This is a genomic window from Lentzea sp. NPDC058450 (genome assembly GCF_042721395.1).
In the GTDB taxonomy this organism is placed as follows: domain Bacteria; phylum Actinomycetota; class Actinomycetes; order Mycobacteriales; family Pseudonocardiaceae; genus Lentzea.
The window spans coordinates 1-48,562 of record NZ_JBHXLO010000051.1 but is presented as its reverse complement, the minus strand read 5'-3'; the positions used below and the strand labels follow the sequence as shown (position 1 = coordinate 48,562).

The window sequence follows — 48,562 nt, the reverse complement described above, 5'->3', positions numbered from 1 at the left end:
GAAAAGGCCGGGCTGAAAAGCGCCCGGCCGAGCTCGAGAAGCTAGCACCTCGCACCCAAAGTCAAGCCCCAATCGCCATGCGCGGGCGGAACCGGCTCTCGGGGTGGCATCAGCCCGTTCGGGCTCGCCTTCGGCTTCGCGTGCCGGGCCTCGTAGGTGGTTGGCCTGCGTTGACGGCTATCCGGTTGGGAGCGCGCGCCTGGCCTACGTTGTGGTCGGCCTGCGTTGACGACTGCGGTTGCGTGCGCGCGCCTGGCTTGCGAGCGGGGTCGCCTTGCGTTGACGATTGCGGTTGCGTGCGTGGCGTGGTCAGACCGGCACGTCGAAGAACGACTGCACTCGGGCGCCCGGTGCCAGCCAGGGCTTCAGGAGAGCGTGGGCTCGGTTCGGGTCGCGGTGGAAGAGGCCCACTCGGACCGCGAAGACGACGTCGAAGCGGCGGTCGCCCAGGTTGGCGTCCTCCAGCGAGGCGATCAGGAATTCTGCCTTGCCCGAGGCCACGTAGACGGCGTTGCGGCGGGTGGCCGCCTCGATCATCTTGGTGGAGCGGTCGATGGCCGTGAGCGTGCCCGTGGAGAGGAGTTGGCAGACCATGGTGGCCGCCACTCCCTGGCCGCAGCCGATCTCCAGCACTCGGTCGGCCGGCTGGATCGCTAGTTGGCCGACCACATCCCGCAGACGCTCGCTCATGGTCCACATCATGCGTCAGCCTGGCGGGCGGGGCTACTCCCGCAGCCCCGCCGGGGGTGTCAGCCCAGGCCGCCCAGGTTGACCATCCAGTTGACGCCGTACTGGTCCACCAGGTCGCCGTACTCGTCGCCCCACATCTGCTTCTCCAGCGGGGTGCCCACCTTGCCGCCGACGGCGAGCTTCGAGAAGTACTCGCGGAGCACTTCCTCGTCGCCGGAGAGGGAGACGGTGATGCGCGAGCCGGACTGGAAGTCCATGCCGGGTGGCGTGTCGGAGGCCATGATCGTGTAGCCGAGCTCGGTTTCGAGCTGGGCGTGCATGATCTGGTCGGCCTGCGGCGTGTCCTGCATGCCGAACTCGCCGAACGTGTTCATCTTCAGCTCGCCGCCGAAGACCGAGTGGTAGAACTCCATCGCCTGGCGGGCCTGGCCGTCGAAGCTGATGTACGGGTTGAGGCGAGTGGCCACCGGAATCGCTCCTTCAGAAGAGACGGGCCCGAATCCTCGCAAACCCTTGGCGTGTCTACAACTTGAACTTATTCCGTGATTCCCGGGTCACCCTGCGCGACCTTGCCTGCGTACATGAGTGTGGCTTCGGGCGTTAGTGGGTGGAATGTCCCTGCTCGGACGTCGCGATAGGCGCGTTCGAGAGGGGAACGCTTGAAGAACGACCGTCCACCCAGGACCTCCATCGCCAGGTCGACGACCTCGATGGCTTCCACGACGGCCTGGCGCTTGGCCAGCATCACGGTGACGGTCGAGGTGGCGTTGGCGGTGTAGTCGGTGCCGAGCTCCTCGATCGAGCCCATCAGCGACCACCACGCGGTGCGCAGCTTGTAGTCCATGAGGCCGATCTGGCGCACGGCGTTCTTCGACGTCGACTTCACGGCCACGTCGCGCGCGCCCGAGGCGATGCCGAAGTACGTGGCGCCGCAGATCGGGGCGAAGTGGACGATCGCCGCGAACAGGGGCACGCCGAACTCGCCGTACGGACGGCGCGCGGCGATCTTGTCGGCGGGGATGAACACGTCTTCGAGCACCACGTCGTGGCTGGCCGTGCCGCGCATGCCGAGGGTGTCCCAGGTTTCCTCGATGCGCACGCCGTCGGCGTTCAAAGGCGCGCTGAAGTGCAGCACCTCCTCGCCGAGCACGGCGGAGGTGGCCACGACGTTCGCGCGCGGCGACTGGCTGCAGAACGCCTTGCGGCCGTTGATCAGGAAACCGCCGTCCACGGCCGTCGCGGTGGTGGTCGGCCACAGCCAGTCCGAGCCGCCGCTGGTGGCGATGACCAGGCCTTCCGCAGCCACGCGGCGCAGCACGCCCTCCGCGTCCGGCGCGCCCTTGCGTCTGCGGTAGACCTGCATCAGCGTCAGGTACAGGTGCATCGTGACGGCGAGGGCGGTGGCTCCGTCGTGCCGGGCCAGTTCGGCCTGCGCGTAGCAGACCTGGCGGGTGGTGGCGCCGAGCCCGCCCAGTTCCTCGGGTACGGCCAACGCCAGGTAGCCCTCCTCGCGCATGGCCTCGTACGCCTCGCCCACGAACGTGGCGTCGCGGTCGTGCTCGGAGGCGTGCCGGGCGGCGATGGCGCCGATGCGGGCCGCCATGTCCACGAACTTGGCGTCGTCGTCTCTGGTGACGGTCGGGAACGTGCCGGTCACCCTTGGTGTCTCAAGTGTTGTCATAGGACGAAGGTAGGAACGCGCAAGCCCTGCAGGTAGTTCTGAAAGTGAACCGGACGGCGGTAACGAAACGCTCGGCCGGGCGGAGACTTCCCCTGTGAGGACCTATGCGCAGTACTGCCCGATCGTCCGCGCCGTCGAGGTGCTGGGCGACCGGTGGACGTTGCTGATCGTGCGGGACATGCTGATCGGTGCCTCGCGCTTCAACGAGATCTCCCGCGGCCTGCCGGGGCTCTCGCGCGCGTTGCTGTCGCGGCGGTTGCGGCAGCTCGCGAACGCCGGGCTCGTGCAGCGCACCGGCGACGGCTACGAGCTGACGCCGGCCGGGCACGCGTTGCGGCCGCTGGTGTTCGGGCTCGCCGACTGGGGCGCCCGGTACGCGTTCGGCGACCCGCGCGCCGACGAGCTCGACCCCGAGGTGCTGATGTGGTGGATGCACGGCCGCGTCGACACCGGGTCGTTGGACAAGCGCGCGAACATCGAGGTGCGCATCAACGACCGGCGCCGCACGTTCTGGCTCGTCGTCGAACCCGGTGACGCCTCCATCTGCTACACCGACCCCGGGCTGGAGGTCGACGCCGTGCTGGCGTCCGACATCGCGACCCTCTTCCGGATGTGGGAGGGCGAGGTCGACCTGCTCGACGCGGTGCGGGCGGGCACGATCGAGCTGACCGGGTCGCGGTGGGTGGTGCGCGGGCTGCCGGCGTGGCTGAAGCTCAGCCCCGTCGCCGAGATCGTGCGCGGCGCTCGCGTCTGACCAGCGAAAACGAAATAGTCGAAGATTTTCTGGGCTGTCGTGTCGATCCGGGGTGGTGCCCGTTCGACGCATCAGTGAAGGCACACGACAGCCCAGGAGGAACTCGACATGACCGCCACGCTCACCACCCCCGCCGCCGCTGAGACCCGCGTCGTCCGCAAGTCCGCGTTCGCCCGGCACCTCACGATCGTGACCCGCGTGCTGACCGGCCTGCTGTTCACCACGACCGGCTTGAACGGGTGGTTGAACTTCATGCCCGCCCCGGATCCGAGCACGATGGCGCCCGCCGGGGTGGCGTTCACGCTGGCACTGGCCGCGACCGGGTACATGCTGCACCTCGCGTCCGCCGTCCAGGTCGTCGCCGGGCTGCTCCTGCTGACCGGCCGGTTCGTGCCGCTGGCGCTCGCCCTGCTGGCCCCGATGATCGTGAACATCGTGCTGTACCACGTGTTCCTGGAGACCGAGGGCCTCGCGGTCGGGTTGTTCGTGACCGTCGCCGAGATCGGTCTCGCGTGGGCCTACCGCGACAAGTTCCGCCCCATGCTGCAGGCTCGCTAGACCGCACAAGGCAAATCCCCCGCAGGCAACCGGCCTGCGGGGGATTTTTCGTTGCGGGACAAGGTTTCCAGTCGCGCGTGTCGATTTCGGACGGTCTGGTTCGACGTATCTGTGAGAGCCGGAAACGCCTGAGAGGAAACGGAAATGTCCACCACCCGCTGCGCCACCGTCATAATGCGAGTGCTGGTCCGCAGCCGGGTCGCGCCCGTGGTCCTGACGGCGCTGAACCTCCTGCTCGACACGAGCCACCTGCTCACCGCGGTGCTGATCGCGCTGGCCGAGCTCGTGGTGGCGCTGCTACCGGACGAAAGCGGCCAGCACCGCCTGCACCTCGTAGACGTCGACGCCCTTGCCGAACTGCTTGGAGATCGGCGTGTCGTGGCTGGAGACCCAGATCTTGAGCTCGGCGTCCATGTCGAAGTGGCCGGCCGTCTCCACTGAGAACTGCGTGATCGCCTTGTAGGGCACCGAGTGGTACTCGACCTTCTTGCCCGTCATGCCCTGCTTGTCGACCAGGATCAGCCGCCGGTCGGTGAACAGGAACGAGTCGCGCACCAGCTGGTACGCCGCGTGGATCTGCTCGCCGTGCGAGAGCAGCCGCCCGAACTCCTTGGCGGCGTCCCGCGGGTCGAGCTTCGAAGCGTTCCCCATCATCCCGCTGAGAAGTCCCATACGTCCACGTTTACCAGGCTTTCCGAAAGATTGTCCCGGTACTGGGCTGCTCCTGTCCGAGCGCTTCCCCGGCTAGCCCGAAAGTGGATCTCAACAACCACTCGATCGGGGAGAACGAAACGATGCGCAACCACCTCGTCGGAGCCGCCGCACTCGCCGGAGCCACCGCTCTGCTCGTCGGATGTTCCAGCGCTCCAGCGCAAACCACCACCGGTGCGGAGGTGGCGCCGACCACCGACCAGGTCAAGGCGTTGTTCGCCGACTGGAACGCGTCCCTCGCGACGGGCGACCCCCAGAAGGTGGCCGATCGCTACGCTCCGAACGCGGTCCTGCTGCCGACGGTGTCGAACCAGGTGCGGTCCACGCGCGCCGAGATCGTCGACTACTTCGAGCACTTCCTGCTGAACAAGCCGAGCGGCACCATCCTCGACTCGCACGTCGCCGTCCTCGACGCCGACGACGCGATCGACGCCGGCACCTACCGGTTCGCGCTCACCAAGGACGGCAAGGCGAGCACGGTCGACGCCCGCTACACGTTCGTCTACGAGAAGATCGACGGGAAGTGGCTCATCGTGAACCACCACTCGTCGGCGATGCCGGAGCAAGCCTGATCCGCACGCACAGGCCGCCGCTGCCCGCAGCCTCCAGCGACACGGTCCCGCCGTCGTCGGTGACGAGCTGCTTCACGATCGCGAGGCCGAGCCCGGACCCGCCCCTGCCGGTGAGGCCCTGACCGCGCCAGAACCTGTCGAACGCCCGCGCCCGATCCGCCTCGGGCAGGCCGGGACCTGAGTCGATGACCTCGACCAGGCCGGGCCGGGTGGTGCGGACCAGGATCGTGGCGCCGTCGGGGGAGACCTCCAGGGCGTTGGACAGCACGTTGTCCAGCACCTGTTCCAGGTGGCCGGGGGTGGCCAGCACGCGGATGTCGAAGCCCTCGCTGACCAGCGAGATGGCACGTTCGTCGGCGGCCGCGCGCCACGCGGTGAACCGCTCGGCGACGACGTCGAGCACCTGCACCGGTTCGGGGTGGGCGACGTCGGCCTCGGCGCGGGCCAGCGCGAGCAACCCGTTGACCAGCCTGGACATCCGCACGACCTCGGCCGTGGCCATCTCGACGTCCTCGCGCACCAGCGGGTCGTCCACGCCGTCCGCCACGTTGTCGAGCGACAGCCGCAACGCGGTGAGCGGGGTGCGGAGCTGGTGCGAGGCGTCGCCGATGAACGCCCGTTGCGAGCCGACCAGCGTGCCGATCGTCTCGGTGGCGGTGTTCAGCGTCCTGGCGAGCGTGCGGGTCTCCGGCGGCCCGGTCTCCTCCGCCCGCGCGGTCAGGTCGCCGTCGCGCAGCCTGCCCGCCATCGCGTTGAGCTCCCGCAACGGCCGGGTGACCCGTTTCGCGAGCCACAGCCCCAGGAAGGCCGCCAGGATCAGCACACCGACAGCGAGCGCGGCCCGGAAACCCCAGATCTGCCAGAGCCGCTGGGTGATGGGACCGTCCGGATAGGACAGCCGGATCGCGCCGACCACCGTGCCGTCCGGGGCCTTCGCCGGCACGGTGAGCTTGAGGCCCTCGTCGTCCCAGACCGTCGACTCCGGCTGCGGCTCCAGCACGTCGATCTGGCCGGGCGTCTGGCGTTCGTAGGCGTCCACCAGCGCGTTCAACGACCTGGTGTCGCCGGACGCGAGCAGCAGCGCGGCGGTGTCAGCCTCGCGGCGCGCGGTGTTCACGGCGTCGTCGTAGAGCTGCTGGTTGAGCGTGAACGCCACCGGCACCGTGAACGCCGCGATCGCCACCGCGACCAGCAGCAGGTAGCTCCAGGCGAGCTGCCGGATCACGGGAGCACCAGCCGGAATCCCACTCCCCGCACGGTCTCCAGCGACGCGGCGTCACCGAGCTTGCGGCGCAGCACCCCGACGTGCACGTCCAGCGTTTTGGTAGGGCCGAACCAGTTCTCGTCCCACACCGCCTCCATGATCTGCTCGCGGGTGAACACCGCGCCGGGGTCCTCGGCGAGGAACGCGAGCAGGTCGAACTCCTTCGGCGTCAGCTCGACCTCGCCGCCGTCGAGGTGCACCCTGCGGCCGCGCCGGTCGATGCGCACCCGCCCGTGCCGTTCGGGTTCCTTCGAGACGGGCTGCGCGCGCCGCAGCACCGCGCGCATGCGGGCGACGACCTCCCGCACCCCGAACGGTTTCGTGACGTAGTCGTCCGCGCCGATCTCCAGCCCGACGACCCGGTCGACCTCGTCGGACCGCGCGCTGATGACGATGATCGGCACGTCGCCGCGCGCCCGCAGCTCACGGCAGACGTCGAGCCCGTCCACGTCCGGCAGCCCGAGGTCCACCAGGACGATCGCGAAGTCCTCGCCGGCCGCCAGCGCCTCCGCGCCCGTGCGCACCCACCGGACCTCGAACCCGTAGCGGGACAGCCCTCGCGTGAGCGATTCCGCGATCGGCTCGTCGTCCTCCACCAGCAGCACCCGCATGGCCGGAGATCATTCCACTGATCGAGGTAGGGCGTTCCTCATGCGGATGCAGCTGAACTCGTGGCCGCTCGCCGTGACCTCGTCGCAGTACGGCCAGAGGTTCGCGAGCACGCGCAGTTCGATGCCCGCCTCCTCGTGCAACGCGAACAGGTCGCCGACCCGTTCGGCAGGCCCCAGTGGCACCACGGTCTCCGTCGCGACGTGCGCGTGCCCGCCTCCTTCGCCCTCCTCGCCGAACGGCCGGAACGCCCCGGCGTCGAACCGGTAGGCGAACAGCTCGACGGTCCGCATCCGTTCCAGCCACCCGTACTCGACCGCGTGCACCCGGCTCTCGGGGGTCCACGTCATGACCCGCGGGCACTGCCGGGGAAACCAGTAGTCGGGCGCCCGGTCGGCGTTCACCGCCCACACGTACTCACCGGCCTGCCGCGCCGTCGCCGCCAGGTGCGGCACGAACCGCGTGATCCCCGGATCCTCGGAGAAGTGCATTACCTGATCGTGTGCGGGCCGCATGTGGTCATACTGGCCCGCATGCGGAGGCTGACGCTCGCGGTTCTGCTGGTCCTCACCGGCTGCTCATCAGGCGGCGCGGACAACACCGTCGGCTTCACCGCCGTCGACCTCACCGCCACGCCCGAGGCGCTGGCCACCCACAACGACCTGCTGGTCATCGGCACCCGCCCGGTCGACCACCCGGAGCTCGTCACCCGCGCCGCCGACGGCAAGATCAGCAACTCCCGGCTGACGCCCACCACGCCGTACGGCAAGGAAGCGCACTGGTACGGCCTCACCTCCGACGGCACCACCATCACGGGTGTGGGCGGCGAACGCGGCGGTGCGCACGGCAACGTCCGCTGGAGCGCCTGGACCGGTGACACGCGGGCCATCACCGAGAAACCGCAGGCCTTCAGCACGTTCGGCGGGTACGGCGCCGGCGAGCTCATCGGCCCGGTCCGCACCGCCGCCGGTCCGCTGATCATCGGCACCTGGCAGAGCGCCAAGGCGGGCCTCGACATCGCCGCCTGGACCTACGCCGCCGACACCTGGACCCGGCAGCCCTCGGAAGGCACGGTCCTAGAAAGCTCGCAGGAGCTCCTCCGCTTCCCACTGGCCGTCACGCAGAACGGCGACGGCGCGCTCGTCGTCGGCTGGCAGATCGCGAAGGGCGTGGTCAGCGCCGCCGTCTGGCAGTACGACGGCACCGCCTGGACCACCGCCATCCTCCCGGACGGCGACGCCGCGCTGGCCGCCCGCTGCTGGAACGGCACCTGCCAGGTCGTGGGCCGCGCGAAGGGCAAGCTCGCCTGGTGGTCCGGCACCGGCGCGGAGTGGAAGAAGCTCACCACCCCGGACATCCCGGTGGACGACGACATGACGCTCGCCGCCCCCGTCGACGTCAACGGCACGCCGACGCTCTTCGTGGACCACGGCGGCGTCAAATCGGTGTCCGAAAAGGACGAACGTGCCGCGGAAGGTCCGTCGGGCGCCGTGGTGGCCGTGGAGAAAGCGGGCGGACAGGTGTTCGTGATCGCGGGCGGAAGGCTCTGGCGTCTTTCTTAGGCTTGCCTAAGCCATCTGGTCGTGCGATTTGTGACGCGGTTCACCCCGTTCGGTCTAGCCCGTCCTGAGCTGCACGGACGTCCGCGCTGCTCCGCGTCGATGCAGTTACGCTGGACACCTGAAGCACTCCGCAGCGTGATGTCGCTTTCTGATCACATTGCGCTGCTTGTCCCACGTCTTCTGGTCAATGCATTCACCCAGATGCGTCACATCCATCGTGGCGAACCGGAACTTCACGCTGAATACAGCGATACGGCCGCACAATGGTCACGCTTGGACACACAATTCACGAGAGTCAACTGTGGATGTGGCTGTTCCGCCCACCTTTCCTCCACGCATGGGTGACTATGGCCCGGTCAGTGGGCCTCCACGCATTGGTGGGGGTGGGCAGCGGTCCGCCTGAACGGCGGTTAATCTCTTGCAACTCGTCCACTGCAATCCAGTGAGCCGAAGTCGCAACCACCGGGGAGAGGACTGAACACGGGTGGCCGGATTTCTGTTGCGGCGGTTGGTCAACTACGTGGTGCTCGCCCTGGTGGCGACGTTCCTCGCGTTCACGTTGGCCTCCGCCACCTTTGACCCGATCGGGGTGTTGCAACAACGCAACCCACCGCCGCCGGCGGCATCGATCGAGGCGAAGAAACGAGACCTGCACCTCGACCAGCCGATCCCGCAGAGGTTCGTGACCTGGATGAGCGGCGTGGTCCAGGGCGACTTCGGTCGTACCGTCGCGGATCGCCCGATCACCGACGAACTCGGCCGGCGCATCGGTGTGAGCTTGAGGTTGTTCCTGCTCGGCATCACGTTCGGCATCGCGTTCGGCGTGCTGCTCGGCGTGGTCAGCGCGATCAGGCAGTACAAGTTCAGCGACTACTTCGCGACCTTGTTCAGCTTCATATTGCTGTCCATGCCCGTTCTGGTGCTCGGACCACTGCTCAAGCTGGGCGCGCAGGGCCTCAACGACGCGATCGGCAGCAACGTGCTGATCTTCGTCGGCGAGACCACCCCCGGCTTTCAGGGGAACTGGTTCGAGCAACTGGGGGACCGGTTGCAGCACCTGATCCTGCCGACGCTCGCGATCGCGCTCGGCCAGATCGCCTTCTACAGCCGCTACCAGCGCTCGTCGATGCTCGACGTGCTCGGCAGCGACTTCCTGCGCACCGCCCAGGCCAAGGGGCTCACCCGCCGCAAGGCGCTGTTCAAGCACGGCCTGCGCACCGCGCTGATCCCGATGGCGACGCTGTTCGCGTTCGGGTTCGGCCTGCTCGTCGTCGGTGGCACGTTCACGGAGAAGATCTTCACCTGGTACGGCATGGGTGACTGGCTGGTCGTCGGCATCGGCTCGCAGGACGCGAACATCACGGCCACGGTGACGCTGTTCGTCGCCGTCTGCGTGCTGTTCTCCGGCTGGCTGGCCGACGTGCTGTACGCCGCGCTCGACCCCCGAATCCGCGTGAACTAGGCAAGGTGACGACGACGTGACCGTGATCCTCAACGAGGGCGACGCCGCCGGAACCACCGGTGCCGCCTCGGGCAGCCCAGTCGACGCTGCTCCCGAACCCGAAAAGGCGATGACGCGCGGCAGGCTCGTGCTCATCCGCTTCCTGCGCAACAAGCTGGCGCTCGTAGGCCTGGTCGTCATCATCGGCATGTACCTGATGGCGTTCGTGGGTCCGCTGCTGTCGAAGTGGACCTACGACCAGCAGGACTACGCGGCGTTCCTCGAGCCGCCCTACGCCGACCACATCTTCGGCACCGACAAGATCGGTACCGACATGTTCGCGCTCACCATGCGCGGACTGCAGAAGTCGCTGATCATCGGCCTGCTGGTGGCGCTGATCTCGACGACCATCGCCGCGATCGTCGGCGCGGCCGCCGGGTACTTCCTCGGCGTCGCCGACAAGACGCTCATGTGGGTCGTCGACCTGCTGCTGGTGCTGCCGTCGTTCCTGATCATCGCGATCCTGAGCCCGTGGTTCAGGGGCAAGTCGTGGTGGCTGCTGGTGATCATGCTGGCGGCGTTCCAGTGGATGATCACCGCGCGCATCGTCCGGGGCATGACGCTGACCTTGAAGGAACGCGAGTTCGTCAAGGCGGCCAAGTTCATGGGCCAACCGGCGCGCAAGATCATCGCCAAGCACATCGTGCCGAACATGGCGTCGCTGCTCATCATCGACGCGACGATCAACGTCGGCTCGGCGGTGCTCGCCGAGACAGGACTGAGCTTCTTCGGGTTCGGCGTGCAGTCGCCCGACGTCTCGCTCGGCACCATGATCGGCCTGTACGCGGAGTCCGCGACGACCTTCCCCTGGCTCTTCCTGTTCCCGGCGGGCTTCCTCGTCGTGTTCGTGCTGGCGGTGAACTGGGTCGGTGACGGACTGCGGGACGCGCTCGACCCCACGTCCACGCGCGTGCGCCGCAAGGAGAAGAAGGAAACCAAGGAGAAGGCCGCCTGATGACCACCTCGGAGATCCAGTTCGACACGCCGGGCACCCCGGCCACCGAGGGCCCGGTCCTGCAGGTCGAGGACCTTCACGTGTCCTTCCCCAGCGAGGCGGGCCGGGTGCGGGCCGTGCGCGGCCTGAGCTACCAGGTCTCGCCCGGCGAGGTCCTCGGCATCGTCGGCGAGTCCGGTTCCGGCAAGTCCGTGTCGTCGCTCGCCGTCATGGGGCTGCTGCCGTCCTCGGCGCGCATCAGCGGGTCCATCAAGTTCCAGGGCCGTGAGCTGATCGGCCAGAGCGACACCGAGCTGTCGAAGATCCGCGGCCGCCGCATCTCGATGGTGTTCCAGGACCCGCTGTCCGCGCTGACGCCGGTCTACACCGTCGGCGACCAGATCGCCGAGGCGATCCTGGTGCACAAGAAGGGCGCGGTCTCGAAGGCGGCCGCGAACAAGCGCGCGGTCGAGCTGCTCGACCTCGTCGGCATCCCGAACGCCGTCGAGCGCGCCAAGGCGTTCCCGCACGAGTTCTCGGGCGGCATGCGGCAGCGCGCGGTGATCGCGATGGCGATCGCCAACGACCCCGACCTGATCATCGCCGACGAGCCGACCACCGCGCTCGACGTGACGGTGCAGGCGCAGGTGCTCCAGCTGCTGGAGACCGCGCAGGAGGTCACCGGCGCCGGCATCGTGATCATCACCCACGACCTCGGCGTCGTCGCCGGGTTCGCGGACCGGCTGATGGTCATGTACGCGGGCCGTGCCGTCGAGACCGGCCTGGTGGACGACATCTACCAGCAGCCGCGCATGCCGTACACGCTCGGCCTGCTCGGCTCGATCCCGCGTCTCGACGTCAGCGAGAAGCAGGCGCTCGTGCCGATCAAGGGCCAGCCGCCGTCGCTCACGGACCTGCCGGACGGCTGCCCGTTCGCGCCGCGCTGCCCGATGGTCGTCGACGCCTGCCACACCGCCGAACCGCCGCTCGTGGACGTGGACGGCTCGACCGAGCACCACGCCGCGTGCATCCGCACCAACGAGATCGCCGCGACCGACGCCGAGGGCGCCGAGGCCGCGGTCGAGATCTTCGGTGCCGAGGTGGCGGACGACCCCGAGGTCGCGAAGATCCCCCGCGACCAGCGCGACATCGTGCTGGAGCTCGACAAGCTCGTCAAGGAGTACCCGGTCAACAAGGGCGTGGTGTTCAAGCGCCGCGTCGGCACCGTGCACGCGGTCGACGGCATCTCGTTCGACATCCGCGAGGGCGAGACCCTGGGCCTCGTCGGCGAGTCGGGCTGCGGCAAGACCACGACGCTGATGGAGATCCTCAACCTCCAGAAGCCCATGGGCGGCGAGATCTCCGTGCTCGGCACGAAGTCGTCCTCTGTGGACAGCAAGCGCCGCTTCGCGATCCGCCGCGACATGTCCGTGGTGTTCCAGGACCCGATGGCGTCGCTCGACCCGCGCCTGACGATCCACGACTGCATCGCCGAGCCGATGCAGGTCCACGGCTACGCCAAGGACGACATCAACCGGCGCGTGCCGGAGCTCATGCGGCTCGTCGGCCTGCGTCCCGACCAGCTGTCGCGCTACCCCGGTGAGTTCTCCGGCGGTCAGCGGCAGCGCATCGGCATCGCGCGGGCGCTCGCGCTCGAACCCAAGCTCGTCGTGCTCGACGAGCCGGTGTCGGCGCTGGACGTGTCCATCCAGGCGGGTGTGATCAACCTGCTGGAGGAGCTCAAGTCCAAGTTGGGCCTGGCCTACCTGTTCGTGGCGCACGACCTGTCGGTGGTGCGGCACATCGCGGACCGGGTGGCCGTCATGTACCTCGGGAAGATCATCGAGATCGGCGAGGTGGACTCGGTGTTCGACGCGCCGCGCCACCCGTACACGCAGGCACTGCTGTCGGCGATCCCGATCCCCGACCCCGTGAAGGAGCGGCAGCGGGAGAGGATCATCCTCACCGGCGACCTGCCGAGCCCGGCGAACCCGCCGTCCGGCTGCCGCTTCCGCACGCGCTGCTTCCTGCACGCGTCGCTGCCGCCCGAGAAGCAGCGCCAGTGCATCGAGGTGGAACCACTCCGCGAGACGCAGGCCGACGACCACGAGGCGGCCTGCCACTTCGCCCAGATCCGTCAGGTCCTCTGATGCATCCGTCGCCTCAGAAGAAGACCTGCGAGCACGAAGGAACAGTGTCCCCGGCAACTGGTGTCCGGGCACGAGGGAGGTTCACGACAGTGAGTCGACGTACCAAGGTGGGTGTGATCGCTCTTTCGGCGGTCGCCCTCACGCTTACCGCGTGTGGTGGGCCCAGCAACAACACTGGGGACTCCGGGCTCAAGGGCGCGGACAACACGATCGGCCAGGCGGACATCAACCCGCAGGACGCGTCCAAGGTCAAGGACGGTGGCGAGTTCCGCTGGCCGGTCGACCAGCTGCCCGACAACTGGAACTACAACCAGCTCGACGGCACCAACGCGGACGGCCGTCGCATGATCGACACGATGATGCCGAACCTGTTCAAGCAGAAGGCCGACTCGACGATCGAGGTCAACAAGGACGTCCTCGACGACGCCAAGCTCACCTCGTCGGACCCGCAGGTCGTCGAGTTCAAGATCAACTCGAAGGCCAAGTGGTCGGACGGCAACGCGCTGTCCTGGCAGGACTTCGAGGCGATGTGGAAGTCCCTCAACGGCACGGACAAGGCCTTCGAGGTCGCCGGCACCACCGGCTACGAGGACATCGAGAAGGTCGAGAAGGGCGCGTCCGACCAGGACGTCAAGGTGACCTTCAAGAAGAAGTTCGCCGAGTGGAAGGGCGGCCTGTTCTCCCCGCTCTACCCGAAGTCCATGTCCTCCTCGGCTGAGGAGTTCAACAAGGGCTGGGCCGACGCCCCGAAGATCACCGCCGGTCCGTTCAAGATCGGCACGATCGACCGCACCGCGAAGCTCGTGACCGTGGTCCAGGACCCGGCGTGGTGGGGCCCGAAGCCCAAGCTCGAGAAGATCACGTTCCGCCAGGTCGACCGTCCCGCGCTCGCGGACGCGCTCGCCAACGGCCAGATCGACTTCTTCGACATCGGCTCCAGCATCGACAACTTCACGCGTGCGAAGTCGATGCAGGGTGTGACGATCCGCCAGGCGATCACGCCGGACTACTCGCACATCACGTTCAACGGTGCCGACACGTCGATCCTCAAGGACGCCAAGCTCCGCGTCGCGCTGCAGCGCGGCATCGACACCAAGACCATCACCAAGGCCCTCCTCGGCCAGATGATCAAGGGCGACGCGCAGGTCACCGGTAACCACTTCTTCCTGCTGGGTTCCGCGGGCTACAAGGACAACTCGTCCGTCGCCTCGTTCGACAAGGAAGCCGCGAAGAAGGAGCTCGACGGCCTCGGCTGGAAGCTCGAGGGCGAGACCCGCAAGAAGGACGGCAAGGAGCTCGTCGTCCGCTACGTCATCCCGACGCCGAACCCCACCTCCGACCAGATCGCGAAGCTCGTGCAGTCGCAGCTGAAGGAGATCGGCGCCAAGGTCGACATCCAGGCCGTCCCGTCGACGGACTTCTTCAAGCAGTTCGTGAACGTCGGCAACTTCGACATGACCGGCTTCCGCTGGCTGGCCTCGGCCACGCCGATCTCGGACAGCAAGGGCATCTACACGCTCGACCCGGCCAGCACCAACCAGAACTACGGCCGGATCGGCTCCGAAGAGGTCAACAAGCTGCTGGAGCAGGCCAACGGTGAGCTCGACGACACCAAGCGCCTGGAGTTGGCCAACGAGGCCGACAAGAAGATCTGGGAGCTGGGCGCCCAGCTGCCGCTGTACCAGCTGCCCGGCGCGGTCGCGGTGAAGAGCAACGTCGCCAACTTCGGCGCCGTCGCGTACGCGAACCGTCCGTACGACTACATCACCATGGGCTTCACCGGCTGATGCAGCAGGTAGCGTGCCGTTAGGCTCGTGAACGGCCCGGCGGGGGTCCTCTCCGCCGGGCCGTTTCTTTCTGTTTGGAGCTTGTCTTGCTGCGTTCCCGGGTTCCCGCGCTGCGGTACGGCCTCACGACCACCGCTGTCGTGCTGGCGGTCTGCTTCGTGGTCGCGCTGTTGTCCTGGCTGTCCTATTCGGACGGACGGGCGACGCTGTCGTCGCTGACCGCGCGCGGCCTGGGTGACGTCGTGTCCTATTCGGACGGTGCGGTCGAGGTGAAGTGGCCTGCCGGGACCGCGCGGGTCGCGTACGAGAACGGCGACCGGGTCGTCGGCAAGCAGACGCAGATCGCGTTCGACCCGGCCGACCCGTCGCGCGCGGTGATCCCGGGCTCGGACCTGTTCGTGTCGACCGACCGCGCGCTGGGCGGCGTGACGTTCGCGATCGCGGTGGCGTTGCTGGTGCTGTCCGTCGGCGGTGTCCGCCTGCTGCTGGCCGTGCGTGCTGTGCGTTCTTCTGCCGAGACGGTGTCCGTGCGGCGCATCCGGCTCCAGTCGGGCCTGATGGTGCGGTCGTGGCTGGAGATCGACGGCCCGGTGGAACGCTGGCTTCCCGTCTACTACGACCCGGTGCTGGTGACGCTCCCGTCGCCCGCCGACGTCGAACTGCGCGGCGGCCGCGTCGCCGTGATCGACGGCGTGACCGTCTACCCGTCCGGGCGCCCGGTGACGAAGCACCCGCGCGGCCGTCGCCTGGACAACCCGGTGCGCCCCGACCCGGAGACGCGCGCGCCCACGGGCCTCGCCGCCCAGATCCGCGTCGACGCCGTGTTCCTCGTGCCGGCGCCGTTCGTCGGCCTCTTCTGGGCCTACCTCGACGGCACCGGTTTCACCGGCTGGATCACCACGACCCTGATCGCGGCCGTCCTGGGCTTCTGGTGGGGCGCGTTCCGGGGTTCCGACCCGTCGTAATGCTTTGCCGCCGGTGAGCGACCTCCCAGCAGGAGGCCGCTATGACCGAGGTCACACTGCGCGTGCACGAGGACGGCGCCGACGACGAGCGCGTCGAGCAGCTCACCGCGTTCCTGCGCACCGAACTGTCCGAACTGCTCCCCGTCTCCTCCGCTCCCGGTGAGGCTCCTGCCGGCGCCAAAGCCCTGGACGTGGCCGAGCTCGGCACCATCCTGACCACGGTCTCCCAGTCCACCGTCCTGGCCGCCCTGATCAACGCCGTGTCGTCGTGGCTGGGCCAGCGCCGCGACCGTGCGGTGACGGTGGAGGCCGACGGCGAGTCCCTCGAACTGACCGGCGCCCCCACCGAGGCCGAACTCGCAGCCCGCTCCGAGTGGCTGGGCCGCCACCTGCACCGCCACGCCCTGATCATCGCGAGCCACGTCTTCGCCGACCCCGGCCTGTCGTCGTTGCGCGCGCCGGCCCACGACGCGGCCCGCCTGAGCGAGGTGCTGGCCGACCCGCGCATCGGCGGGTTCCACGTCCGCACTCTCATCAACTCGTCGGCAGCCGAGATCAACGAGGCCGTGGAGGACTTCTTCGCCGACCGGGCCCCGGACGACCTCCTGGTCCTGCACTTCTCGGGCCACGGCGTCAAGGACGAGGCAGGCGAACTCCACTTCGCCACCTCCAGCACCAAACTCTCCCGCCTCGCGGGCACCGCGGTCTCCGCGGACTTCGTGGCCCGCCGCATGAACCGCTCCCGCTCCCGCCGCATCGTCCTGCTCCTCGACTGCTGCTACTCCGGCGCGTTCGGCCGGGGCATGGTCGCCCGGGCAGGCGGCTCCGTGGGCCTCGAAGAACAGTTCGGGGGCAGCGGCCGAGCCGTCATCACCGCGTCCTCTGCGATGGAGTACGCCTTCGAGGGGGCCTCGGTAGCCGACGCCTCGGAAGGCGAACCCTCGGTCTTCACCTCGGCCCTGGTCGAGGGCCTGGAGTCCGGCGACGCCGACCGCGACCAGGACGGCCACGTGGGCCTCGACGAGCTCTACGAGTACGTCTACGACCGGGTCCGCCGCGTGACGCCGCACCAGACCCCGGGCAAGTGGATGCTGGACGTGCGGGGCGACCTCCGCATCGCCCGCCGGGCCCGCCCGGTCTCCGTGCCGTCCGCTCTGCCCGCGGAGTTGCAGGAGGCCATCGACCACTCGCTGCCGGGGGTGCGGGCGGGGGCGATTCCCGAACTGCGCCGGATGCTGACCGTCGCGCACGAGGGGCGTGCGCTGGCGGCTCGGCTGGCTTTGCGGCGGCTGGGGGAGGACGACAGCCGGATGGTGGCGTCGGCGGCGCGGGAGGCGCTGGGGGAGAAGCCGCTGCCGTCGCCGACCTCGAAGATCGAACCCAAGCCCGCACCTCCGAAGGCGAAACCGAAACCGCTGGTGGCGAAGCCCGTAGAGCCGGAGGAATCGCCTGCACGGTCGCCGCTGCCGATCCTCGCCGCCCTGCCGCGCCTGGCGGCCGGCGCGGCCCTCACCCTGTTCCTCATCGGCATGATGGCGATCTCCGGCGGCATCGCGAGCCACCTCGGCGAGACCAGCCCGAACACCTTCGCGTTCGCCGTCGTCTGGCCCTGGGCCCTGACCGCCGCGCTCTTCGCCCTGACCGTCCGCGACCACCCGTGGCTCGCCGGCGCCGCACTCGGCCTCCTGGCCGGCACGGCCGGCCTGCTCAGCGGCGGCGAGACCTTCGCCTGGATGCCCTACGCCCTCGCTGCCACCGCCCTGGCCGTGACCGCCGCGACGAGCGGGACCTGGCTGCCCGCAGCCGCCGGAGTCGTCGGCGCCGCAGGCGTCTTCGTGGTCGCGCACTCCGCCCACGACCTCATGAGCATCAACGGCGACGGCGAGGACATCGCGCTCCTCATCACAGCGGCCGCCCTGACCGCCACCGCCGCCTACACCACGTGGCGCTCCCAGCAGTGGCCACAGGCGATCGCACCGGCCCTGCTGCTGGCAGACGCGGTGCTCATGCTCACCGCCGAGGTCCCGCTGTACGTCACCCACGCCGCCCTGGCAGCCCTGATCGTCGTCCCGTTGGCGGCGACCCTCACCACGGGCAACGCCAGAAGAGCCGCCTACCTCGTCATCGCGGCCGGAATCCTCGTCAGAGCCAACGACTACGTCTCCGCCAACGAACCGACGTTCACCAGCGTCGCCCACGTGACCCTGCCACTGGCCGCGGCGATCGCCGCCTACTTCTCGGCCTCCCGCTGAGCGGCCTTGCGCCGCTTCCCCTCGTGCATCGCCACGACCCGGGCGACCGGGATGGTGTGCCCCTCCGCGATCAGGTCGTCGGGCAGGGTCTGCGGAGCGGGCATCAACGAGGCCCACGGGTCGCCGTCGAACCGCGTGCGCACGGTGAAGTCGGCGGGAACCACGTCCGGCAGCGACTCCCACGGCACCGGGAACGAGATCGGCAGGCCCTCCCGCAACCGGGGCGAGTAGGCGGCCACCACCGTGGCGCCCCAGGCGCGGGTGGAGTCCAGGAAGACCTTCCCGCCCCGCTCGGCCCGGATGTAGGCGGTCGTCGCCAGGGAGGGATCGAGCTTCTCCGCGCGCACCGCCACCGCACGGGTGGCGGCGGCGACGTCGTCAGGCGAGTGCGCGACCAGCGGCACGAAGATGTGCACTCCCTTGGCCCCGCTGGTCTTCACCACGCCGGACAACCCACCATCGGCCAGTGCGGCTCGGACCAAAAGAGCCGTCTCCACGACCACGTCAAAACCGGAACCCTCCGGCGGATCGATGTCCATGACGAGGTGCGTCTGCACGTGGTCCTCGCCGAAGTGATCCCCGAGGTACAACGGCACGTGGTACTCGACCGCGCGCTGGTTCGCGAACCACATCAACGTCTGCTCGTCGTCGCAGATCGCGTACTTGATGGTCCGGTGCGAGGCCTCGGCCCACACGTCGACCGTCCGCACGTAGGACGGCGTGTACTTGGGGACGTTCTTCTGCATGAACGGGTCCTGCCCGCGCAGGATCCGCCACACCGACAGCTGCCGCCCGGCCAGCACCGGCACGAACCGCGAGGAGACGAACTCCAGGTACGAGACCAGGTCGCCCTTCAGCAACCCGCCGAACAACGGCTGGTCCAAAGAGGAGAACTTGAACGAACTACTCATCGGGGACCTCCAGGGAGTCGCGCGCGGCCCACTCCAGCAACGGCTCGATCGACCACACCGCGTCGTCGATCCCGGCGTGCAGGTCGCCCAGCGCGGCGAAGCGGGCGGGCACGGTGGCGATGGTGAAGTCGTGCGGGTCGACGTCCGGGATCTCGGACCACGAGATCGGCGTCGACACCGTCGCCTCGGGGTAGCCGCGCACCGAGTACGCGCTGGCGATCGTCCGGTCGCGCGTGTTCTGGTTGTAGTCGACGAAGACGAGCGACGGGTCGCGGTCCTTGCGCCACCACGTGGTCTCCACGTCGTCGGGCGCCCGCCGCTCCACCTCGTGCGCGAACGCCAGCGCCGCCTTGCGCACGTCCTGGAACCCGTACGAGGGCTTGATCCGCACGTAGACGTGCAGCCCCTTGGAGCCGGACGTCTTGGGGAACCCGGTGGCGCCGAGTTCGGCCAGCACCTCCTGCACGACCAGCGCCACCCGCCGCACCCTGTCGAACGAGCAGGTCGGTCCCGGGTCGAGGTCGATGCGCCACTCGTCGGGCTTCTCGGTGTCCGCGGCGCGCGAGTTCCACGGGTGGAACTCCACAGTGGACATCTGCACCGCCCAGATCACGTCGGCGAGGTGCGTGACGCGCAGCTCGTCCGCGTGGCGGTTGTAGCGCGGGAAGTGCACCCGCACGGTCCGCACCCACGGTGGCGCGCCGCCGGGAAGCCGTTTCTGGTGCACCTTCTCGCCGGTCACGCCGGACGGGAAGCGGTGCAGCATGCACGGCCGGTCCCGCAACGCGCGGACGATCCCGTCGCCGACGGACAGGTAGTACTGCGCGAGATCCAGCTTCGTCTCGCCGCGCGCCGGGAAGTAGACGCGGTCCGGGTTGGAGATCCGCACGACGCGGTCCTCCACCTCTAGCTCCACAGCCGGGGACTGGCCCATGGCCGCCACGCTAGCCGTTTCCAGTCGTTTCCTCAGCCCGAACGGTGGTTGCATCGACGCGTGGCGTCCACACTCGATTCCGGCCTCTGGTTCCGCAGGCTCACCGAGGCACCGGCGGGAGCACCCCGCCTCGTCTGCTTCCCGCACGCGGGCGGCGCGGCGAGCTGGTACCAGCCGTTCGCGCAGCACCTCCAGGGCCGGGCGGAACTCGTGGCCGTCCAGTACCCGGGACGGCAGGACCGCAGGTCGGAGCCGTTGATCGACGACGTCAGAGCGCTCGCCGACGAGATCGCGCCGAGGCTGCCGGACGACCGCCCGCTGCGCCTGTTCGGGCACAGCATGGGCGCGATGATCGCGTTCGAGGTGGCGCTCCGGCGCGAACCGGACCACCTGTTCGTCTCCGGCCGCCGCGCCCCGCAGATCGTCCGCGACGACCGGGTGCACGAGCGCGACGACGCCGGGCTGATCGCCGAGGTGCGCAGGCTCGCGGGCACGAACGCGAGCGTGTTCGACGACGAGGACGTCGTCCGGATGGTCCTCCCGGCGATCCGCTCCGACTACCGCGCCGCCGAGACCTACCGCTACCGGCCGGGACCCGCCCTGACGTGCCCGGTGACCGCGCTGACCGGTGACGCCGACCCCAAGGCGTCGGTCGACGAGGTCGTGCAGTGGTGCGACCGCACGACCGGGCCGTTCCGGATGAAGGTCCTGCCCGGCGGCCACTTCTTCCTGTCCGACAACAGAAGCGCGGTCGCGAGCGTCATCACCGGCGAATCCCCGGTGCCTGAACTGTAGGTTGCGGTCGTGGATCTCTTCTCGCGCTCCTTGGGGGAGTTGCTCGACACGGTCGAACGGCTCACCGACGACGATTTCGGTCAGCCGTCGGGATGTGCGGGCTGGCTCGTGCGGGACCTGGTGTGCCACTTCGTGATCGACGCGCAGGACGTGCTGATCACGCTCGTGACGCCGTCGCCGGACGAGCCGACGCACGACGCCGTGACGTACTGGCGGGTGGCGCACGAGCCCGCCGACGACCCGTTGTCGGCGTTGGTCGTCCGGCTCGCGCAGGCGTACGGAGAGCCGTGGATGCTGAAGTTCCACGTCGACGACGTGGGTCAGGCGGCACTGCGCGCGGCAGGGCTGGCCGCGCCCGGCGCCCGCGTCGCCACGCAGGACATGGTGCTCACCGCGGCCGATTACCTGGGCGCCTACGTCTGGGAGTGGACGCTGCACCACCTCGACCTGGTCGCGCACCTGCCGCACCACGCGGGCCCGTCGGCCGAGGCACTGGCCCGCTGCCGGGAGATGCTCGAACAGATCGCCGGGACCGCGTTCCCCGCCGGGTTCTCCGACACCGACGTGCTGCTGGTGGCAACGGGCAGGCGCGCCCCGACCGAAGCCGAGCGCGCCGCGCTGGGGGAGCCGGCGATCCCGTTCGTCCTGGGGTGAGCACGGCCGTTCTCGCGGGCATTCCCTAGGCCCTGACCTCCTACCTTGGGGTTCATGAGCGAGATCCTGAGCGCCGTCGAATCCGGCGACGCGGTGGCGCGGGACTTCGAGGCGCTGCCCGTGCCCGCGAGCTACCGCGCCGTGGTGGTCGAGGAGAGCGACGCCGAGATGTTCTCGGGGCTGCCGAGTCGGGAGAAGGACCCGCGGCGGTCGTTGAAGATCCGCGAAGTCGCGACACCGGAGCTCGCGCCCGGCGAGGCGCTCGTCGCCGTGATGGCGTCCGCGATCAACTACAACACGGTCTGGACGTCGATCTTCGAGCCGGTGTCGACGTTCGGGTTCCTGCGCAGGCTGGGCGGCCGGCACGACCTGCCGTACCACGTCGTGGGCTCGGACCTGGCCGGTGTGGTGCTGCGCGTCGGCCCCGGCGTGTCGGTGTGGAAGCCGGGGGACCGGGTGGTCGCCCACTGCCTGGACGTGCCGCTGGAACGCCCGGATGGCCACAACGACACGATGCTCGACCCGCAGCAGCGGATCTGGGGCTTCGAGACGAACTTCGGCGGCCTGGCCGACCTCGCCCTGGTCAAGGCGAACCAGCTGATGCCGAAGCCCGAGCACCTCACGTGGGAGGAGGCCGCCTCACCCGGCCTGGTCAACTCCACCGCGTACCGGCAGCTCGTGTCCGTCAACGGCGGCAACATGAAGCAGGGCGACACGGTCCTGATCTGGGGCGCTTCCGGCGGACTCGGTTCGTACGCCACGCAGTTCGCGCTGAACGGCGGCGCGACCCCGGTGTGCGTCGTGTCGTCGCCGGAGAAGGCGGCGCTGTGCCGGGCGATGGGGGCGGAGCTGATCATCGACCGGTCCGCCGAGGACTACCGCTTCTGGAAGAACGAGCACGAGCAGGACCCGCGCGAGTGGAAGCGGTTCGGCGCGAAGATCCGCGAGCTGACCGGCGGCGACGACCCGGACATCGTGTTCGAGCACCCCGGCCGGGAGACGTTCGGCGCGTCGGTGTTCGTGGCGCGCAAGGGCGGCAAGATCGTGACGTGCGCGTCGACCTCGGGGTTCGTGCACCAGTACGACAACCGCTACCTGTGGATGAACCTCAAGCACATCGTGTCGTCGCACTTCGCGAACTACCGCGAGGCGTGGGAGGCGAACCGGTTGGTGGCCAAGGGGAAGATCCACCCGACACTGTCCGAGGTGTACTCGCTGGACGAGACCGGGCAGGCGGCCTTCGACGTCCACCGCAACGCCCACCAGGGCAAGGTCGGCGTGCTGTGCCTCGCTCCGTCAGAGGGTCTCGGCGTGCGCGACCACGAGCTGCGCGGCCGGCACGCCGACGCGATCAACCGGTTCCGCACCGGCTGACAGGGCTCACTCCGACTCGGCTTCGAGGCGCGCCTTCTCCGCCAGGCGTGCCTCTTCCGCCTTGAACTCCTGGTACGTGTTGCGCTCGCGGACCAGCCAGTCCGGGTTCTCGTCCTTCAGGGCGTTGATCTGCTCGGTGGTCAGCGCCTCGGTGATGCCGGCGCGCACCAGGCCGCTCGTGGAGATGCCGAGCTTCTGCGCGATCAGCTGCTTGGGGTGCGGGCCGTTGCGGCGCAGGTCCGCGAGCCACTGCGGCGGGTCGGCCTGCAGCGCGTTGAGCTCGTCGCGCGACACGACACCCGCCTGGAACTCCTCGGGAGTGGCTTCCAGGTACACGCCGAGCTTCTTCGCGGCGGTGGCGGGCTTCATGGTCTGCTCGGCCTTCATGAGGCCCAAGGGTAATGCCACGGGGAGTAACCGCTGCGTCCGGTAGCCTCAGCGCGTGACCGGATCGTTCACGCTCGCGTACGTCCCAGGCGTGACGCCGGGCAAGTGGGCGGGAGTCTGGCAGGAACGCCTGCCGGAGACCCCGCTGACCCTCCTGCAGGTGACCATCGCCGAAGCCGCGGGCAAGGTGCGCTCGGGAGAGGCCGACGCCGCGCTGCTCAGGCTGCCCGGCGACCGCGAGGACCTGCACGCGATCCCGCTCTACACCGAGACCACGGTCGTCGTGTTCCCGAAGGACCACGAGTTCGCCGCGGCCGACGAACTGTCCCTTGAGGACCTCGCAGGCCAGGTCCTGTGGCAGCCGCTCGACGACCCGCTCGGCTGGGACGAGATCCCGGGCCAGGCGCCGGTCGAACGGCCGGAGACCACCGCGGACGCGATCCAGATCGTGGCGGCGGGCGTCGGGGTGCTGGTCGTGCCGCAGTCGCTCGCGCGGCTGCACCACCGCAAGGACCTGAAGCACGTGCCGCTCACCGACGCGCCGCAGTCCCGCGTCGCGCTGTCGTTCCCGATCCGCGACGAGAACCCCGAGCTCGTCGAGCACATGATCGGCATCGTCCGCGGCCGCTCGGTCAACAGCACCCGCGGTCCCGCGCCCGAGCAGACCAAGCAGAAGCAGGCCCCCAGGCAACAGCAGCGGAGGGGTCCCGCGCCCGCGCAGAAGAAGCAGCCCGCCAAGCGCGCGAAACCCCGCCGGGGCCGTTGATCGCGGTGTGGCGGCCGGGATTCCAGGAGAACTCCTAGACCCTGCGCGCACCGAATTGTGACGGCTGTACTCGCCTGCGACGCTCGGTGCCGATCCGTCATGCCTGCGCTTCTGGGGAACGCGGTGGTGCCTCGACCGCACCCGCCGCGCCGCGGCACGGCGGCTTCTCGGCGAGAGGTAGTTCACCATGACCGGGACGTCTGACGGCGGCACGACCAAGGCGAGGCTCGCGGGCCTGCTCGAGCGGGACGACCAGTGGGCCGCCTTGGAGACGTTGCTGGCGGACTCCCTGTCAGGATCCGGAAGGGTCGCCCTGCTCACCGGCCCGGTGGCCTCCGGCAAGACCGAGCTGCTGCACGCGTTCGGCGAGTCCTGCGGCGTGCTGTTCGTGAAGGCGACCTGCTCGGAGTTCGAACGCGACCTGCCGCTGGGCGTGGTGGGTCAGCTCTTCCACCCGCTGGACGTGCCCGAGTCGGTGGGGTCCCTGCTGGACGTCGCCGCGCGGTCCGCGGAAGGCCCCACCGCGCACCAGCTGCACGCGCTGTGCCTGGCGTTGCTGGACCTGGTGGCGGACACGCCGCTGGTGATCGGCATCGACGACGTGCAGCACGCCGACCCCTCGTCGTCGCACTGGCTGCTCTACCTGATCCGCCGGCTGGGACAGGCGAAGGTGTTGCTGGTGCTGAGCGAGACCGCGTCGCCGCGGGCCGCGCACACCGATCTGCACACGGAGTTGTTGCGGCATCCGCACTGCCGGGACGTCCCGCTGGCGCCGTTGGCGGCCGTGGACGCCCTGTTCGAGTCCGGTGCCGCCGAGGCGATGGCCCTGTCCGGCGGCAATCCGTTGCTGGTGAGGTCCTTGCTGGAGGACCAACGGCTCTGCAAGCCGCGCGACGACGGCGGCCTGGTGATCGGACCCGGCTACCGGCGTGCCCTGGTCAGCTGTCTGCACCGCTGCGACCACCACGTGCTGCCGGTGGCGCGCGCCCTGGCCGTGACCGGGGAACAGGCCACAGTGGACTCCCTGGGGCGGCTGGCTCGTGCCGACGCGGAGACCGTGGCGTCCGCCCTGGACGTGATGAACCAGGCAGGGCTGCTGGCGGACGGCTGGTTCCGCCATCCCGCCGCCAGGGACGCGGTGCTGGACGATCTGTCCACTCAGGACCGCAAGGAGATGTACCTCGGGGCGGCGCTCCTCCTGCACGACGAGGGCGCGCCCGCGATCGAGATCGCTCCCCACCTGGCGATGGCCGACCACTCCGAGAACCCCTGGACGGTGCCGGTCTTCGAGGAGGCCGCCGAGCACGCGCTGCGCGACGAGCAGATCGACACCGCCCTGCGCTACCTGGAGCTGGCGCATCGGGCCTGCGCGGACGCCGGCGGGCGGGCGGCGATCGCGGCGAAGCTGGTGCGCGTCGAGTGGCGGGTCACCCCATCTGCGGCGGGACGCAGACTGGGTGCGGTGGTGCCGGCGCTGCGGTCCGGGCTGCTCTCCGACGACGACGTGATGTCGCTGGTGCAGCCGATGCTGTGGAACGGCCAGGTCGACGAAGCGGCCGAGGCGGTGGACCGGGCGCGCCAGGCGTCGCCCGCCGGCATCGGCCTGCGGGCGATGGAGCTGTGGCTGGCGTGCTCGCATCCCGGGCTGGCCCGCCGCGGCTCCGTTCCCGAGCGGGTGAAGACCCGGACCGTGAGTCTGACCTCCGGGCCGATGCTGAAGGCCGTCACGGCCCTGGCGAGCGTGCTGACCGGCGGCAACAACGACGTGGCGGCCACCGACGCCGAGCACGTGCTGCAGGCGGCGCGGCCGTCGGACTCCGGGTGGTGGGGGCCGGAGTCGGCGATGCTCGCGTTGCAGGCGCTGGTGTACGCGGACCGGCTGGACGTCGCCGCGCAGTGGTGCGACGAGCTGCTGGACGAGGCCCAGGGCAGGAACCTCGCGGTGGCCAGGGCGTTCTTCTCCTGCGTGCGGGGCGAGGTGTCGCTGCGCCGCGGCGATCTGACCTCGGCCTCCGAGCACGCGCAGAACGCGCTGGACCTCATGCCCGCCGGTGGCTGGGGCGTCGCGGCGGGGATGCCGCTGGGCATCCTGATCAACGCCGCCACCAGGACGGGACGGCACGAGGAGGCGGCCGCGCTGCTGGAGCAGCCGGTGCCCGAGGCGATGTTCCAGTCGCGGTACGGGCTGCACTACCTGCACGCGCGCGGCCACCACTACCTGGCCACCTCGCGGCACTACGCGGCCGTGGCCGACTTCCTGTCCTGCGGCGAGCTGATGACCTCGTGGGGTGTGGACCGGCCGGGGGTCGTGCCGTGGCGCACGTCGGCCGCCGAGGCCTGGCTGTCGCACGGCGCCAACGGGCACGAGGCGAAGCGGCTGATCACCGAGCAGCTGGAACGGCTCGGACCGGACGCGTCGCGCACCCGCGGGGTGGCGGTGCGGTTGCTGGCGGCGACGCGCCGGCCCGAAGACCGGCCGCAGCTGCTGCAGGACGCGGTGATGACCCTGGAGGCACACGGCGACCAGTACGAGCTGGCGCGCGCCCTGGCCGACCTGTCCAGGGCGCACCAGGCCCTGCGGGAGCACCGGCGGGCCTGGACGGTGGCGCGGCGGGCCTGGCACGTGGCGAACGTGTGCGGCGCGGCCGAGCTGTGCGAGGAGGTGCTGCCGTCGCGGGCGAGGGCCGACGAGGACGCGGTGGCGGACGAGAGACCGGTGGACCCGATCGCGACGCTGACCGACGCGGAACGGCGGGTGGCCGCGCTGGCCGCCGTCGGGTACACGAACCGGGAGATCGCGTCGAAGCTGTACATCACGTCGTCGACGATCGAGCAGCACCTGACCCGGGTCTACCGGAAGCTGAACGTGAAGTACCGCAAGGACCTGCCGGCGGACCTGCACTCGTACCTGCCGAGCACCGCCTGAATCCATTCGGAGCGGACGCCTGGCCCGAACGGGCGGATGCCGGCCCCGCGTCGCCCATCCGGGCACCCTTCGGGCGGAATTCCCCGCCGGTGCGGGGATCTCGGCAGCGCCGAGATCGTCGTCATCACGGGCATTCCGGCGACGCTCCTCGCCCGCACCCCGGGAAAGGGACGACGCCGCGAGACGCCGAATCTGGCCGTCTGCTACCAGGTTCGCGCGGAAAGGCAGGACGTCCGAGCACGACCTTCAGAGGGTGCGGCCGGGAAAAGCGCTGCGCGGCAAGGCATCGACGCCGTCCGCAAACTCGGCGTGATCATTTCTTCGTCCCACCCTGGGTGATGATGCCCGTCCGGATCGGCCGCGCCGAGCACACCGCCACCGGCGTGCGCGCCACGGCTCACGCGCTGGTGAGGTGCCGGTGTTCCGCCACCCGCGGTGGACCGTTCACCGTTCTCGGCGCGATTGATCCCGACGTCCCGCTCGCCATTCGGGAGACGTTCGCCGCCGCTTCGCAGACCTGTCAGCCAACGTCCGCGGAGGAACTGCGCGGGCCGTCCACACCCGGGCGCAAGACGGGCAGCGCGTTCCGGCCCGCGAACAATGGAAAGTGAGGGATTCCCCGAGCCCGAAATGCCGTACAACGGCATCAGGCACCACGTCGTTCGCAGAAGGAGGCCATTGCCGATGACCGAGGAGATCGGCACGGGGCGTCATGTGGCGATCTTCGCCAATCCCGAGCACGGGCAGGCGCTGCCCGCGCTCGCGGTGATCGAGGAACTCGTGCGGCGCGGCTACCGCGTCACCTACGCCACCTCGTCCGAGGTCGCCGCCCGCCTCTCGCTGAGCGAGGCGACCGAGGGCAGGTGGGACGTGGTGGGGTTCCTCGACGACAGCTCGTCGCCGATCTCGCTGGCACGCGGGTACTTCGCGGGCGACCTGCCGGACCTCGTCGTCTACGAGAGCACCGCCGTCGACGTCGCGCGCGGCGCCGCCGGGACGGGGGACGGCAGGCCCGACGACGACTTCGTCGACGCGGCCTTCGGGGAGTTCCTCACCCGGTTCGGGCTCGCGTTTCACGCTGAGAAACCGGGCTTCTACCGGGTTGTGCCCGGCCGCGCGGTGGCGTATTAGTTCACTGACTGGAACCTGCGGTGGATTCGCCACCCGCGGAACGCGAAACACCGCACTGACTTTGCCACTCGCCACGCGGAGTTTGCGGTCCTGTCACATGAGGCATTTATCCTGAGGACCTGGGTCATTCTTCGAGTCTGAGGCGGTAGGCGGTGGAGGAGCAGCCGGAGCTCATCGGGCGTGAGAGCGTGCTCACCGCTGTGGCTCACCAGACGACCGCCGCCCGCCGGGGCCGGGGTGCCCGCGCCGTGCTCGTGCGCGGTGGCCGCGGGTGCGGCAAGTCCGCCGTCCTGCGCCGGATCGCCGCCACCGAGACGAAGGCCGGGACGACCGTGCTGAGCGAGGGCGGGCGAGGCGACCGCCGGCCGCTCGCCGTCGCGCGGAGACTGCTCGCCCAGGCGGGGCTGCGGGTCCCGGAGCTCGCCGATCCGTCCGCCGCCACCTTCCACCGCGTGTACCGGGCCATGTGGCGCGACGTGGTGGCGCTGGCGCAGCGCTCGCCCGTCTGCCTCGTGCTGGACGACCTCGACGCGTGCGACGACGCGACGGTGCACTGGGCCGACTTCGTGGTGCGCAGGCTCGGCGACGAACCGGTCAGCCTGGTGCTGTCCCACAACCGCGCGGTGCAGGCCGATCTCGCCAGCGCGCACGTGGTGGACCTCCCGCCGCTCACCGCGCCGCAGGTCGTCGACATGATCTCCACGACCCTGAACTTCCCGCCGGACGCCGTGCTCACGAGCCTGTGCCTCACCCTCTCCGGCGGGGTCCCGAGCCACCTCACGACCGTGCTCGCCGACATCCGGGCCGCGCGGGCGTTGCGCCAGGAGTCCGTCGAGCTCGTCGCCGCCCGGCGGTTGCGCGACCAGCCGGACCACCTGCGCGCCATCGCCACCGCGCTAGTCGTCGTGGACCGCGAGGAGCTCGTCGGCCCGCTCGCCGGGGTGTCCGAGCGCGTCGCCGAGAACGGCATCTCCGCGCTGCGCCGCCAGCACCTGCTGGGCGACGGCCTGCCCGAGCACGTCCGCGCCTGGTACCGGGCGGGCGTGCTCGACGTGCTCGACCCGGCCGAGGTCGCCGACCTGCGGCACCGCGCGGCCGTCGTGCTCGACGAGTCCGGGCACGACGTGCGGGCGGTCGCGGACCAGCTCGTGCACCTGCCCGCCGTCGACGCGCCGTGGATGTCGCAGGTCCTGCACGAGGCCGCGGCGGGCGGGCAGCCGCAGGACGCGTCGCGGTACCTGCGGCGGCTGGTGGAGCTCCACCCGGACGACATCGAACTGAGGGTCAACCTCGCGACCGAGCTGTCCCGCCACGACCCCGCCCAGGCCTGCGAGCACCTCGCCGCCGCGTTCCACCGCACCACCGACCCGGACCTGAGGGCCGCCGTCGCCGTCAAGCACGCGCTGACCGGCCGGACCCGCACGTTCCTGCGCCTGGCCCGCGATCCCGCGCTGCCCCAGGACCTCACCACGCTGCTCGACGCCGTGCAGCTGTCGATCGACCTCGAGGACGCGCACACCGCCGCGGCCGCCGCGGAGAAGGCCGTGCCGCCGTCCGCAAGCGACACGACCGCCCAGCGCTGCCTGCTCGGTGTCGTCGCCGAAGCCACCATGCGCGGCGGCGGCGCGGTGCACGAGGCCGTGGGGTACGCACGGGCCGCGCTCGCCGACGCCGAGGCGCTGACCGACTGGTCGATGCTGTCCGCCGCCGCCGTCCTGCGCGTGGCCGGGCACTCCGCGGACGCGCTCGCCGTCCTCGACCGGGCCGTGGACGCCTTCTCCTGCAACGGCGACTCGCTCGCGCTGTGCCGCTCGCTCTTCCAGCGGGCGCTCGCCCACATGTCGCTGGGCGATCTCCCGCGGGCCACCTCGGACGCGGCGGCGGCGGTCCAGGCCGTGCGCGACGGCGCCTGGCACATGCCCCGCGCGACGATCCTGCTGGCGTGGCTGTCGGTGCAGACCGGCGACACCCTGCTCGCGGAACGGCTGCTCGGCGAGGTCGACGAGGACGAGATCCGGCACCTGACGCCGGCCCACCGCGAGTACCTGCGCACGTCCGCGTGGCTCGCGTACACGCAGGGCGACCTCGCGGTGGCGGCGGAACGGATGGCGGCCTGCCAGACGGCGCTGACGGCCGTCGGCCTGAGCGACCCCAGCGCGTTGCCGACGTGGATCGACATCGTCCAGGTCCTCACGGAGGCGGGTCACGACGCGTCGGCCGCCGTGCGCGAGGTGGACCGGCTCGCTCGCGCGTGGCCGTCCCGCGAGGCGGCCGCGTTCTCGTTGCTGGCCAGGGCCTACACGACGACGGGGCACGGCGCGCTGGACATGGCGAAGGCCGCCTCGGACGGGTTCGCCGCCGTGCCGTCGCTGCTTCAACAGGCCCGCACCGAACTGCTGCTCGGCACCCGGCACACCGAGTTCGAGCAGCCCAGGGAGGCGCGCACGCACCTGCGCGCGGCCGTCGGGCTCGCGTTGCGGGCGGGCAGCCGTCCCCTCGCGGACTCCGCCAGGTCGTTGCTGCTGGGCGCCGGCGGTCGGATGCGCGTGCCGTCCACCGCGGACGGCATGGCGGTGCTGACCGCGAGCGAGCGCAAGGTCGTGGAGCTGGCCGCGGCCGGCGCGACGAACCGGGCCATCGCCGAGCGCCTGTCCGTGACGCTGCGGACGGTCGAGGTGCACCTGACCCGGGCGTACCGCAAACTCGGGATCTCCAGCCGTGCGGAGCTGGCGGACCACCTGGCCTCGTGATGACGCTGCTCGAACGCGCCGACGACCTGCGCCTGCTCACCGGCGCTCTGGAGCGCGTTCGCGCGGGTTCCGGCGACCGGCTCGTCATCGCCGGGCCGCTCGGGTCCGGCAAGTCCGCGTTGCTCGCCGCGCTGGCGGACCGGGCGGAGGGCTGCCGCGTCCTCACCGCCACGTGTTCGTTGCTGGAGCGGGACTTCGCGTTCGGCGTCGCCCGGCAGCTGTTCGACCCGGTGCTGGCGGGCGACGGCGCGGACCTGCTCACCGGTCCCGCCGGGCTCGCGCGGCCGGTGTTCGAGGAGGACACGGCGGCCGACTCGGCGTTCGCGGTCCAGGACGCGGCGAACAGCGGTCTCATCGCGCTGACCCACGCGTTGAGCGCGCGCCGGCCGGTCGTGCTGCTCGTCGACGACCTCCAGTGGGCCGACGAACCGTCCCGGCGGTGGCTCACCGCCCTGGCCCCGACCCTGCGCGACCACCCGATCCTGCTCGTCGCCGCCACCCGCGACGTCGAGAGCGGCCTCTGCGAGTGCACGGCGATCCGGCCGGAACCGTTGTCGCTGAACGCCATCGCGACACTGGTCGAGCAGCGGACCGGCCGGCGTCCCGACGACGAGTTCGTGGCCGCCTGCCACGCCGTCACCGACGGCAACCCGATGTTCCTGCGCGCGGTGCTTCAGCACATCACCAGCCCGGCCGCCGACCAGGTGCCGCACGTCCTCGAACTGCGGCCCGCCCGGCTGCGCGAACGGCTGGTGCGCGACCTCGCCGCGCAGCCGAAGCACGCGCAGGACTTCGCGCGGGCGGTGGCCGTGCTCGGCGAGGACGACCTGGCCGGACGGCTCGCCGGGCTCACCGAGGAGCAGGCGGCGCACGCTCAGCGGGTGCTCGACCAGGCCGGGCTCGTGCTGCGCAGGCCGGTGATCAGGGACGCCATCGAGGAGTCGATGCCCGTCGCCGAACGCGAGGACTGGCAGCGCCGGGCCGTGCGGGTGCTGCACGACGCCGGAAGGCCCGCCGAACAGGTCGCCGGGCGGCTGCTCGCGGCCAGTTCCGTGCACGGGCAGTGGGCTGTGGAGACGCTCGGCGAGGCCGCCGCGATCGCGCTGCGCCGGGGGGCTCCCGAGGTGGCCGCGCGGTACCTGCGGCGCGCGCTGCGGGACGTTCCCGCGGAGTCCGAGCAACGCGCCCGGCTGCTCGTCGACCTCGCGACCGCGGAGCGGTTCTTCGACCCGGCGGCGTCCGTCCGGCACATCACGGCCGCCGTGCCGCTGTTCCGGACGGTCGAGGAACGGGCCGCGGCGCTCGTGCGGATCGCGCCGACCGCGCTCGGGTCCGCGCCCCGGCCCGTGCGCGACCTGATCGACGCCGTCGCCGCGAGCCTCGGCCACGACCAGGAGCTCGCGCACCGGCTGGAGGCCCGGCAACGGTACGTGTGGCACGCCGACCCCGCGCTGCTCGCCGACTCCGCCGAACGCCTCCTGCAGATCGGCGGCACGACCCCCGGCGAACGCGAGCTCCAGATCGTGCTGCTCGAAGCCGCGATGCTCACCGCGCGGCTGCCCGCGCACCAGGTCGCGGACATCGGGCTGGCCGTGCTGAAGCAGGAACCACCGCACCCGCGGCAGGTGCACACCGCGCTGCCGCTGCTCATCAAGGTGCTCGCCACCGCGGACGCCGCCGCCGAGACCGTGCCGTGGCTCGACCAGGCGTTCGCGCAGGCGGGCGGCACCGTCGAACAGGCGTTGATCCTCGCGCAGCAGTCGTTCGTGCTCATGCACCTCGGCCGGCCGGGGGAGGCGCACGCGGCGGCAGGACGCGCGGTCGACCTCGCCGTGCTCGACTGGCGCGGCGACACCACGACCGCCGCGGTCGGGCTCATGGCCGTCGCGATCGACCTGCGCGAGCCCGAGCTGATCGCGAGGCTCGTCGAGTCCCGGCCCGACCGCGACGAACCGCCGGGCGTCGAGGCCGTGTACCGGATGCTGCACGGGGCGGGCCTGGCCGTGGCGGGCGACTACCGGCAGGCCCTCGACCACCTGCTCGACTGCGGGCACGTGTTCGACGCCATCGGCTGGCGCAATCCCGTGCTGTTGCCGTGGTGCGTGCTGACCGCACGGCTGCACGCGCAGCTCGGTGATCTGGCGGCCGCACAGGACTACGCCGCGCAGGCTTGGGATCGTGCCGTGGAGTGGGGTGCTCCGATCGGCATCGGACGTGCGCTGTGCATGCTCGGCCGCTACACGCCTGGTGCCGAAGGGCTCGGCATGGTGCGTGAGGCCGTGGAGGTCCTGCACGCGAACCCGTTCGAACGGGCCAAGGCGTTGCTTCAGCTCGGTGCGCGCGAACGGGCCGATGGCTCGGGGTCGGGGCAGCAGCACCTCGAGCTGGCGTATCAGCTCGCGGTGGAGAGCGGCGGGGAAAGGCTCGCGTCCCGAATCGCGAGGGAACTCGACGGTAATTCGCCGGGAGTGGTCGTGGTGCTGACCCGCGCCGAGTTCACCGTGGCGCGTCTGGTCGTGCGCGGGCTCACCAACGCCGAAATCGCGGAAGAACTCGACGTCACCTCCCGTGCGATCGAGAAGCACCTCACCAACTCGTTCCGCAAGCTCGGCATTCGCCGCCGCACGGAACTGCCGGGCGCACTCGCGCGGGCCTGTCCTCCCTCCGCGTAACCCGAGCGAAACATCTACGAATTTCCTGTGCGCTCATGCCGCACAGTTGAGTCGCACCTCAGTTACCGCGCGGTGGCGTCTCGATCGGCCGTCTGGCCGTCGTCGCAGCTCAGGGTGGCTTTCGGGGGATCAGGTGAGACGCACCCGAAACGCCCTACCGAAAGACGCGGGCGCCTACCCGAACCCCCGGCCCGCGCTCACCACAACATCAGGGCACACCCCTCACACCTCGGTGACCGGGTTCGCGGAATCTTCCTACGATTCACTCGATCGGGTTTGAAAACGAGAAATAAACCTAGATCACCTCGCGCCACCTCAAGTTTCTCTTCTGCCCGTCTGGATGAACCGCGGACAGAGAAACGCCGAGTCCGACGAGATCGAGAGGGAATCTGTCCGATGTACACCGCTGCCGCAGGCACGTTCGTCAACGACCACACCGCCGGCGTTCCGGACGCCGACGTGTACCGCTCTCTGCTCGAACGCTCCGGGCTCTGCCTCGCCCGCCTCGACCTCCAGCTCCGCGTGGTCGAGGCGAACGACGACTTCGTGAAGCAGTTCGGCCACTCCCGCGAGTCGCTGCTCGGCACCAGCTTCTACGAGCTGCTGCACCCCGGCGTGCACGGCCCGATGCGCAAGCAGTTCGAGCGCCTCGTCGACGGCCACCGCCAGCGCTTCGTCGAGCACCTCGCCGCCATCGGCCCGCACCACGCCGTCTTCACCGGCGACATCACCGGCATCGCCGTCCACGACGTGCACGGCGACCTGGTGCAGTTCGTCGTCGTCGTGAACCCGGAGAAGGCCGAGCAGCCCAACGCCGTCGTGGTCGACCGCAACCGCATCCTCACCGAGCTCGACGCCCGCATCCTCGAGGGCATCGCCACCGGCGTCTCGACCGTGCGGCTCGCGTCGCGCCTCTTCCTGTCACGGCAGGGCGTCGAGTACCACGTCGGCACCATGCTGAAGAAGCTCAAGGCCCCCAACCGCGCCGCGCTCGTCTCGCGCGCCTACAGCCTCGGCGTGCTGAGCGTCGCCAGCTGGCCGCCCGTGGTCTCCGCCGACTACATCAAGTAGGCCCGGTTTCGTGCTCGACCGCGCGGACCCGTCCCGGCCCGCCGGACCGACGGTGAGGAAGGCCGGAGAATGCGCGCAGCGGTGGTCTCGGGACTCGGGTCGTGGCTGCCGCCGCGGGTGGTCACCAACGACGAGCTGACCGCCAGGCTCGACACGACCGACGAGTGGATCCGGTCCCGGATCGGGGTCGTCACCCGGCACGTCGTCGAGCCGGGGACGGCCACCTCGGACCTGTCGGTCGAGGCGGCGCGGCGGGCGTTGCGGTCGGCGGGTGTGCCCGGCGCGGGAGGCGTGATCCTCGCGACCACGACGCCGGACCGGCCGTGTCCCGCGACGGCACCGGAGATCGCGTCACGGCTCGGGCTGATCGACGTGCCCGCGTTCGACATCGCCGCCGTGTGCACGGGCTTCGTGTACGGGCTGGGCGTCGGCGCGGGGCTGATCACGGCCGGCATCGTGGACAGCCTGCTGGTCGTCGGCGGCGACGCCTACTCGACGATCCTCGACCCACAGGACCGCACGACGTCCGTCATCTTCGGCGACGGCGCGGGCGCCGTGGTGCTGCGGGCCGGGTCCCCGGACGAACCGGGCGCGCTCGGGCCGTTCGACCTCGGTTCGGACGGCGCGCGGTCCGACCTCATCACGGTGCGGGCGGGCGGGTCGCGGCAACGGTCGTCGCCCGGCGCCGTGCCGCCCGGCGACGAGTTCTTCCGGATGGAGGGCCGCGAGGTCTTCGCGAACGCCGTCGCGCGCATGGCGGCGGCCGCGCGCACCGCCCTCAAGCGACAGGGCTGGGCCGAGTCCGATGTGGACGGTGTGATCGCGCACCAGGCCAACGTCCGCATCCTCGACGCCGTGTCGGCGGAGCTCGGTGTGCCGCGCGACAAGTTCGTCTCGAACATCTCCGACGTCGGCAACACCTCCGCCGCGTCGATCCCGCTGGCCCTCGCACACGGGGTGCGGACGGGCGAGCTGCGAGCCGGGCAGAAGGTGCTGCTGACGGCGTTCGGCGGCGGCCTCACCTGGGGCGCCACGACGCTGGTGTGGCCGGAGCTGAGCCTCGCGGACTGAGCGCAGAACAACGGCCGGGAGGGCAGTCCTCCCGGCCGTTGTTCCTGTGTGCTTTTCGTTGCCGTCTAAGGGCTTCCGCGCGTGGATCAGCGCTGTGCGGGGACGGCGGGCATGCCCACGCGGACCCGGCGGGCGAGCTGGGCCGGGGCGGTGAGGAAGATGCTCTTGCGCTCGATCGAGATCCACCCGCGCTGGGCGAAGTCCGCGAGCGTCTTGTTGACGGTGTCGCGGCGCGCCCCGATGTACTGGCCGAGCTCCTCCTGGGTGAGGTCCTCGATCATCAACGGCGCGGCGCGGCGGTCCGCGGAGAACCGCCCTGCCAGGCGCAGCAACGCCTTCGCGATGCGCGCGGGGGCGTCCATCTGCACCACGTCCATGCGCATCTGGTGCGACTCGCGGTGGCGGCGGGCGATGCAGCCCAGCAGCCGTTCGGTGATCTCCGGGCAGAGCGCGAGCCACTTCGTGAGGTCGGCGCGGGAGATCCGCCCGGCCCGCACGTCGGTGATCGCGATCGTCGTCGACACCGACGGTGCCGCGTCGAACAGCGTCGGCTCGACCAGCAGGTCGCCCGCGCAGTGGAAGTCCAGCACGAGCTCGCGGCCGTCGGCGGAGGTGCAGCACGTCTTGGCCTTGCCCGACCGCAGCACGAGCAGGTCCTGGGTGGGCGCGCCGAGCCGCAGCAGCGTGTCGCCGCGACCGAACGCGACGGGCTCCAGCGCCTGCGCGAACTGGCGCCACGCCTCGTTCGAGGGCGTGAGGATCGGCGGCCGCGCCGGTGCGAGCAGCTGAGGTGCCATGCATCCGAAGCTAGGGCGGGCGGAACTGGCGTACCGCTGGACAACGCTGGGCGTTTCCCCAGGTCTCCCGCTGAAATCCTGCAACGGCGAGAAAGAGAGGAGCGCCTGTGCTGTTCGACGTCGGTCGCCTGCTGCACGAGGAGTTCCTCGGCGTCTACCGCTCCGCCGCCACGCACGCCGACGGCTGGGAGGACGCCGCCGTAACGGCCGCGCACCGCGTCGGCGAGCGGCTGCGGTCTGCGAAAGTCCCTGTCCCACAGGTGGTCGTGGCCTTGCGGTCCACCGACAGGAAGCTCACCGAGGCGATGCTGGCCGCCGGTGGGGACGCGCGTGCGGTCGCCGCCGCCGGGACCACGGTGTCCGCCGAACTGATGGCGTCGTTCTGCGCCGTTGACGACGGGCTCGCGGACGCGATCCTCGCCGGCGACGCGCCGGACTCGGCAGCTGCGTCCTACACGGTCGTGGCGGTGCGCGGAGCGTTGGCGGAGAAGGTGGTAAGCGCTTTCCGGCAACGCGGCACAGTGCTGCTCACGTCGTCCGGGCACCTGCTGCTCCCGGTCGCCGAACCGGCCTCGCTCGCCGCGTGCCGGGACGTGTGCCAGGAGCTCGGGGGCGAGGTGTGGCTGTGCGTCGCGGAACGGCCGGCGGCCCGCGTTCCCCTGGCGCGCAGGGAGGTCGACGAGATCGACGCGCTGGTGGCGTCCCTGGGACGGCCGCCCGGCGTGTACCGCATCGACGACGTGCTGTTCGAGAGCGCGATGATGGACACGCCGGAGGTGCGGGACGAACTGGACACGCTCGTCGCGCCGCTGCTGGCGAATCCCGTTCTGGTGGACACGGTCCTGGCCCTGCTGGAGGCCGACGGCAACCGGGCGGTAGCTGTCAAGAAGCTGTTCATCCACCGCAGCACCATCGACTACCGGCTCTGGCAGGTCGAACAGCTCACCGGACTCAGCCCGGTCAACCCGCGTGACCTCGCCGTTCTCGGCATGGCGATCAGCACGGGCCGCGCGAACGCCTGGGGCTGAACGACTTCAGTCGATCTTGGCCAACGTCAAGTCTCCCTCAAGCCCACTGTGCCGACTGTCGACAGTTCCCTAGCGTTCTCGCTGACACCAGGGAGGCGAAGCGTGACCACTGTGCTGGACAGCTGGCTGCTCGGAGACGCGCTGCGGGACATCTTCCGTCCGTTCGACCTCCCTCCGGTCGAGGACGTGGAGACTCGCCGGCAGCTCGCCAGGACCCTGCTCTCGGGGCGTGCCGACGACTGCCCGGGCGGGCTGGCGCTCGCGTACGCGGTGATCGCGTTCTGCGCGTCCACAGAGGATTCCGCGGACCTCGTGGTGAAAGCGTTGCGCGACAACCCCGACGCGCTCGTGCTCGACGGCGGTCGCGGCGGGTACGCGCTGCTGCCGTGTGCACAGGACGACCAGGCCGCGCTGGCCCGCTCGCTGCACGACCGGGTCGGCGCGGACGTCTGGATGGCCGTGGCCTGGGGTCCCCGGCGCGAGCTCGCGACCGCCCGCGCGACGGCCGCGGACGTCCTGAGGATCGCGTCCGGCCGCACTCCCGGCGTCTACGAGCTGCGGGACGTGCTGGCGGACTTCGGGGTGCTGCGCCGGCCGCACGTCGCCGCCCGGCTGGCCCGCGTGATCGAACCGGTGGTGGCGCGGCCAGGGGTGCTGGACGCGCTGCGGGCGTTCATCGCCGAGGACGGCAACCGCACGGCAGCGGCGCGCACGCTCGACATCCACCGCAGCACCCTCGACGACCGCCTGCGGACGGTCGAACGGCTCACCGGCTGCCGTCCGACCTCGCCGCGCGCGTTGCTCACCCTGAGCGTCGCGCTGACCGCTCACTCAACACCGGAAGTGCCGCTCCCGGGCACTCACTGACCGTGCTGGGCCGCGACCTGCTCGCGCAGCCGGTCCTCCTGCGCCTGGATCTCCGGCGTCAGGGCGTCGCCGAACGCCTCCGGGCCGTGGATCTGGCGGATCTCGACCTCGCCCTCGGAGAACGGCGCCTTCTTCAGCCACTCCACGGCGTCCTGCAGGCTCGGCAGCTCCCAGATCCAGAAGCCCGCGATGAGCTCCTTGGCCTCGGCGAACGGACCGTCGACGACCGTCGTCGAGCCCTTGCCGTCGAACGCGACCCGCGCGCCCTTCGCACTCGGGTAGAGGCCGTCACCCGCGAGCATCACACCGGCCTTGACCAGCTCCTCGTTGTAGTTGCCCATCTCGGTGAGCTCCTCCGTCGTCGGCATCCTGCCGCTCTCGGAGTCCTCGTTGGCCTTGACGATCACCATGAAGCGCATCTCGATCTCCTCACGTGTCCGGTGCGTTTCTACCCACGCGTCGATCGGGGTCCCCGCTGTTTCGACCGGCTTCCGCGGATTGTGACCGGGGTCACAGGTTAGTGTTGGAGGCATGCGCGAAGACGTCGACTGGATCCTCGAGAACTGCCAGGTCTGGGCCGTCGTGGGGCTCTCGGACAACCCGTCCCGCGCGGCGCACGGCGTGGCGCGGTGCCTCCAGGAGCGCGGCAGGAAGATCGTGCCCGTGCACCCGTCCGCCGAGACCGTGCACGGTGAGCAGGGGTACGCGACGCTCGCCGACATCCCGTTCCCGGTCGACGTCGTGGACGTGTTCCGCCGATCGGAGGACGCGGGCCAGTTCGCCGATGAGGCCGTCGCGATCGGCGCGAAAGCCGTGTGGTTCCAGCTCGGAGTGGTCGACGACGCCGCGTACGCCCGTGCCCGCGCGGCCGGACTGCACATGGTGATGGACGTCTGTCCCGCGATTGAGTGGCGCTCCCGTTGAACGAGTAGCTAACCTTCTTGGGTCGTACCCGGACACCTGGGGGTTCTGGGGGACATCAGCCTGGGGGGCTTGATTTCGCATGCTCGTGGACATCACCGCTCTGCGGTCCGCCGACTCGCCGCGGCTGCGCGGCCACAACGACGACTTCGTCCGGTCGCTGGCGTCGTCCGGCGCCCACCTGCCGCCGATCGTCGTGCACCGCCCGACGATGAAGGTCGTCGACGGCACCCACCGCCTGAAGGCCGCCGTGCTGCGCGGCTGCCGTGCCGTCGAGGTCGAGTACGTCGACGGACCGGCCGAGGACGTGTTCGGCCTGTCCGTGTCGCTGAACCTCACGACGCTGTCGACCGCCGACCGCGAGGCCGCCGCGCGTCGTCTGCTGCGCTCGCACCCGCAGTGGTCGGACCGCGCGATCGCCGCCGCCACCGGTCTCGCCGCCAAGTCCGTCGGCGTGCTGCGGCGCGCCGTGGGCGGTCAGGCGCCGGTGCGGGTGGGGCGCGACGGCAAGGTCCGGCCGGTGAACTCCGCCGCCGGTCGCCGGCTGGCGGGCCGGATGGTGGAGGAACGGCCCGACGCGTCGTTGCGCGACATCGCCCGCGCCGCCGGGGTGTCACCCGGCACGGTGCGGGACGTGCGGCGGCGGCTGAGCCTGGGGCTCGACCCCGTGCCGGAGCGGATGCGGGCCGCCGAACGGGCCGAGGCCGCGCTGCCCGTGGCGCGGGGCGAGGTCCGGGACCCGGACGCCACCCTGCCGATCCTGCGGCGCGATCCGTCGTTGCGGTTCAACGAGCACGGCCGGCTGGTGCTGCGCTGGCTGGAGGCGCACGCCGTGTCGCAGGGGGAGTGGGCGACCGTCGTGTCCGGGGTGCCGTCGCACTGCCGTGAGCTGGTGGCGGACATGGCCCGCGGGTGCGCCGAAGCTTGGGTGGAGATGGCCGAGGCGCTGGAACGCGAGGGCCGCGCCGCGGTCTGATCCCACTAGTCGAAGAGGATCTCGGCGATCTCGGCCGCCACCTCACGGCCTGCCGCGGGACGCAAGCGGGACAACAGCTTGCTGAACGCCGTCAGATCGATGTGGACGGTCGCCGACTGCACCTGGCGGATGTCGTCCAGCAGGTCGACGACGAGCTCGCAGGCGTGGTCGACCTCGCCCGCCGCCGCGTGGGCGAGGGCGCGGCGCAGGCCGAAGCGGGTGCGGGCGCGCAGGGAGTCGGGGGCGATCAGCGGCATCTGCGTGTCGAGGATGTCCGCGGCCTCGGCGTGCCGGCCCAGGTCGTGGAACGACCACGCACGGGCGATGGCCACCTGGTCGACGAGACTCGTCGTGCCGTAGCGGGACTCGCTGACCGCGCGCTGGAGTTCGTCGGCGCGGTCCAGCGCGTCCTGGCAGCGGTCGGCGACTCCGGCGAGCGCGTACCCCTGGGCCTCCCGCTGGGCGGCCACGGCCTGCACGGCCTTCGAACGGGACCTGCCCGCCTTGCGGGCGAACGCGACGGTGGCGTGCGCGTCACCCCGGTACAGGGCGAACTCCGAGGCGCGGACGTAGGCGTAGGCCTCCAGGTCCGGGTCGCCGCCCTTGGCCGCGTACTGGACGGCGCGTTTGGTGAGCTCGGCGGCGGAGGCGTCGTCGCCGCGTTCCTGCTCCATCCAGCCCGCGTACTCGGCGTACCGGGCCGCCAGCAGCCACAGGCCGCGGCCGAGGCCGGGGTCGTCGGCCGAACGGGCCATGGAGCTCAGCACGTCCACTTGTGGACGAAGACTGGACAAAACCACGTCAGGGCTCAGCCGGTGACCGAGGGCGCGGTGGTGGTCGAACATCGAGTCGAACGTGAGCAGCGTGGTGTGGTCACTGGGAATGGGGCGGGCGGGGGCGTCCGCGAGTTCGATCAGGTGACCGTCGGCCTGCAGGACGGAGTCGAACAGCCTCGCCATTTCGGGATTCGGGTGAACCTGACCGTTCTCGATCTTGCTCAGGTGTCCCTTGCTGTACGGTACGAGGCCGGTCATCTGGCTGAGTGAGATCCCGCGCTCGTTGCGCAGGCGGCGAACCTCCTGGCCGAACGTGGGCGACAACGACTTCACCCCCCTCCCCCCGGAAGTGTGGACGTGGACAAAGTTGCCAATCCTGAATGTCCACTTATTGGCCGGAGATTGACGATCAACTGGGGCTAACTGAAGCGGTCCGCGATGGTTCCATGTGAGTCATGGTGATGACGCGGTCCGACGAGGCGGCTGGTGTGGTGATGGTCTGGCAGCGCTTGGCGACCAACGTGATCCACCGGTCGCCTTGGTTCGAGGTGCGCTCCGACAGCGTCGTGAGACCCGACGGCGGGCGGGACGTCTACACGCACGTGGTCGCGCCGGGATCGGTCACGATCCTCGCGCTCCGGGACGACGACGAGGTCGTGCTGACCCGGCAGTGGATCTACACGCACGGTGGCACGGAATGGCGGCTGCCCGGCGGCGCCGTCGACGAGGCGGACCCCGATCCGCTGGCCGCGGCCCGTCGTGAGCTCGCCGAGGAGACCGGGCTGCGCGCCGCGAAGTGGGAGTCGCTCGGCCAGATCCACGGCGCCGACAGCCTCAGCAACCACGTCGACCACATCTACCTGGCGACCGACCTCACCCAGGGTGAACCGGCGCTCGAGCCGGGAGAGGCCGACCTGCGGGTCCGCACCATGCCGTTCTGCCGCGCGCTCGACCTCGTGCAGCAGGGCAAGCTGCCGCACGCCGGCAGCTCGCACGCGCTGCTCGTGATGGCGTTGCGCCGCAAGAGCCTGCAATAAAGCGTTTCCGAGGGTTTCCTCATTCAGCGTGAAACAGGAAACCCGTTCTCAATCGACTGGCCAAAAGCCACTCTTGAGGCATCGGCGAGAACGCAGCCGAAATGCCAGTCAGATTGAGAAGGTGAATTTCTCGATGAGAATGATCTGCTCTCTCGCCACCGTCATGAAGGTTGCCGCCATCTGCCTTTTCGTGGGATTCATGGCCGGCAGCGTCTTCATCGCCACGGTGATCTGACGTCATTTCGGACTGCGGTTCTCCCCAAGTTCTTCGAGGGAGGTGTCAGCCGTGGAACCGCACTTCTGCATCGAGATGATCTGATCAGCCGGACTAGTCCCGAGGGGTCCACTGCACGCCGTAACCCCTGCCCTGACGCGGATGAGGGAACATCACGTCGATCTCCCCGATCTCGTCCAGCGGCAAGGCCTGCGGCCAAGGGGACAGGTCGTCGGTGTCGCGCGCGAGGGCTTCCTCGACGCGCCACACCGCGTCCGGAAGGTCGTCCCGGTCGAACCGCACCCGCAACCGGAACGACTCGCACATCCGCTCCGGCCAGAACACGTAGGTCGGACGCATCGACTGTCCGCGCGGCACACGCACTTCCAGTGCGAACTGGTGCGTCTGCCCCGCGTTGAGGGGTCGGGGCAACCGCAGCTTCATCAGGAACCGCCGCGGCGAAGGACGTTCGTGGCCGATGAGCTCCACCCCGTGCAACACCTCCACGTCCAGGTCACCTGGAGCCCCGTCGGGCGTGGGGGACGGGATCGTGATCGACCACGCGATCTCGTTGACACCGTCGGTGTCGGCCACCACGGTCCGACGCTCCGTGCACGCGGGCGTCGGGCCGTCCAGCTTGAGCAGCGCGTCGAACTCCTTGACGTGCCACAGCTCCGACGGCGCGACGTGCGCCGCCGAGGAGGGGGCCGGCTGCAGCGCAACCTCCACCAGGCGCTGCAGTCCGGCGTCCATCCGCCTGCGGACCGTGCGCGCGCCCCTGTCCTGCTGCCTCGCGAGCCACTCGATGCGTTCGTTGAGGAACCGGAACTGCGCGTCGTCGTGCAGCCCGAGCGGCGCCAGCACCGCGTTGCGGACCTCGACGGGGAACGCGCGCGCGGCGCTCGCGACCCAGTCGCGCAGCTTCAGGCGCACCGCCTCCGCGCCGTCCGTCTCGACGATGCCGCACACCTGGCGCAACGCCGGTCCGACGTGCAAGTCGATACCGGGCGTCTGGACCCCGCGCCCCCGGCACAGGGTGCGCAGTTCTTCCATCAGCTGCTCAGGTGCGACAGACATCCGTCCTCCGCGCGGAAATGCTTTGCCGGGCATGTCGGGCTTACCTGATCGGACGTTACTCCGGATGAACCATCCGGGTGAACGCAACGGCGGTGTGCGAAGGGATTCTGCTACATCGCCCGGCGAGATGATCACCGCCGAACGACTGATGCCTTGACCAGGCCTTTACCGGTAACGTGCTGGTCACGGGCGGTGACTCCCTCCGGTCCCCGCCACCCCTGCCGATGGAGGTTTTCTTAGTGCTGCGCACAATATTGTCTGTTGCGACGGTGTTCGCCCTGGTCAGCGGCGTTCCTGCCGTCGCCGCACCAGCGGAGAGCGCTTACCTGCTCCAGTTCCGCACGACCCTGTCCGACGGCCAGCGGCACCAGCTGCAGGGCCTCGGCGTGCGGCTCGGGGCGTTCGTCGAGAACGGCACCTACCTCGCCCGCATGACCAGCACCACGCGCGTCTCGCGGCTGAGCTACGTGCGCGAGGTGCGGCCGTTCCAGGCCCAGCCGCAGATCATGGCGCTCGGCTCGGCCGACTACCTGATCACGCTGGTGGAGCAGGACGCGCGCGACCAGCAGGCCGTCGCCGACAAGGTGAAGTCCTTGGGCGGCAAGGTGAGCACCATCTCCGCCAGCCGTGAGCACATCCTCGCCAACCTGGACGGTGGCCAGGTCGCGCAGCTCGCGAAGCTGCCCGCCGTGGCCGCGATCGACCCGGTGTCCGCGCCCGAGACCGACATGGCGATCTCGCGCGAGTCGTCCGGCGCCAACTACATCGAGAGCGTCGGCAACTACCGGGGCCAGGGCGTGCGGGGCGAGGTGATGGACGGCGGCCTGCGCACCACGCACCAGGAGTTCCGCGCGCGTCCGCCGGTCATGCACACCGGCAACTCGGCGAGCACCTCGCACGGCACGTCGACGTACGGCCAGATCTTCGCGTCCGGCGTCTCGTCCGCGCACCGCGGCCTGCTGCCCGAGGCGCAGGGCATCTTCGCGATCTACGGCTCCGGCGACCGCTACGCGCACACCAAGCAGCTCGTGGACCCCGCCGGCCAGTACAAGGCCGTCTTCCAGTCCAACAGCTGGGGCGACGCGCTCACGACGTCGTACACCTCGATCTCGCAGCAGATGGACCGGATCGTGTTCGACCACGACATCCTGATCTGCCAGTCGCAGAGCAACGCGGGCACGAGAAGCTCGCGGCCGCAGGCGTGGGCGAAGAACGTGCTGTCCGTCGGCGGGCACTACCACTACAACACGCTCGACCGCGCCGACGACAAGTGGAACGGCGGAGCGTCGATCGGCCCCGCCGCCGACGGCCGCATCAAGCCGGAGATCTCCAACTACTACGACCGCATCGACACGACGACGTCCACGAACGACACCGCGTACACGACGTCGTTCGGCGGCACGTCCGGCGCCACGCCGATCACCTGCGGCAACGCCGGTCTGATGTTCCAGATGTGGGCGGACGGCGTGTTCGACGGCGGCCCCGGCAAGGGCCGTGACGTGTTCGCGTCGCGTCCGCACGCGGCCACCGCGAAGGCGTTGCTCGTCAACACCGCCAACCAGCACACGTTCTCGGGCACCACGCACGACCAGACGCGTACGCACCAGGGTTGGGGCACCGCGTCCGTGCGCAACATGTACGACCGTGCGAAGGCGGGCGGCTGGAAGCTGCCGGTGCTGGTGAACGAGACCGACCTGCTCACGACCGGTCAGTCGCGCAAGTACACGTTCACGTCCAACGGCCAGACGCCGCTGCGCGCGACGCTGGCCTACACGGACCCGGCCGGTTCGCCGACCGCGGCCAAGGCCACCGTCAACGACCTGACGCTGAAGGTCACCGCCCCCAACGGCACCGTCTACTGGGGCAACAACGGCCTGCTGGCCGGCAACTTCTCCACCGCCGGCGGCAGCGCGAACACCGTCGACACCGTGGAGAACGTCCTGCTCCAGACGACCGCCGCGGGCACCTGGACGGTCGAGGTGATCGCGACCGCCGTCAACGTGGACGGTCACGTCGAGACGGCCGCGACCGACGCCGACTACGCCCTGGTCGTGTCGTAAGTCCTACTCGAACCGTGCCGGGTCGCCCGCGCCGTAGCGGATGATCTCGGCCTCGCCGCTGGAGAAGTCCACCACCGTGGTGGGCGTGGTGCCGCACTCCCCGGAGTCGATCACCGCGTCCACCACGTGGTCGAGGCGGTCCTTGATCTCCCAGCCGTCGACCAGCGGCTCCGCCTCGTCGGGCAGCAGCAGGGTCGACGTGAGCAGCGGCTCGCCCATCGCCTGGAGCAGCGCCTGCGTGACGACGTGGTCAGGGATGCGCGCGCCCACCGTCTTCTTCTTCGGGTGCATCATGCGGCGCGGCACCTCCTTCGTCGCGGGCAGGATGAACGTGTAGTTGCCCGGCGTGGAGGCCTTGATCGAGCGGAACACGGCGTTGTCCACCACCACGAACTGGCCGAGCTGCGCGAAGTTCTCGCACATCAGCGTGAAGTGGTGCTTGTCGTCGAGCTTGCGGATCTCCCGGATGCGGTCGATGCCGTCCTTGTTGCCCAGGCGGCAGCCGAGCGCGTAGCAGGAGTCGGTCGGGTACGCGATCAGGCCGTCCTCCTGCAGGATCCGCACGGCCTGGTCGATGGCGCGCTTCTGCGGGTTGACCGGGTGGACGTCGAGGTACTTGGCCATGACCCGGCAGCTTAGGCCGATCATCCGGGGGCCAGCATTTCGGCTGGCCGACGTTGCTAACCTGGGACGACTTCTTTCACCCCGGTTATGGAGACCCTTAGCGATGCTCGACCGTGCCGTCGTCGACGCCCTGTTCCCCTCGGACCTGCCTGAGCCGTCCTTCTGGGAGGAGCAGTACCCGCCCCGCGGGCTGGCGGAAGGCGCGAAGGTCGTCCGCCTGGGCCCGTCGCCGACCGGGTTCCTGCACATCGGCGGCCTCTACGTGGGCTCGATCGACCGCGACATCGCCACCCACTCGGGCGGCTCGTACATCGTGCGCGTCGAGGACACCGACCAGGCGCGTGAGGTGCCCGGTGCCGTCGCGCAGTTCAACAAGGCGTTCGCCTACTTCGGCATCGAGCCCGACGAGGCCGACGAGGTCGGCGCCTACGGCCCGTACCACCAGTCGCAGCGCGAGCGGATCTACCTGACCTACGTGCGCGAGCTGGTGCGCTCCGGCGACGCCTACCTGTGCTTCGCGACGAAGGAAGAGCTCGCGGACATCACCGCGCGCCAGCAGGCCACCAAGCTCCCCACCGGCTACTACGGCCGCTGGGCGATCTGGCGCGACAAGACCGCCGAGGACGTCGCCGAGGCGCTGGAGGCAGGCCGCCCGTACGTGGTCCGCTTCCGCTCGCCGGGCAAGGCGGGGGAGCGCACGTCGTTCGTCGACGCCATCCGCGGCACCCTGGAGCACGAGGCCAACCGCAACGACGTGGTCATCCTCAAGGCCTCCGACCAGTCCCCGCGCCTCCCCACGTACCACTTCGCGCACGCCGTCGACGACCACCTGATGCGCGTGAACCTGGTGATCCGCGGCGAGGAGTGGATCTCCTCCGTCCCGACCCACCTGCAGCTCTTCGACGCCCTGGGCTTCGAGCGGGTCGAGTACGCCCACATCGCGCCGCTGATGAAGCAGCAGGGCGGCTCCCGCCGCAAGCTCTCGAAGCGCAAGGACCCGGAAGCCTCCGTCGAGTTCTTCATCGAGGCGGGCTTCCCGGCAGAAGCCGTCCAGTACTACCTCCGCGGCCTGGTGAACGCCCGCCTGGCCGAACTGCCGCTGGCCGAGGCCCTGGAAGCCCCGATCAACCTCGCCGAGTGCGGCGTCGCGGGCCCCCTCGTGGACCTCGTGAAGCTGGACGACATCTGCGCCGACTACGTGGCCACCCTCTCCGGCGAGGAGATCATCACCCGCGTCTCGGAGTGGGCCGCGACCCACGACCCCGAGCTGGTCACCGTCCTGTCGTCGGAGCGCGAAGCGGCCCTCGCGGCCCTGAAGGTGGAGCGAGGCCCGGAGGTCGCGAACCCGCGCAAGGACCTCCGCAAGTGGTCGGACTTCCGCGCCGCCTACGGCTTCTTCTTCCCGTCGCTCTTCCCGCTGGTCTCCGACCGCACCGACGAGCGCCTGGGCGGCCTCTCGCCAGAGCTGATCGCCGCCTTCACCGCGGACTTCGCCGACGGCTACGCGGACCTCGAAGACGGCCAGGAGTGGTTCGGTCAGATCCGCGAACTCGCCGCCAAGCACGGCTTCGCCCCGAACCCCAAGGAACTCAAGAAGAACCCGGACGCCTACCCGGGCTCCATCCGCGAGGCGGCACAACTGATCCGCGTGGCCCTCACCGGCTCGAAGGCGAGCCCGGACCTGCACGCCGTGGCCCGCACCCTGGGCACCGACGAGGTCCTCCGCCGAGTCCGCGCTCTCGCAGGCTGACCCACCCGCAAGAGAGGCCCCTGGCTCACCCGAGCCAGGGGCCTCTCGCGTAATCGGGCGGACATCCCGAGCCCCCACCCGCATACTTCAGGCGTGAGCCTCGAAACGTGGACGGCAGAACGGGTACAGGAGTTCGCGGACCTGAGTGGACAGACGGTCAAAGCCTGGATCGGCGTGGAGTTCGCACTCCGCGAGGACGTCCCCGACGCAGGCCCCCACGTCTACCACGACCCGGCCGTCCCCTGCCTCCAACTCTGGGGCCTACAAGCGCACCTGGCCGACAACACCCGCTTCGGCATAAGCAACTACCAGAACGACGACCACTTCGGCCTGCACCACCCGCAGGAACCCGACTTCGACGCCAGACTCCAGAACCCGGACTGGTGGCGCGAACCCTTCCAAGGCACCCGCTGGCGCGAACTGCCCGAACTGCCGACAGGCAGGATCGAGGAAGCCACCGTGCTGGGCGACGAGGGCATGGTGGCCGAAGTGCACCTGCTGATCGGCGGCCGTCCGCTGTGGCTGATCGCGGGCGAACTGGAAGAGACCTGGGAGGGCACGCTCGAGTTCCACAGGCTCGACGAGTCGGTGCTGGCGTTCACCGACCCGGCAGACGTGGAACGGATCTCCTGGAGGCCACCCAGAGCAGGCCTCGCCACCATCTGAGCAAGGTGCGACGGGCAGCAAGCCGGGGCGAGGTAGCGGGACAGGGTGAGGTGAGGCGCCGCGAGGCCGGTGCAAGGCGGGGCGAGGCAGGGTGAGGCGGGGCGAGGCGAGGCGGCAGGTGTGGTGAGCCAAGACAGATGTGGCCTTGCCGGGTACCAATGGCTTTAGGTGTTCGCGATGCCGAAGGCGAGCCCGTATGAGCGTGCGTACGGCGATGGCGTAGCCGAGCTTCTTGGCTTCACCGCAATGCCGAAGGCGAGGCGTCCTTCCTGGGCGCACCACGGCAACCGGTAATGACGTGACGTACCAGCACAAACGCAACCACGCACGCTTGAGA

The 48,562-nt window shown here is 70.2% G+C and carries 45 protein-coding genes; 30 read left to right on the top strand and 15 right to left on the bottom strand.

Annotated features, from left to right (window positions below):
• Window positions 1-309 precede the first annotated feature (309 nt).
• The 3 genes from ACFWNN_RS43730 to ACFWNN_RS43720 form a co-directional block, all read right to left on the bottom strand.
• Window positions 310-690, bottom strand: a complete 381-nt coding sequence (locus ACFWNN_RS43730; RefSeq protein WP_382445890.1) for a class I SAM-dependent methyltransferase — start codon at window positions 688-690, stop codon at window positions 310-312.
• 59 nt (window positions 691-749) lie between these two features.
• Entirely contained in the window at window positions 750-1,157 is a 408-nt protein-coding gene (locus ACFWNN_RS43725) for a VOC family protein (protein WP_382445889.1), read from the bottom strand.
• Window positions 1,158-1,225: 68 nt separating this feature from the next.
• A complete protein-coding gene (locus ACFWNN_RS43720) occupies window positions 1,226-2,371 on the bottom strand; it encodes an acyl-CoA dehydrogenase family protein (protein WP_382445888.1) in 1,146 nt (381 codons plus the stop codon).
• 94 nt (window positions 2,372-2,465) lie between these two features.
• On the opposite strand from ACFWNN_RS43720, the gene ACFWNN_RS43715 reads away from it, so the two are divergent.
• Window positions 2,466-3,125, top strand: a complete 660-nt coding sequence (locus ACFWNN_RS43715; protein WP_382445887.1) for a winged helix-turn-helix transcriptional regulator — start codon at window positions 2,466-2,468, stop codon at window positions 3,123-3,125.
• 108 nt (window positions 3,126-3,233) lie between these two features.
• Window positions 3,234-3,683 (top strand): DoxX family membrane protein, encoded by a 450-nt coding sequence (locus ACFWNN_RS43710; protein WP_382445886.1) that lies wholly within the window; start codon window positions 3,234-3,236, stop codon window positions 3,681-3,683.
• 297 nt (window positions 3,684-3,980) lie between these two features.
• Here ACFWNN_RS43710 and ACFWNN_RS43705 read toward each other — a convergent pair whose 3' ends face one another.
• The gene (locus ACFWNN_RS43705) at window positions 3,981-4,355 is read right to left on the bottom strand and encodes a PH domain-containing protein (RefSeq protein WP_285644208.1); all 375 of its coding nucleotides are present in this window, start codon (window positions 4,353-4,355) and stop codon (window positions 3,981-3,983) included.
• Window positions 4,356-4,477: 122 nt separating this feature from the next.
• On the opposite strand from ACFWNN_RS43705, the gene ACFWNN_RS43700 reads away from it, so the two are divergent.
• Window positions 4,478-4,966, top strand: a complete 489-nt coding sequence (locus ACFWNN_RS43700) for an SgcJ/EcaC family oxidoreductase (RefSeq protein WP_382445885.1) — start codon at window positions 4,478-4,480, stop codon at window positions 4,964-4,966.
• Here the strand turns inward: ACFWNN_RS43700 and ACFWNN_RS43695 are convergent.
• Genes ACFWNN_RS43695 through ACFWNN_RS43685 form a run of 3 tightly spaced genes read right to left on the bottom strand, consistent with a single transcriptional unit; the run spans window position 4,923 to window position 7,330 of the window.
• Window positions 4,923-6,191: an ATP-binding protein gene (locus tag ACFWNN_RS43695; protein ID WP_382445884.1), complete on the bottom strand. Its 1,269-nt coding sequence runs from the start codon at window positions 6,189-6,191 to the stop codon at window positions 4,923-4,925. The genes ACFWNN_RS43700 and ACFWNN_RS43695 overlap by 44 nt on opposite strands.
• Window positions 6,188-6,841 carry a response regulator transcription factor gene (locus tag ACFWNN_RS43690; RefSeq protein ID WP_382445883.1) on the bottom strand — a complete coding sequence of 218 codons (654 nt, stop codon included), beginning with the start codon at window positions 6,839-6,841 and terminating at the stop codon, window positions 6,188-6,190. Before ACFWNN_RS43690 ends, ACFWNN_RS43695 begins: the two co-directional genes overlap by 4 nt.
• Before the next feature lie 9 nt (window positions 6,842-6,850).
• Complete coding sequence (locus ACFWNN_RS43685; protein WP_382445882.1) at window positions 6,851-7,330, bottom strand: DUF6886 family protein; 480 nt, start codon at window positions 7,328-7,330, stop codon at window positions 6,851-6,853.
• A gap of 42 nt (window positions 7,331-7,372) precedes the next feature.
• Here ACFWNN_RS43685 and ACFWNN_RS43680 point away from each other — a divergent pair, with 42 nt between their 5' ends.
• The 7 genes from ACFWNN_RS43680 to ACFWNN_RS43650 all read left to right on the top strand — a co-directional run bounded on the left by ACFWNN_RS43680 (window position 7,373) and on the right by ACFWNN_RS43650 (window position 17,990).
• Window positions 7,373-8,401: a hypothetical protein gene (locus ACFWNN_RS43680; RefSeq protein WP_382445881.1), complete on the top strand. Its 1,029-nt coding sequence runs from the start codon at window positions 7,373-7,375 to the stop codon at window positions 8,399-8,401.
• 484 nt (window positions 8,402-8,885) lie between these two features.
• Window positions 8,886-9,863 (top strand): ABC transporter permease, encoded by a 978-nt coding sequence (locus ACFWNN_RS43675; RefSeq protein WP_382445880.1) that lies wholly within the window; start codon window positions 8,886-8,888, stop codon window positions 9,861-9,863.
• Between the two features lie 16 nt (window positions 9,864-9,879).
• A complete protein-coding gene (locus ACFWNN_RS43670; RefSeq protein WP_382445879.1) occupies window positions 9,880-10,857 on the top strand; it encodes an ABC transporter permease in 978 nt (325 codons plus the stop codon).
• On the top strand, window positions 10,857-12,986 hold the full coding sequence (locus ACFWNN_RS43665) for a dipeptide ABC transporter ATP-binding protein (protein WP_382445878.1): 2,130 nt from the start codon (window positions 10,857-10,859) through the stop codon (window positions 12,984-12,986). Before ACFWNN_RS43670 ends, ACFWNN_RS43665 begins: the two co-directional genes overlap by 1 nt.
• A gap of 113 nt (window positions 12,987-13,099) precedes the next feature.
• Window positions 13,100-14,773 (top strand): ABC transporter family substrate-binding protein, encoded by a 1,674-nt coding sequence (locus tag ACFWNN_RS43660; protein WP_382445877.1) that lies wholly within the window; start codon window positions 13,100-13,102, stop codon window positions 14,771-14,773.
• Between the two features lie 86 nt (window positions 14,774-14,859).
• Window positions 14,860-15,738: a hypothetical protein gene (locus ACFWNN_RS43655; RefSeq protein ID WP_382445876.1), complete on the top strand. Its 879-nt coding sequence runs from the start codon at window positions 14,860-14,862 to the stop codon at window positions 15,736-15,738.
• Between the two features lie 41 nt (window positions 15,739-15,779).
• Entirely contained in the window at window positions 15,780-17,990 is a 2,211-nt protein-coding gene (locus ACFWNN_RS43650) for a caspase family protein (protein ID WP_382445875.1), read from the top strand.
• Here the strand turns inward: ACFWNN_RS43650 and ACFWNN_RS43645 are convergent.
• Window positions 17,969-18,901, bottom strand: coding sequence for a DNA polymerase domain-containing protein (locus tag ACFWNN_RS43645; protein ID WP_382445874.1), 933 nt, complete (start codon window positions 18,899-18,901; stop codon window positions 17,969-17,971). The two genes, ACFWNN_RS43650 and ACFWNN_RS43645, sit on opposite strands and share 22 nt — an antisense overlap.
• A complete protein-coding gene (ligD, locus tag ACFWNN_RS43640) occupies window positions 18,894-19,835 on the bottom strand; it encodes a non-homologous end-joining DNA ligase (protein WP_382445873.1) in 942 nt (313 codons plus the stop codon). Before ligD ends, ACFWNN_RS43645 begins: the two co-directional genes overlap by 8 nt.
• 60 nt (window positions 19,836-19,895) lie before the next feature.
• Between ligD and ACFWNN_RS43635 the strand changes: the two genes are divergently transcribed.
• From ACFWNN_RS43635 to ccrA, 3 genes are read left to right on the top strand one after another with little or no spacing between them, the layout of a single operon-like run.
• The gene (locus ACFWNN_RS43635) at window positions 19,896-20,630 is read left to right on the top strand and encodes a thioesterase II family protein (protein WP_382445872.1); all 735 of its coding nucleotides are present in this window, start codon (window positions 19,896-19,898) and stop codon (window positions 20,628-20,630) included.
• A gap of 9 nt (window positions 20,631-20,639) precedes the next feature.
• Window positions 20,640-21,284 carry a maleylpyruvate isomerase N-terminal domain-containing protein gene (locus ACFWNN_RS43630; RefSeq protein ID WP_382445871.1) on the top strand — a complete coding sequence of 215 codons (645 nt, stop codon included), beginning with the start codon at window positions 20,640-20,642 and terminating at the stop codon, window positions 21,282-21,284.
• A gap of 54 nt (window positions 21,285-21,338) precedes the next feature.
• Window positions 21,339-22,658 carry a crotonyl-CoA carboxylase/reductase gene (ccrA, locus tag ACFWNN_RS43625; protein ID WP_382445870.1) on the top strand — a complete coding sequence of 440 codons (1,320 nt, stop codon included), beginning with the start codon at window positions 21,339-21,341 and terminating at the stop codon, window positions 22,656-22,658.
• 6 nt (window positions 22,659-22,664) lie between these two features.
• On the opposite strand, the gene ACFWNN_RS43620 is transcribed toward ccrA, so the two are convergent.
• Window positions 22,665-23,027, bottom strand: a complete 363-nt coding sequence (locus ACFWNN_RS43620) for a DUF5997 family protein (RefSeq protein ID WP_382445892.1) — start codon at window positions 23,025-23,027, stop codon at window positions 22,665-22,667.
• 73 nt (window positions 23,028-23,100) lie between these two features.
• On the opposite strand from ACFWNN_RS43620, the gene ACFWNN_RS43615 reads away from it, so the two are divergent.
• The 8 genes from ACFWNN_RS43615 to ACFWNN_RS43580 all read left to right on the top strand — a co-directional run bounded on the left by ACFWNN_RS43615 (window position 23,101) and on the right by ACFWNN_RS43580 (window position 35,432).
• A complete protein-coding gene (locus ACFWNN_RS43615; protein WP_382445869.1) occupies window positions 23,101-23,811 on the top strand; it encodes a substrate-binding domain-containing protein in 711 nt (236 codons plus the stop codon).
• Between the two features lie 187 nt (window positions 23,812-23,998).
• The gene (locus tag ACFWNN_RS43610) at window positions 23,999-26,737 is read left to right on the top strand and encodes an AAA family ATPase (RefSeq protein WP_382445868.1); all 2,739 of its coding nucleotides are present in this window, start codon (window positions 23,999-24,001) and stop codon (window positions 26,735-26,737) included.
• Window positions 26,738-27,078: 341 nt separating this feature from the next.
• Window positions 27,079-27,348 carry a hypothetical protein gene (locus ACFWNN_RS43605; protein WP_382445867.1) on the top strand — a complete coding sequence of 90 codons (270 nt, stop codon included), beginning with the start codon at window positions 27,079-27,081 and terminating at the stop codon, window positions 27,346-27,348.
• A 73-nt stretch (window positions 27,349-27,421) separates the two neighbouring features.
• Window positions 27,422-27,868: a hypothetical protein gene (locus ACFWNN_RS43600; protein WP_382445866.1), complete on the top strand. Its 447-nt coding sequence runs from the start codon at window positions 27,422-27,424 to the stop codon at window positions 27,866-27,868.
• Between the two features lie 152 nt (window positions 27,869-28,020).
• A complete protein-coding gene (locus ACFWNN_RS43595; RefSeq protein WP_382445865.1) occupies window positions 28,021-30,618 on the top strand; it encodes a LuxR C-terminal-related transcriptional regulator in 2,598 nt (865 codons plus the stop codon).
• Window positions 30,618-33,290 carry an AAA family ATPase gene (locus tag ACFWNN_RS43590; RefSeq protein WP_382445891.1) on the top strand — a complete coding sequence of 891 codons (2,673 nt, stop codon included), beginning with the start codon at window positions 30,618-30,620 and terminating at the stop codon, window positions 33,288-33,290. Before ACFWNN_RS43595 ends, ACFWNN_RS43590 begins: the two co-directional genes overlap by 1 nt.
• 396 nt (window positions 33,291-33,686) lie before the next feature.
• On the top strand, window positions 33,687-34,361 hold the full coding sequence (locus ACFWNN_RS43585) for a PAS domain-containing protein (protein ID WP_382445864.1): 675 nt from the start codon (window positions 33,687-33,689) through the stop codon (window positions 34,359-34,361).
• Between the two features lie 69 nt (window positions 34,362-34,430).
• Window positions 34,431-35,432 carry a beta-ketoacyl-ACP synthase III gene (locus ACFWNN_RS43580; protein ID WP_382445863.1) on the top strand — a complete coding sequence of 334 codons (1,002 nt, stop codon included), beginning with the start codon at window positions 34,431-34,433 and terminating at the stop codon, window positions 35,430-35,432.
• Between the two features lie 86 nt (window positions 35,433-35,518).
• Here ACFWNN_RS43580 and ACFWNN_RS43575 read toward each other — a convergent pair whose 3' ends face one another.
• Window positions 35,519-36,229: a Crp/Fnr family transcriptional regulator gene (locus tag ACFWNN_RS43575; RefSeq protein ID WP_382445862.1), complete on the bottom strand. Its 711-nt coding sequence runs from the start codon at window positions 36,227-36,229 to the stop codon at window positions 35,519-35,521.
• A gap of 107 nt (window positions 36,230-36,336) precedes the next feature.
• On the opposite strand from ACFWNN_RS43575, the gene ACFWNN_RS43570 reads away from it, so the two are divergent.
• Window positions 36,337-37,257: a PucR family transcriptional regulator gene (locus ACFWNN_RS43570; protein ID WP_382445861.1), complete on the top strand. Its 921-nt coding sequence runs from the start codon at window positions 36,337-36,339 to the stop codon at window positions 37,255-37,257.
• A 102-nt stretch (window positions 37,258-37,359) separates the two neighbouring features.
• Window positions 37,360-38,124 (top strand): PucR family transcriptional regulator, encoded by a 765-nt coding sequence (locus ACFWNN_RS43565; protein WP_382445860.1) that lies wholly within the window; start codon window positions 37,360-37,362, stop codon window positions 38,122-38,124.
• Here the strand turns inward: ACFWNN_RS43565 and ACFWNN_RS43560 are convergent.
• Window positions 38,118-38,543 carry a YciI family protein gene (locus tag ACFWNN_RS43560; RefSeq protein WP_382445859.1) on the bottom strand — a complete coding sequence of 142 codons (426 nt, stop codon included), beginning with the start codon at window positions 38,541-38,543 and terminating at the stop codon, window positions 38,118-38,120. The two genes, ACFWNN_RS43565 and ACFWNN_RS43560, sit on opposite strands and share 7 nt — an antisense overlap.
• Window positions 38,544-38,655: 112 nt before the next feature.
• Between ACFWNN_RS43560 and ACFWNN_RS43555 the strand changes: the two genes are divergently transcribed.
• Both ACFWNN_RS43555 and ACFWNN_RS43550 read left to right on the top strand, forming a co-directional pair.
• Window positions 38,656-39,048: a CoA-binding protein gene (locus ACFWNN_RS43555; RefSeq protein ID WP_382445858.1), complete on the top strand. Its 393-nt coding sequence runs from the start codon at window positions 38,656-38,658 to the stop codon at window positions 39,046-39,048.
• Between the two features lie 79 nt (window positions 39,049-39,127).
• On the top strand, window positions 39,128-40,021 hold the full coding sequence (locus ACFWNN_RS43550) for a ParB/RepB/Spo0J family partition protein (RefSeq protein WP_382445857.1): 894 nt from the start codon (window positions 39,128-39,130) through the stop codon (window positions 40,019-40,021).
• A gap of 5 nt (window positions 40,022-40,026) precedes the next feature.
• Here the strand turns inward: ACFWNN_RS43550 and ACFWNN_RS43545 are convergent, their stop codons facing one another.
• On the bottom strand, window positions 40,027-41,130 hold the full coding sequence (locus ACFWNN_RS43545; RefSeq protein WP_382445856.1) for a helix-turn-helix domain-containing protein: 1,104 nt from the start codon (window positions 41,128-41,130) through the stop codon (window positions 40,027-40,029).
• Window positions 41,131-41,252: 122 nt separating this feature from the next.
• On the opposite strand from ACFWNN_RS43545, the gene ACFWNN_RS43540 reads away from it, so the two are divergent.
• Entirely contained in the window at window positions 41,253-41,834 is a 582-nt protein-coding gene (locus ACFWNN_RS43540; protein WP_382445855.1) for an NUDIX domain-containing protein, read from the top strand.
• A 28-nt stretch (window positions 41,835-41,862) separates the two neighbouring features.
• Entirely contained in the window at window positions 41,863-42,069 is a 207-nt protein-coding gene (locus ACFWNN_RS43535) for a hypothetical protein (RefSeq protein ID WP_382445854.1), read from the top strand.
• 93 nt (window positions 42,070-42,162) lie between these two features.
• Here ACFWNN_RS43535 and ACFWNN_RS43530 read toward each other — a convergent pair whose 3' ends face one another.
• Complete coding sequence (locus ACFWNN_RS43530) at window positions 42,163-43,125, bottom strand: hypothetical protein (protein WP_382445853.1); 963 nt, start codon at window positions 43,123-43,125, stop codon at window positions 42,163-42,165.
• A 239-nt stretch (window positions 43,126-43,364) separates the two neighbouring features.
• Here ACFWNN_RS43530 and ACFWNN_RS43525 point away from each other — a divergent pair, with 239 nt between their 5' ends.
• Window positions 43,365-45,185, top strand: coding sequence for a S8 family serine peptidase (locus ACFWNN_RS43525; RefSeq protein WP_382445852.1), 1,821 nt, complete (start codon window positions 43,365-43,367; stop codon window positions 45,183-45,185).
• A gap of 3 nt (window positions 45,186-45,188) precedes the next feature.
• On the opposite strand, the gene ACFWNN_RS43520 is transcribed toward ACFWNN_RS43525, so the two are convergent.
• Entirely contained in the window at window positions 45,189-45,809 is a 621-nt protein-coding gene (locus ACFWNN_RS43520) for an L-threonylcarbamoyladenylate synthase (protein WP_382445851.1), read from the bottom strand.
• Between the two features lie 103 nt (window positions 45,810-45,912).
• Between ACFWNN_RS43520 and ACFWNN_RS43515 the strand changes: the two genes are divergently transcribed.
• On the top strand, window positions 45,913-47,559 hold the full coding sequence (locus ACFWNN_RS43515; protein ID WP_382445850.1) for a glutamate--tRNA ligase: 1,647 nt from the start codon (window positions 45,913-45,915) through the stop codon (window positions 47,557-47,559).
• Between the two features lie 93 nt (window positions 47,560-47,652).
• Window positions 47,653-48,225, top strand: coding sequence for a hypothetical protein (locus tag ACFWNN_RS43510; RefSeq protein ID WP_382445849.1), 573 nt, complete (start codon window positions 47,653-47,655; stop codon window positions 48,223-48,225).
• The last annotated feature ends 337 nt before the right edge of the window (window positions 48,226-48,562 follow it).

Excerpts from the sequence above, each read along its gene's own strand:
- ACFWNN_RS43645 (WP_382445874.1), bottom strand. The coding sequence starts at position 18,901 with ATGAGTAGTTCGTTCAAGTTCTCCTCTTTGGACCAGCCGTTGTTCGGC.
- ligD (WP_382445873.1), bottom strand. The coding sequence starts at position 19,835 with ATGGGCCAGTCCCCGGCTGTGGAGCTAGAGGTGGAGGACCGCGTCGTG.
- ACFWNN_RS43580 (WP_382445863.1), top strand. The coding sequence starts at position 34,431 with ATGCGCGCAGCGGTGGTCTCGGGACTCGGGTCGTGGCTGCCGCCGCGG.
- ACFWNN_RS43530 (WP_382445853.1), bottom strand. The coding sequence starts at position 43,125 with ATGTCTGTCGCACCTGAGCAGCTGATGGAAGAACTGCGCACCCTGTGC.
- ACFWNN_RS43665 (WP_382445878.1), top strand. The coding sequence starts at position 10,857 with ATGACCACCTCGGAGATCCAGTTCGACACGCCGGGCACCCCGGCCACC.
- ACFWNN_RS43555 (WP_382445858.1), top strand. The coding sequence starts at position 38,656 with ATGCGCGAAGACGTCGACTGGATCCTCGAGAACTGCCAGGTCTGGGCC.
- ACFWNN_RS43730 (WP_382445890.1), bottom strand. The coding sequence starts at position 690 with ATGAGCGAGCGTCTGCGGGATGTGGTCGGCCAACTAGCGATCCAGCCG.
- ACFWNN_RS43690 (WP_382445883.1), bottom strand. The coding sequence starts at position 6,841 with ATGCGGGTGCTGCTGGTGGAGGACGACGAGCCGATCGCGGAATCGCTC.
- ACFWNN_RS43705 (WP_285644208.1), bottom strand. The coding sequence starts at position 4,355 with ATGGGACTTCTCAGCGGGATGATGGGGAACGCTTCGAAGCTCGACCCG.
- ACFWNN_RS43680 (WP_382445881.1), top strand. The coding sequence starts at position 7,373 with ATGCGGAGGCTGACGCTCGCGGTTCTGCTGGTCCTCACCGGCTGCTCA.
- ACFWNN_RS43585 (WP_382445864.1), top strand. The coding sequence starts at position 33,687 with ATGTACACCGCTGCCGCAGGCACGTTCGTCAACGACCACACCGCCGGC.
- ACFWNN_RS43610 (WP_382445868.1), top strand. The coding sequence starts at position 23,999 with ATGACCGGGACGTCTGACGGCGGCACGACCAAGGCGAGGCTCGCGGGC.
- ACFWNN_RS43560 (WP_382445859.1), bottom strand. The coding sequence starts at position 38,543 with ATGCGCTTCATGGTGATCGTCAAGGCCAACGAGGACTCCGAGAGCGGC.
- ACFWNN_RS43710 (WP_382445886.1), top strand. The coding sequence starts at position 3,234 with ATGACCGCCACGCTCACCACCCCCGCCGCCGCTGAGACCCGCGTCGTC.
- ACFWNN_RS43515 (WP_382445850.1), top strand. The coding sequence starts at position 45,913 with ATGCTCGACCGTGCCGTCGTCGACGCCCTGTTCCCCTCGGACCTGCCT.
- ACFWNN_RS43700 (WP_382445885.1), top strand. The coding sequence starts at position 4,478 with ATGCGCAACCACCTCGTCGGAGCCGCCGCACTCGCCGGAGCCACCGCT.
- ACFWNN_RS43540 (WP_382445855.1), top strand. The coding sequence starts at position 41,253 with ATGGTGATGACGCGGTCCGACGAGGCGGCTGGTGTGGTGATGGTCTGG.
- ACFWNN_RS43620 (WP_382445892.1), bottom strand. The coding sequence starts at position 23,027 with ATGAAGCCCGCCACCGCCGCGAAGAAGCTCGGCGTGTACCTGGAAGCC.
- ACFWNN_RS43600 (WP_382445866.1), top strand. The coding sequence starts at position 27,422 with ATGACCGAGGAGATCGGCACGGGGCGTCATGTGGCGATCTTCGCCAAT.
- ccrA (WP_382445870.1), top strand. The coding sequence starts at position 21,339 with ATGAGCGAGATCCTGAGCGCCGTCGAATCCGGCGACGCGGTGGCGCGG.
- ACFWNN_RS43605 (WP_382445867.1), top strand. The coding sequence starts at position 27,079 with ATGCCCGTCCGGATCGGCCGCGCCGAGCACACCGCCACCGGCGTGCGC.
- ACFWNN_RS43685 (WP_382445882.1), bottom strand. The coding sequence starts at position 7,330 with ATGCACTTCTCCGAGGATCCGGGGATCACGCGGTTCGTGCCGCACCTG.
- ACFWNN_RS43650 (WP_382445875.1), top strand. The coding sequence starts at position 15,780 with ATGACCGAGGTCACACTGCGCGTGCACGAGGACGGCGCCGACGACGAG.
- ACFWNN_RS43550 (WP_382445857.1), top strand. The coding sequence starts at position 39,128 with ATGCTCGTGGACATCACCGCTCTGCGGTCCGCCGACTCGCCGCGGCTG.
- ACFWNN_RS43720 (WP_382445888.1), bottom strand. The coding sequence starts at position 2,371 with ATGACAACACTTGAGACACCAAGGGTGACCGGCACGTTCCCGACCGTC.
- ACFWNN_RS43575 (WP_382445862.1), bottom strand. The coding sequence starts at position 36,229 with ATGGCACCTCAGCTGCTCGCACCGGCGCGGCCGCCGATCCTCACGCCC.
- ACFWNN_RS43590 (WP_382445891.1), top strand. The coding sequence starts at position 30,618 with ATGACGCTGCTCGAACGCGCCGACGACCTGCGCCTGCTCACCGGCGCT.
- ACFWNN_RS43520 (WP_382445851.1), bottom strand. The coding sequence starts at position 45,809 with ATGGCCAAGTACCTCGACGTCCACCCGGTCAACCCGCAGAAGCGCGCC.